This is a genomic window from Thalassospira sp. MCCC 1A01148 (assembly GCF_001613795.1).
Lineage (GTDB): Bacteria > Pseudomonadota > Alphaproteobacteria > Rhodospirillales > Thalassospiraceae > Thalassospira.
Map to the genome: position 1 here is coordinate 1 of NZ_LPVZ01000021.1, position 57,671 is coordinate 57,671.

The 57,671-nt window shown below is 55.0% G+C and carries 48 protein-coding genes and 1 tRNA gene (1 of these 49 running past the window's edge); 18 read left to right on the forward strand and 31 right to left on the reverse strand.

Features of this window, described 5'->3' with window-relative positions:
• Positions 1-71: 71 nt before the first annotated feature.
• From AUQ43_RS16345 to cysE, 13 genes are all read right to left on the reverse strand, one after another.
• A tRNA-Met gene (locus tag AUQ43_RS16345) sits at positions 72-148 on the reverse strand.
• Positions 149-319: 171 nt separating this feature from the next.
• Positions 320-1,465 carry a tRNA 2-thiouridine(34) synthase MnmA gene (gene mnmA, locus AUQ43_RS16350; protein ID WP_062957391.1) on the reverse strand — a complete coding sequence of 382 codons (1,146 nt, stop codon included), beginning with the start codon at positions 1,463-1,465 and terminating at the stop codon, positions 320-322.
• 200 nt (positions 1,466-1,665) lie between these two features.
• The gene (gene tenA / locus AUQ43_RS16355) at positions 1,666-2,364 is read right to left on the reverse strand and encodes a thiaminase II (RefSeq protein WP_062957392.1); all 699 of its coding nucleotides are present in this window, start codon (positions 2,362-2,364) and stop codon (positions 1,666-1,668) included.
• 143 nt (positions 2,365-2,507) lie between these two features.
• A complete protein-coding gene (gene iscX / locus AUQ43_RS16360; protein ID WP_062957586.1) occupies positions 2,508-2,705 on the reverse strand; it encodes a Fe-S cluster assembly protein IscX in 198 nt (65 codons plus the stop codon).
• 58 nt (positions 2,706-2,763) lie between these two features.
• Positions 2,764-3,099 (reverse strand): ferredoxin family 2Fe-2S iron-sulfur cluster binding protein, encoded by a 336-nt coding sequence (locus tag AUQ43_RS16365; RefSeq protein ID WP_062957393.1) that lies wholly within the window; start codon positions 3,097-3,099, stop codon positions 2,764-2,766.
• Between the two features lie 155 nt (positions 3,100-3,254).
• Complete coding sequence (gene hscA, locus AUQ43_RS16370; RefSeq protein WP_062957394.1) at positions 3,255-5,153, reverse strand: Fe-S protein assembly chaperone HscA; 1,899 nt, start codon at positions 5,151-5,153, stop codon at positions 3,255-3,257.
• A gap of 26 nt (positions 5,154-5,179) precedes the next feature.
• Positions 5,180-5,800 (reverse strand): Fe-S protein assembly co-chaperone HscB, encoded by a 621-nt coding sequence (hscB, locus tag AUQ43_RS16375; RefSeq protein ID WP_062957395.1) that lies wholly within the window; start codon positions 5,798-5,800, stop codon positions 5,180-5,182.
• 147 nt (positions 5,801-5,947) lie between these two features.
• Complete coding sequence (locus AUQ43_RS16380; protein ID WP_062957396.1) at positions 5,948-6,289, reverse strand: iron-sulfur cluster assembly accessory protein; 342 nt, start codon at positions 6,287-6,289, stop codon at positions 5,948-5,950.
• Positions 6,290-6,333: 44 nt separating this feature from the next.
• On the reverse strand, positions 6,334-6,738 hold the full coding sequence (iscU, locus tag AUQ43_RS16385; protein ID WP_062957397.1) for a Fe-S cluster assembly scaffold IscU: 405 nt from the start codon (positions 6,736-6,738) through the stop codon (positions 6,334-6,336).
• A 92-nt stretch (positions 6,739-6,830) separates the two neighbouring features.
• On the reverse strand, positions 6,831-8,054 hold the full coding sequence (locus AUQ43_RS16390; RefSeq protein ID WP_062957398.1) for an IscS subfamily cysteine desulfurase: 1,224 nt from the start codon (positions 8,052-8,054) through the stop codon (positions 6,831-6,833).
• Between the two features lie 28 nt (positions 8,055-8,082).
• Entirely contained in the window at positions 8,083-9,210 is a 1,128-nt protein-coding gene (locus AUQ43_RS16395; RefSeq protein WP_062957399.1) for a cysteine desulfurase family protein, read from the reverse strand.
• A gap of 49 nt (positions 9,211-9,259) precedes the next feature.
• Positions 9,260-9,742 (reverse strand): Rrf2 family transcriptional regulator, encoded by a 483-nt coding sequence (locus AUQ43_RS16400; RefSeq protein WP_062957400.1) that lies wholly within the window; start codon positions 9,740-9,742, stop codon positions 9,260-9,262.
• Between the two features lie 77 nt (positions 9,743-9,819).
• Complete coding sequence (cysE, locus tag AUQ43_RS16405; RefSeq protein WP_084272147.1) at positions 9,820-10,539, reverse strand: serine O-acetyltransferase; 720 nt, start codon at positions 10,537-10,539, stop codon at positions 9,820-9,822.
• A 245-nt stretch (positions 10,540-10,784) separates the two neighbouring features.
• Here cysE and AUQ43_RS16410 point away from each other — a divergent pair, with 245 nt between their 5' ends.
• Entirely contained in the window at positions 10,785-11,423 is a 639-nt protein-coding gene (locus tag AUQ43_RS16410; RefSeq protein WP_062957401.1) for an alpha/beta hydrolase, read from the forward strand.
• Positions 11,424-11,465: 42 nt separating this feature from the next.
• Here the strand turns inward: AUQ43_RS16410 and AUQ43_RS16415 are convergent, their stop codons facing one another.
• Entirely contained in the window at positions 11,466-12,581 is a 1,116-nt protein-coding gene (locus tag AUQ43_RS16415; protein WP_062957402.1) for an anhydro-N-acetylmuramic acid kinase, read from the reverse strand.
• 188 nt (positions 12,582-12,769) lie between these two features.
• Between AUQ43_RS16415 and tyrS the strand changes: the two genes are divergently transcribed.
• A complete protein-coding gene (gene tyrS, locus AUQ43_RS16420) occupies positions 12,770-14,023 on the forward strand; it encodes a tyrosine--tRNA ligase (RefSeq protein ID WP_062957403.1) in 1,254 nt (417 codons plus the stop codon).
• A 69-nt stretch (positions 14,024-14,092) separates the two neighbouring features.
• On the opposite strand, the gene AUQ43_RS16425 is transcribed toward tyrS, so the two are convergent.
• Complete coding sequence (locus AUQ43_RS16425; protein ID WP_062957404.1) at positions 14,093-17,605, reverse strand: AsmA-like C-terminal domain-containing protein; 3,513 nt, start codon at positions 17,603-17,605, stop codon at positions 14,093-14,095.
• A 274-nt stretch (positions 17,606-17,879) separates the two neighbouring features.
• Here AUQ43_RS16425 and AUQ43_RS16430 point away from each other — a divergent pair, with 274 nt between their 5' ends.
• The 5 genes from AUQ43_RS16430 to adhP all read left to right on the forward strand — a co-directional run bounded on the left by AUQ43_RS16430 (position 17,880) and on the right by adhP (position 24,542).
• Positions 17,880-20,855 carry a bifunctional [glutamine synthetase] adenylyltransferase/[glutamine synthetase]-adenylyl-L-tyrosine phosphorylase gene (locus tag AUQ43_RS16430; RefSeq protein WP_062957405.1) on the forward strand — a complete coding sequence of 992 codons (2,976 nt, stop codon included), beginning with the start codon at positions 17,880-17,882 and terminating at the stop codon, positions 20,853-20,855.
• 88 nt (positions 20,856-20,943) lie between these two features.
• On the forward strand, positions 20,944-21,408 hold the full coding sequence (gene bcp, locus AUQ43_RS16435; protein ID WP_062957406.1) for a thioredoxin-dependent thiol peroxidase: 465 nt from the start codon (positions 20,944-20,946) through the stop codon (positions 21,406-21,408).
• A 236-nt stretch (positions 21,409-21,644) separates the two neighbouring features.
• Positions 21,645-22,415: a response regulator gene (locus AUQ43_RS16440; RefSeq protein WP_062957407.1), complete on the forward strand. Its 771-nt coding sequence runs from the start codon at positions 21,645-21,647 to the stop codon at positions 22,413-22,415.
• Positions 22,416-22,552: 137 nt separating this feature from the next.
• Positions 22,553-23,380 (forward strand): ferritin-like domain-containing protein, encoded by an 828-nt coding sequence (locus AUQ43_RS16445; RefSeq protein WP_062957408.1) that lies wholly within the window; start codon positions 22,553-22,555, stop codon positions 23,378-23,380.
• A gap of 139 nt (positions 23,381-23,519) precedes the next feature.
• Positions 23,520-24,542, forward strand: a complete 1,023-nt coding sequence (gene adhP, locus AUQ43_RS16450; RefSeq protein WP_062957409.1) for an alcohol dehydrogenase AdhP — start codon at positions 23,520-23,522, stop codon at positions 24,540-24,542.
• A gap of 63 nt (positions 24,543-24,605) precedes the next feature.
• Here the strand turns inward: adhP and AUQ43_RS16455 are convergent, their stop codons facing one another.
• From AUQ43_RS16455 to prfB, 5 genes are all read right to left on the reverse strand, one after another.
• On the reverse strand, positions 24,606-25,127 hold the full coding sequence (locus tag AUQ43_RS16455) for a methylated-DNA--[protein]-cysteine S-methyltransferase (RefSeq protein ID WP_232310715.1): 522 nt from the start codon (positions 25,125-25,127) through the stop codon (positions 24,606-24,608).
• Between the two features lie 2 nt (positions 25,128-25,129).
• Entirely contained in the window at positions 25,130-26,641 is a 1,512-nt protein-coding gene (locus AUQ43_RS16460; RefSeq protein WP_232310716.1) for a DNA-3-methyladenine glycosylase 2 family protein, read from the reverse strand.
• A gap of 48 nt (positions 26,642-26,689) precedes the next feature.
• Complete coding sequence (locus AUQ43_RS16465; protein ID WP_062957412.1) at positions 26,690-27,295, reverse strand: nucleoside deaminase; 606 nt, start codon at positions 27,293-27,295, stop codon at positions 26,690-26,692.
• A 118-nt stretch (positions 27,296-27,413) separates the two neighbouring features.
• Entirely contained in the window at positions 27,414-27,668 is a 255-nt protein-coding gene (locus tag AUQ43_RS16470) for a hypothetical protein (RefSeq protein WP_062957413.1), read from the reverse strand.
• A gap of 253 nt (positions 27,669-27,921) precedes the next feature.
• Positions 27,922-29,050, reverse strand: a protein-coding gene (prfB, locus tag AUQ43_RS16475) for a peptide chain release factor 2 (protein ID WP_114129891.1) whose coding sequence is annotated in 2 segments (ribosomal slippage) — positions 27,922-28,980 and positions 28,982-29,050 — 1,128 coding nt in all. Because the reading frame shifts where the segments join, the coding sequence is not laid out codon by codon here.
• A 39-nt stretch (positions 29,051-29,089) separates the two neighbouring features.
• On the opposite strand from prfB, the gene AUQ43_RS20360 reads away from it, so the two are divergent.
• Positions 29,090-29,233 carry a hypothetical protein gene (locus AUQ43_RS20360; protein ID WP_157088478.1) on the forward strand — a complete coding sequence of 48 codons (144 nt, stop codon included), beginning with the start codon at positions 29,090-29,092 and terminating at the stop codon, positions 29,231-29,233.
• Here AUQ43_RS20360 and AUQ43_RS16480 read toward each other — a convergent pair.
• The 3 genes from AUQ43_RS16480 to AUQ43_RS16490 form a co-directional block, all read right to left on the reverse strand.
• Entirely contained in the window at positions 29,224-30,795 is a 1,572-nt protein-coding gene (locus AUQ43_RS16480) for an alkaline phosphatase (RefSeq protein ID WP_181838569.1), read from the reverse strand. The genes AUQ43_RS20360 and AUQ43_RS16480 overlap by 10 nt on opposite strands.
• A gap of 258 nt (positions 30,796-31,053) precedes the next feature.
• The gene (locus tag AUQ43_RS16485; protein WP_062957416.1) at positions 31,054-33,477 is read right to left on the reverse strand and encodes a penicillin-binding protein 1A; all 2,424 of its coding nucleotides are present in this window, start codon (positions 33,475-33,477) and stop codon (positions 31,054-31,056) included.
• A gap of 264 nt (positions 33,478-33,741) precedes the next feature.
• Positions 33,742-34,995, reverse strand: coding sequence for an N-acetylmuramoyl-L-alanine amidase (locus AUQ43_RS16490; protein ID WP_232310717.1), 1,254 nt, complete (start codon positions 34,993-34,995; stop codon positions 33,742-33,744).
• A gap of 682 nt (positions 34,996-35,677) precedes the next feature.
• Between AUQ43_RS16490 and AUQ43_RS16495 the strand changes: the two genes are divergently transcribed.
• On the forward strand, positions 35,678-38,710 hold the full coding sequence (locus AUQ43_RS16495) for an Rne/Rng family ribonuclease (RefSeq protein WP_062957417.1): 3,033 nt from the start codon (positions 35,678-35,680) through the stop codon (positions 38,708-38,710).
• Between the two features lie 73 nt (positions 38,711-38,783).
• Here the strand turns inward: AUQ43_RS16495 and AUQ43_RS16500 are convergent, their stop codons facing one another.
• Both AUQ43_RS16500 and AUQ43_RS16505 read right to left on the reverse strand, forming a co-directional pair.
• Positions 38,784-39,935 carry a pyridoxal phosphate-dependent aminotransferase gene (locus AUQ43_RS16500; protein ID WP_062957418.1) on the reverse strand — a complete coding sequence of 384 codons (1,152 nt, stop codon included), beginning with the start codon at positions 39,933-39,935 and terminating at the stop codon, positions 38,784-38,786.
• A 70-nt stretch (positions 39,936-40,005) separates the two neighbouring features.
• Positions 40,006-41,394 carry a gamma-glutamyltransferase gene (locus AUQ43_RS16505; protein WP_062957419.1) on the reverse strand — a complete coding sequence of 463 codons (1,389 nt, stop codon included), beginning with the start codon at positions 41,392-41,394 and terminating at the stop codon, positions 40,006-40,008.
• Between the two features lie 100 nt (positions 41,395-41,494).
• Between AUQ43_RS16505 and AUQ43_RS16510 the strand changes: the two genes are divergently transcribed.
• The 3 genes from AUQ43_RS16510 (at position 41,495) to AUQ43_RS16520 (ending at position 44,276) form a co-directional block, all read left to right on the forward strand.
• Entirely contained in the window at positions 41,495-42,736 is a 1,242-nt protein-coding gene (locus AUQ43_RS16510) for a M48 family metalloprotease (protein ID WP_062957420.1), read from the forward strand.
• Positions 42,733-43,428, forward strand: coding sequence for a hypothetical protein (locus AUQ43_RS16515; protein WP_232310718.1), 696 nt, complete (start codon positions 42,733-42,735; stop codon positions 43,426-43,428). Before AUQ43_RS16510 ends, AUQ43_RS16515 begins: the two co-directional genes overlap by 4 nt.
• 86 nt (positions 43,429-43,514) lie before the next feature.
• Entirely contained in the window at positions 43,515-44,276 is a 762-nt protein-coding gene (locus AUQ43_RS16520; protein ID WP_062957421.1) for a DsbA family protein, read from the forward strand.
• A 146-nt stretch (positions 44,277-44,422) separates the two neighbouring features.
• On the opposite strand, the gene thiS is transcribed toward AUQ43_RS16520, so the two are convergent.
• Positions 44,423-45,418, reverse strand: coding sequence for a sulfur carrier protein ThiS (gene thiS / locus AUQ43_RS16525; protein WP_062957422.1), 996 nt, complete (start codon positions 45,416-45,418; stop codon positions 44,423-44,425).
• A gap of 313 nt (positions 45,419-45,731) precedes the next feature.
• Between thiS and AUQ43_RS16530 the strand changes: the two genes are divergently transcribed.
• The 5 genes from AUQ43_RS16530 (at position 45,732) to AUQ43_RS16550 (ending at position 49,244) form a co-directional block, all read left to right on the forward strand.
• On the forward strand, positions 45,732-46,019 hold the full coding sequence (locus tag AUQ43_RS16530; protein ID WP_062957423.1) for a type II 3-dehydroquinate dehydratase: 288 nt from the start codon (positions 45,732-45,734) through the stop codon (positions 46,017-46,019).
• A gap of 10 nt (positions 46,020-46,029) precedes the next feature.
• Complete coding sequence (accB, locus tag AUQ43_RS16535; RefSeq protein ID WP_062957424.1) at positions 46,030-46,482, forward strand: acetyl-CoA carboxylase biotin carboxyl carrier protein; 453 nt, start codon at positions 46,030-46,032, stop codon at positions 46,480-46,482.
• A gap of 17 nt (positions 46,483-46,499) precedes the next feature.
• Positions 46,500-47,849 (forward strand): acetyl-CoA carboxylase biotin carboxylase subunit, encoded by a 1,350-nt coding sequence (accC, locus tag AUQ43_RS16540; RefSeq protein ID WP_062957425.1) that lies wholly within the window; start codon positions 46,500-46,502, stop codon positions 47,847-47,849.
• Between the two features lie 203 nt (positions 47,850-48,052).
• Positions 48,053-48,718, forward strand: a complete 666-nt coding sequence (gene aat / locus AUQ43_RS16545) for a leucyl/phenylalanyl-tRNA--protein transferase (RefSeq protein ID WP_062957426.1) — start codon at positions 48,053-48,055, stop codon at positions 48,716-48,718.
• A gap of 43 nt (positions 48,719-48,761) precedes the next feature.
• A complete protein-coding gene (locus AUQ43_RS16550; protein WP_062957427.1) occupies positions 48,762-49,244 on the forward strand; it encodes a GNAT family N-acetyltransferase in 483 nt (160 codons plus the stop codon).
• Between the two features lie 82 nt (positions 49,245-49,326).
• On the opposite strand, the gene serA is transcribed toward AUQ43_RS16550, so the two are convergent.
• Positions 49,327-50,568, reverse strand: a complete 1,242-nt coding sequence (serA, locus tag AUQ43_RS16555; protein ID WP_062957428.1) for a phosphoglycerate dehydrogenase — start codon at positions 50,566-50,568, stop codon at positions 49,327-49,329.
• A 250-nt stretch (positions 50,569-50,818) separates the two neighbouring features.
• Here serA and AUQ43_RS16560 point away from each other — a divergent pair, with 250 nt between their 5' ends.
• Positions 50,819-51,985 (forward strand): GNAT family N-acetyltransferase, encoded by a 1,167-nt coding sequence (locus AUQ43_RS16560; RefSeq protein WP_062957429.1) that lies wholly within the window; start codon positions 50,819-50,821, stop codon positions 51,983-51,985.
• Between the two features lie 69 nt (positions 51,986-52,054).
• On the opposite strand, the gene AUQ43_RS16565 is transcribed toward AUQ43_RS16560, so the two are convergent.
• The 4 genes from AUQ43_RS16565 to clpA all read right to left on the reverse strand — a co-directional run.
• Positions 52,055-53,737: a methyl-accepting chemotaxis protein gene (locus tag AUQ43_RS16565; RefSeq protein ID WP_062957430.1), complete on the reverse strand. Its 1,683-nt coding sequence runs from the start codon at positions 53,735-53,737 to the stop codon at positions 52,055-52,057.
• A gap of 11 nt (positions 53,738-53,748) precedes the next feature.
• Positions 53,749-54,366 (reverse strand): hypothetical protein, encoded by a 618-nt coding sequence (locus AUQ43_RS16570; protein WP_062957431.1) that lies wholly within the window; start codon positions 54,364-54,366, stop codon positions 53,749-53,751.
• 553 nt (positions 54,367-54,919) lie between these two features.
• The gene (locus AUQ43_RS16575; protein ID WP_062957432.1) at positions 54,920-55,462 is read right to left on the reverse strand and encodes a hypothetical protein; all 543 of its coding nucleotides are present in this window, start codon (positions 55,460-55,462) and stop codon (positions 54,920-54,922) included.
• 106 nt (positions 55,463-55,568) lie between these two features.
• Positions 55,569-57,671 carry the 3' portion of an ATP-dependent Clp protease ATP-binding subunit ClpA gene (gene clpA, locus AUQ43_RS16580; RefSeq protein ID WP_062957433.1) on the reverse strand. It continues 216 nt past the right edge of the window, so 2,103 of the gene's 2,319 nt are visible here — the last part of the coding sequence; the start codon falls outside the window, past its right edge; it ends in the stop codon at positions 55,569-55,571.

Genomic DNA, 57,671 nt, shown 5'->3' on the forward strand with positions numbered 1-57,671 from the left:
AATCCTCGATGAAATAAAAAACCTCGCCGGACTTGCGTCGGGCGAGGTCTCAGTCCAAAGGACTGTCTCGTTGGTAGCGGAGGAGGGACTTGAACCCCCGACACGCGGATTATGATTCCGCTGCTCTAACCAGCTGAGCTACTCCGCCACAAGCAATTTTGTGGTGTTCCGTACGGTGCGGAACGAGGCGGTTTTTAAGTCAGGGAGCCGTCCCCGTCAAGCGCCTTTTTGACGATTTTGTCAAAAAACATTCCCGTAAAACCAGCGGGCGAGGAACATCTGCCCTCGCCCGCCTTATTTGGTCATCAAGCGTTGCTGATCAGGCAGCACTGGCTGTGTTGCCGATCAGCTCTTCACGGGTGATCCAGCCGCCGCCAAGGACGCGTTCGCCCTGATAGAAGACACCAGCCTGCCCCGGCGCGATGCCAAACTGGGCATCATGCAGTTCAATGCGGGCTTCGCCGGCGGCTTCGGGGAAGATCGTCGCTGTGGTCGGCTGCATGGCCGAACGCAGTTTGACTTCGACCTCGACCCCGTTTTCATCAATTCCGTCGCCATCAAGCCAGTTCAGTTCGCGGACATAAACCAGTTTCTTAGCAAGTGCGGCCTTTGGCCCAACAATGACCTGACGCTTTTCCGGCGAGAGTTTGACGACATAAAGCGGTTCGGCCGTGCCACCAATGTTAAGCCCACGCCGCTGCCCGACCGTGTAATGGATCAGGCCGCGATGATCGCCCAGCACATTGCCATCAAGATCAACGATCTCGCCCGGCTCACCGGCTTCGGGACGGAGCTTTTCGACCAGACGGGCATATTTGCCATCCGGGACAAAGCAGATGTCCTGACTGTCGGGTTTATCGGCAACTTCAAGACCATATTTGGCGGCCAAGGCACGGGTTTCCGCCTTGCTCATCAAATGACCCAGCGGGAAGCGCAGGAAATCGAGCTGTTCCTGGGTCGTGGTGAACAGGAAATAGCTTTGATCGCGGTTGGGATCGGCTGCGCGGTGCAATTCAGCACGGCCATTGGCGCCGAGTTTCCGCTGCACATAATGGCCGGTCGCCATGCAATCCGCACCCAGATCATAAGACGTTTCAAGCAGATCGCGGAATTTGACGGTCTGGTTGCATTTCACGCACGGGATGGGGGTTTCGCCGCGCATGTAGCTGTCGGCAAAATCATCGATCACTTCTTCGCGGAAGCGGGATTCGTAGTCCAGAACGTAATAGGGAATGTCGATATCCTCGGCCACCTTGCGCGCATCATAAATATCGCGCCCGGCACAACAGGATTTCGCACGGGTCGGGGCATTGGCCCCCATATCATAAAGCTGAAGCGTGATGCCCACCACGTCATAGCCTTCTGATTTCAGAAGGGCCGCAACGGCCGAGCTATCAACCCCGCCCGACATGGCAACAACCACGCGGGTATCTTCCGGGGCTTTATCAAAGCCAAGAGAGTTCATGTTTCTCACCCATCCGTGGGTCAAGGCCACGGCGACAAGAGGTTAATTCAAACACACCAAGCGGTGCACTGGATTCCCGCCTGCGCGGGCATGACGGCAACGATAATCTGTCATTCCCGCGCAGGCGGGAATCCAACGGATAACGGGCGGCATAATGCCACCCGCACGTAATCTTTCGAGCTTATATAGGCGATATCGGCCTATTTTGCCAGATCAAGTCCCATTTGCCAGAAATCGGCTTCAAGACGGCTTGCCATGGTAAAGGTCTCAACCAGCCCTTCGAGGCGGCGAGGCCCCCCGCGCGTGGCGGATGTATGTTCAAGCAACTCGATCTCGGCCTTTGCCACGTCCTGAAATTCTTTGGACGCATACATTTCAATCCATGCCCGATATGGATTGCCGTCAAGCACAGTATCAGAACTTGCCATCAAGCGGTTTGCGATTTCGGCATAGCCCACCATACAGGGCATCAGGGCCACCTGCAGGTCCACCACATCGCCCTGATGGCCGCGATCAAGCACATAGCGGGTATAGGCGATGCAGGCGCGTGCTTCGGGCTGGGCAATGATATCGGCCTCGGACAAACCCCATCCTTCGCAAAATTCCAGATGCAGCTTCATTTCCATATCAAGGATGGCATGGACCGTACCCGAAAACTGGCGCATGGCATGCAGGTCTTCGGCCTTATAGACCGCCAGCGCATAGGCACGCGAAAACTGGATCAGAAACAGGTAGTCCTGAATCAGGTAGTGCTTGAATGCGGCTTCCGGCAGCGTGCCATTGCCAAGCTGCTTGATAAAGTCATGACAGACATAGCTTTGCCAGGCATCGGGCGCACAGGTGCGCAACTTGCCAAACAGGCTGTCGGCCGGAATGATGTCGGTGAAGGTGGCGCTCATGGTGTCCTGCCCTGCACTTTTGGTTACGGATATGAAAAGGCCAGCCTGCGGAGGATTTCCGGGCTGGCCTATTTGATCTGTCGACTTCGGTGGGCTTTACCATGGATTCCCGCCCAGGCGGACACCCATTCCGTCAGTCCCGATCAGTCTTCGCGTTCGTCGATCCAGGCCATCTGGATGGCTTCGAGAATTTTCTCGTTCGATTTATCGGGATCGTCTTCGAACCCTTCAAGCTCGGTAACCCACTTGTGCAGGTCGGTAAAGCGAAGGTTGAGGTTATCCTTGTCAGGATGGGCATCCTCAAGCTCGATCGCGATGTCCTGAATATCTGTCCAACGCATATCTGTCTCCTTTGGCGCCAAGGCGGTCACCCGCCCGGTCAGCAGAAGGTGATAAAACTTACTTGTCGACCATCATGTTACGGGTCGCGGACGGCAGGGTCACGCGCAGGCCGTCAAGCTCGTCGCTCATGATGATCTGGCAGCCAAGGCGCGACGTTTCGGTCAGGCCAAAGGCAAGATCAAGCATGTCTTCTTCGTCTTCGGACGGCTCGTCGAGCTTGTCAAACCACTCTTCGTCAAGAACAACGTGGCAGGTCGAGCAGGCCAGCGAACCTTCGCATGCGCCTTCCAGATCAATGCCATTCTTGTGGGCAGCTTCCAGAACGGACAGGCCGTCGGCAACTTCGAATTCCTTTTCGGTGCCATCCGGCTCAACAAAAACGATCTTAGGCATCTGTGCCTTTCTCCTCGGTAATACTTTTCGTTCGATCTCTGTTTATGTACGAAGCTTCGCTACGTACTTGTCCGGCCCTGACCTTGGCGGTTGTCGGGGACAATCGCCGCAGTTCGCCGGTTTGTCAATTCTACCGGTGTCGATTAATTCACTTCTCAGTGCACTTCATCGACATTTTGCCCGGCAAGTGCCTGGCGGATCCGGCTATCCATACGGGCCTCGGCAAACGGACGCGATGCATTTTCAAGCGCCTCGGCGGCGTCATTGATGGCTTCGCGGTCCTCGCCAGCCATGGCCGTTTCAAGGTTGGCAATCGCCTGATTGATACTGGCTTCGTCTTCCTTGCTCAGAAGGGCACGGTCGGCCTCCATCGCGGCATTGACCGCCAGAATGTTCCGACGTGCATCAACGCGGGCCTCCGTCAGAACACGCATCTCCATGTCTTCGCGGGCATGTACCATGCTATCGCGCAGCATGGTCGCCATATCGGACTCATTGATGCCATAGGTCGGCTTGACCGCGACTTCCTGTTCCGTGCCCGTGGTTTCCTCGCGGGCCGATACGGTCAGAAGACCATCAGCATCGACATTGAACTGCACGCGAATGCGCGCGGCCCCTGCCGCCATTGACGGAATACCGGTCAAAACAAAGCGCGCAAGCGATCTGCACTGATCGACCATTTCGCGTTCGCCCTGCACCACATGGATCATCATGGCCGACTGGCCATCCTGATAGGTGGTGAATTCCTGTGCCTTGGCGACCGGGATCGGGGTGTTGCGGTCAATGACCTTTTCAACAATCCCACCCATGGTTTCCAAACCAAGCGACAGCGGCGTGACATCAAGCAGAAGGTTATCCGAGCCGCCTGTCAAAGCCTCTGCCTGAAGGGCAGCACCAAGGGCGACAACCTCGTCCGGGTCGATATCGGAAAGCGGTTCCTGTTCAAACAGATCTGCCACCGCCTTGCGCACAGCCGGCACGCGGGTGGAACCACCAACCAGCACCACACCCTTGACGTCTTCGGGCAAGACATCGGCATCATCCAGCACCTGTTCGGTGATGGTGGTCGTGCGCGCAACCAGCTTGGCAATCATGCCATCGAACTGTTCACGGGTAACGCTGTGTTTGGTTTCCTTGCCATTCAAGGGAACGGTCACTTCGACACTGTCCTGATCGGTCAGGCTTTCCTTGACCGTCCGGGCGGCTTTCAAAAGGCGTTTGGCATCGGATGCATCAAGATCATCGGTCGCCCCGCCATCCTTACGTTCCGCCAGAAGGTGCTCTGCGATGGCGTGATCGAAATCATCGCCACCAAGGGCGGCATCCCCACCGGTCGCCTTCACCTGGAAGACGCCCTTTTGCATTTTCAGAAGCGAGATATCAAAAGTCCCGCCGCCAAGGTCATAAACGGCATAAAGTCCCTCTGCCCCGTTATCAAGGCCATAGGCAAGGGCAGCTGCGGTCGGTTCATTGACCAGACGCAGGACTTCGATCCCTGCAAGTTTTGCGGCATCCTTTGTCGCGGTACGTGCGCCATCATCGAAATAGGCAGGAACAGTGATCACGGCCTTCTCGACCGGCTGATCAAGGCTTTCTTCCGCCCGTGTGCGCAGGGATCGCAGGATATCGGCAGAAACTTCGACCGGGGTCAGAACCCGGTTGCCGACATTCAGGCGCACCATCATCGGTTCGCCGTTTTCGGTCTCGGACTTTTCGGGCACTTCAACGTGATACGGCAGTGTCCCCGCGACCGATTTGACATCGTCCAGGCCACGGCCCATCAGGCGCTTGACCGATGAAACCACACGGCTGGCATCGGTATTGATCTGATCGCGTGCGGCTTCGCCCACCACCGGCGTGTCATCGCCATAATAGACAACCGACGGCACAATCGCATTGCCACCGGATTTATCACGCAGGACTTCTGGTTTTTCCGAGTTCGAGATCGCAACAACCGAGTTGGTCGTGCCAAGGTCGATCCCGACAGCAATCTGGCGTTCGTCCTCGTGCGGAAGTGGCGTTTCGCCCGGTTCGTGGATTTTTAGCAGAGCCATCTTTACGTCCAGTCTTTCTTTTATGATCAGGCAGCGGCAAGGCGCGATTTCTTCGCGCGCGCTTCCTCGGTCATTTTCATCAGGTATCTCAGACGGGTGGCCAGTTTTTTGGCCGCGTCATAGGATTTGCTGTCAAAGGCGGCACCAAGGTCCTTTTCACAGGCGCGTGCCTGTTTGCGGGTATCCTTGATCATGGCATCGATCGTGATTTTGTCATCGGCATCATCAAGGGCCTCGCGCATTTCCATCGCTTCCATCAGAAGTCCCGGATCATTGACGGTATGGCCTTCGCCGCCTTCTGGCTCGTGACCGGCCAGACGGAGCATGTAATGCGCCCGCGCGACCGGGTTTTTCAGCGTCTCGAAAGCTTCATTGAGGCTTGCGGCCTGTTGCGATGACAAGGCCTGTTCACGGCCGGATCTGGATGCAAACCGATCAGGATGGAGCTTTTGTTGCTGCTTGAGATAGGTCGCCTCCATCGCATCGACATCAACCGCAAAGGAATGTTCCAGGCCAAAGCGGGTAAAATGATCCAGCTGGCCCGGGGCTTGAATGGCGTTGCAGGTTTCGCAAAACAGTGCGCTTGCTTCGACCGGCCCCTTGCAGGACCAGCAAACCTTGTGCGCAGTTTGTTCGGTATTGCTCACGCGATGCACTTCCGAGGATTAAAAGACAAAAACAAATCAGTTCAAAAAGGTGACCGGTATTCGGTGAAATCACCCTTTTTCAGGCGATGGCCCCGGCGATGTCGCCAGGGCCATAACCATTCAGAAAGCAGGGAAAGCCCGGCCTGATCAGACGTGGAAGGATTCCCCGCACCCGCAACGACCTTTTTCGTTGGGGTTACGGAAAACAAAGCCTTCTTCCATCTTGTCGACCTGGTAATCCATCTCTGTACCAAGCACGAACATGATGGCCTTGGGGTCGATCAGGATTCTCACGCCGTCCTCAAGTTCGACAACTTCTTCGAAGCCATCGGCACCATCAGCATATTCCAGCGTGTAGGACAGGCCCGAGCACCCTTTGCTGCGCACACCCAGCCGGATGCCGTGCGAAGGTTTTCCGCGGCTATCAAGCAACGCCTTGATGTGATCAAGGGCAACCGGTGTGACAGAAATTGGTGACGGTAGAGCCATTTTATTCTCCCAAAATTCCGAAAACGTTGGGGAGTGGGCGCTGCTTATTCAGCAGCGTCCACTTCCACTGCGCCGTTTTTGGTCTTGTAGTCGCTGATTGCAGCCTTGATCGCGTCTTCGGCCAGGATCGAGCAGTGAACCTTGACCGGCGGAAGTGCAAGTTCCTCGGCAATCTGCGAGTTCTTGATCGAACCGGCTTCGTCAAGCGACTTGCCCTTGACCCATTCGGTGATCAGCGAGCTCGACGCAATGGCCGAACCGCAACCGAAGGTCTTGAACTTCGCATCTTCAATGATGCCTTCCGGGGTCACCTTGATCTGCAGCTTCATGACGTCGCCGCAAGCCGGTGCGCCAACAAGGCCGGTACCAACAGACGTTTCGTTCTTGTCCATGGAACCAACATTGCGCGGGTTTTCGTAATGGTCGATCAGCTTTTCACTATAAGCCATGATAGGAATCCTCCTAAAAAGTCCTGAGTCTCTCTCACGAGATAGAATACATATCGAATGTGTCGATAGTACGTTTTCGGTCGTTGTCGTTCTTAGTGCTCAGCCCACTCGATCGACTTGATGTCGATGCCTTCCTGCGCCATTTCCCAAAGCGGGCTCATTTCGCGCAGACGCTCAACTGCGGTGCAGATGGCATCAACGGCTTCGTCGAGCTCTTCCTTGGTGGTGTAGCGACCAATGCCGATACGAAGGGATGTATGGGCCAATTCTTCGTCAACACCAAGAGCACGCAGAACATAAGACGGTTCCAGCGACGCCGACGTGCAGGCAGAGCCCGACGACACGGCAATGTTCTTGATATCCATCAGAAGGCTTTCACCTTCGACATAGGCAAACGAAATGTTCAGGTTGCCGCTAACGCGTTCGTGTTCGTCACCATTGACATAGATGTCTTCAAGACGGTCACGGAAACGCTTGAGCGTGTAGTCACGCAGCTCTTCGATGCGGGCGTTTTCTTCGGCCATTTCGTTGGACAGTATGTCACACGCCTTGCCAAGACCCACGATCAGCGGGGTCGGCAGCGTACCCGAACGCATGCCACGTTCCTGACCACCACCGGTGATCTGTGCAATGACACGCACACGCGGACGACGGCGAACATACAGCGCACCGATGCCTTTCGGGCCATAGATCTTGTGACCGGAAATCGACATCAGGTCGATTTTCATGTCGTCAACGTCAAGGTCGATCTTGCCAACCGCCTGCGCACAGTCGGTGTGGAAGAAGACTTTGCGCTCACGGCAGATTTCACCGATTTCCTTGAGCGGCTGGATAACACCGATTTCGTTGTTCACACCCATGACAGACACGAGTGCGGTTTCGTCGGTGATGGCAGCCTTGAGTTCTTCAAGGTCGATCAGGCCGTTATCCTTAACGCCAAGATAGGTCACTTTGTAACCTTCCTGCTCAAGGTGGCGGGCACTGTCGAGTACGCATTTATGCTCGGTGACAACCGTGATCAGATGCGGCTTCTTCTTGCCGTAGAACTTCATCACGCCCTTGAGTGCGAGGTTATTTGATTCGGTCGCACCCGAGGTAAAGATGATTTCCTTGGCTGATGCGCCGATGATCTTGGCAATCTGACCACGTGCGACTTCAACCGCGTCTTCTGCTTCCCAGCCAAAGCTGTGGTTGCGCGAATGCGGGTTACCGAATTTCTCGGTGAAGTATGGCAGCATTGCCTCGACAACCCGCGGGTCGGTCGGCGTCGTCGCCTGGTAGTCCAGATAAATCGGCTTTGCTTTAAGCTCGTTCATTTTAAAGGCTTCCTCACTCACTCTTTTGTCAGGCAGCGTGACGCGTCTTCTTACGCGCTGCATTGCCCCTCATCCGGCTCCAAACTCGGACAAATGTATCAATATCCTCGGCAGTGCTTTCAAGTCCCAGACTGACCCGAATGGCCGAGCCCGGCTCGTCAACACCCATCTCCTTGAGTACGTGACTTTCACGTACCTTGCCTGAAGAACAGGCAGATCCCGAACTGATGGCCACACCTGCCAGATCCAGTGCCATAACCTGGGTTTCCCCGGGCATTCCAGGCAGGATCAGGCAACTTGTATTCACCAGCCGCTCCGTTCCCTTTGCGGCGATCTGAAGCTCTGGGGCAACAGACGCCAGTTCCGTCTCAAGGCGGTCACGCAAAACTGCAATATCCGCCATCTTTGCCATGTTGGCTTCGGCACGTTTGGCCGCGGCTTCAAAGCCTGCGATCCCGACAACGTTTTCCGTGCCACCACGGCGGTATTTTTCCTGCCCGCCACCCCGGATCTGGGGGACCAGCATTACGCCCGGTGCAATCGCCAGTGCACCGACACCTTTCGGACCGCCGATTTTATGGGCCGAGATCGACACCATATCAACCAGCAAACGGTTCATATCGACCGGCAAACGTCCCAGCGCCTGAACAGCGTCACAATGGACCTTCGCACCATATTCACGCGCCAGCAGACCAACCTTGGCCACCGGCTGAATGACGCCGGTTTCGTTATTGGCCAGCATGACCGACACCAGAACCTTTTGCCCGGCATCCGATGCGTCCTTAAGCATCGTTTCAAGGGCGGCCAGATCAATCACGCCGTTTGCATCCACCGGAATGCGTTTGGCATCGGGCCGTGCTTCGATGACCGAGGGATGCTCGACCGCACTGGTAAATACGGTGACGTCCTCTAATCCGTTTAACGCCAGATTGTTGGCCTCTGTTCCGCCACTGGTGAAAACGATCCGTTCAGAATCGCCCCCCACCAGGTCGGCGATGGTGCGACGGGCATGATCAACGATCTTGCGCGCAGCACGGCCACTGGCATGAACCGATGACGGATTACCTGCAACATCCATCGCAGCGATCATGGCCTGCTTTGCATCATCGCAAAGCGGCGCGCTGGCGTTGTAATCGAGATAAACCTGATCGGCCATCAGTTTAAAATCATCCTTATTCGCATCTGCCCTCGATATAGAGGACCAATTACTGTGCCGCAACCTGCGACGGCTCTTCGATCTGGGTTGTTTTACCCGGGAATGTCCGAAGCGTTCCCGCCACGTTGCGATCCACCACATCAGCAAGGCTGACAGAGGCAAGATAGAGATAAATCTGGTTGCCAAGCTCTTCCCACAGTTCGTGGGTCTGACAACGGCCCTTGTTTCCCTTGCAGCCCTTGGGCGAGCCGGATTTGCAACGGGTTGCACGGATCGGCTCGTCCACAGCCAGAATGACATCGGCCACACGGGTTTCGGTGGCATTGCGTGCCAGCAAATAACCGCCACCCGGGCCGCGCACTGAACGGACCAAGCCGCCCTTGCGCAATTTGCCAAACAGCTGTTCAAGATAAGAAAGTGAAATTTCCTGGCGGTCCGCAATATCTGCAAGTGCGACCGGTCGGTCCTTGCTGCTTTCAGCGAGATCGACCATTGCCATCACGGCATAGCGGCCTTTTGTACTCAGCTTCACGGTGCGTCCTCCTGCCTTGCTTTCGGGTTACCTAAAGCGGGCTTGTTCATTCACATTACGCAATGCATGCGCAAATTCTATTCCGATGATGCGACGATACGCGGTTTTTCAGGTGCGCTTTCCTCGCCGGCTTTTTCAGCCTCCAGCGCGACGACCTTGTCGCGCAGTGTCTTGACTTCACGCCCGAGTTCATCAAGGGCACGTGCCACCGGATCCGGCAGGTCACCAAGCGGCGTACCATAAGCACAGAACCGGTCATCCTGTTCACGACGAACAATCTTGGCCGGAATACCAACCACAGTCGCCCCTTCGGGCACCTCGGAAAGCACAACCGCGTTGCCGCCAACACGTGCATTCTTGCGCACGGTGAACGGGCCAAGGATTTGCGCGCCAGAACCAACAATCACACCATCTTCAAGCGTCGGGTGACGTTTCAGACCGCGCTGACCATCGCTGTTTACACTGGGCGACGTCCCGCCAAGGGTAACGCCCTGATACAATGTTACATCATCACCAAGTTCGGCGGTTTCACCGATCACAACACCCATGCCATGGTCGATAAAGAAGCGCTTGCCGATTGTCGCCCCCGGGTGAATTTCGATCCCGGTCAACCAGCGCAAAATCTGCGACAGGAAACGGGCCGTCAGGCGAAAACCGCGCTGCCACAGCCAGTGCGTACCACGATACCCCATGATCGCATGGAACGCCGGATAGCTGATCACGACTTCCCAGCGGGATCGCGCCGCGGGGTCACGGGCAATCATCGCGTCAATTTCCTGACGAATTAGCTTGAACATGGGGCGGTCCACTGTGTAATTAGTACCTTCGATTCCCGGCAACCGCTTCTACGCCCAGCCTCGCGCAGATCGCGAAAGCGGGTGAGACACGCAACATCGGGTTAGCCGGAATATAGGATAACCGAGTAACTTGGTCAAGTATTTGCCCAACGCAATTTATGCACAAACACGAAAAAACTCACAAAAACACTCGGATATTTTTGTTACACACATCTTTCCATTCGTGGACAGGAGCAGTCAGATCCATGCCTGAGGTCATTTTTAACGGCCCCGAAGGTCGCCTTGAAGGTCGCTACCATCATAACGGCGCTGACGATTCGCCCATCGCACTTATCCTCCATCCAAACCCGCAACAGGGCGGCACAATGAATAACAAGTTGTGCTTCAACATGTTCAACATGTTCAAGGATCGCGGCTATTCCGTCATGCGGTTCAACTTCCGCGGCGTGGGTCGCTCACAGGGTGTCTTCGATCAGGGCATCGGCGAACTGTCTGATGCGGCATCCGCGCTTGACTGGATGCAGACCTATAACGCCAATGCACGCGCAACCTGGGTCGCCGGTTATTCGTTCGGTTCCTGGATCGGCATGCAGCTTCTGATGCGCCGTCCGGAAATTGACGGATTTATTTCGGTCGCAGCCCCGGCAAGTGAACATGACTTCACCTTCCTTGCGCCCTGCCCGTCATCCGGCATTCTGATCCACGGCAGCCAGGACACCAACATCCCGGTGGCATCGGTTAACAAACTTGCCGACAAACTCAATGCCCAGAAGGGTATTGAAGTCGACATGTGCGCGATTGACGGTGCCGATCACTATTTTGCCAAACAGCAAGATGACGTGATCAAGCATTCGATTGCCTATCTGGACAAGCGCGGCGCGTAACGCGCTATATGCTTTATAAGCATAAAACGAAAGGCCGCCTGATCAGGCGGCCTTTTTTGTTGTGTACAGCTTTCCACCACAACACGGTTCCGGGACACCGGTTGTTCCGGGGAAACTTAGCGGCAAATCACGCAAATGTCTCACGGCCAGAAAACCAAAACATTCCGCCTCAACCGCATCACCATCCCAATTCAGCTCGTCCACCGAGCGTACCAGCACATCAAGACGGGCTGCAAGTGTCGCCATGATGTAATCATTATGTCGCCCGCCACCGCAGACGAACCAGCCTTTCGGCGCACTTGGCAAATGGTTCACACCGGCAACAATGGCTGCCACCGTGCAATTGGCAAGCGTTGCCGCCCCGTCAGGCACATTCAGCTTGGCCTCGACCACCAGCCCGTCGATGCGTGCTGCCATATCTTCGCGATCAAGTGATTTCGGCGGGATTCGATCAAAATACGGGTCTTCAAGGAATTTGACCTCAACCATCGGGTCGCCCGTACCCGACGCGGCCGTTGCCCCGTTCAAATCGACCGGATTGCCGGTATGGCGCAGCATCCAGTCATCAAGCCTGGCATTGCCCGGCCCACAGTCAAAGGCCAGCAATGCATCGTCCGCATCAATATAGGTGACGTTTGAGACCCCACCAATGTTCAACACCGCCACAGGCAATTCCACACCGGCACTTTTGATCAGGGCTGCATGATAGACCGGGGCAAGTGGCGCCCCCTCACCCCCGGCCGCCACATCCGCCAACCTGAAATCGGCCACCACCGGAATGCCGGTTTGTTGGGCAAGCATGTGCGGCGTTCCGATCTGGCGCGTGATCCCATTACCCGGTTCATGAAACACCGTCTGACCGTGAAATCCGATGACGCCAACATCAGCTGCTGAAACGCCGGATTTATCAAGCAGCATGTTAACGGCGTCAACATGGACCTGTGTCAGATCATCGGCCACGACATGTTCGCTGTTGGTCGCACTGCGATTGCCAAAACAGTCGCGCATGCGTTCACGCAATTCCGGGGCATAGGGCACAAAAACCGACTGCCCCGTTCGGCGTACCTCGATGCCATCGGTTTCAATTAGGGCCGCATCCACCCCGTCAAGGGACGTGCCGCTCATCATGCCAATTGCTGTGATCCAGCCTTGTGTCATGTCGTGCTCCGTGCGCGGTAAATTGGTGGTTTAACGCAGACTAGAACGAAATTATCGCGAATTCGTTACCCGGATAGCAGATCTGTTCGCCGATGCGTTGCCGAGCGGATGTTTTCTGTGCTAGATCATCGCCTCCGCACCAATCGGCGGATCGAATTTTCTATCACAACCAACATAGCGCAAAAACCATGACTGAACTGAAGTCTGATTTTCTCCGCGTCATGCATGACCGCGGTTACGTCCACCAATGTACTGATCTTGAAGGCCTTGATGCCTATGCATCGGATAATACGGTGGTGTGCTATGTGGGTTATGATTGCACCGCTGACAGCCTGCATGTCGGATCACTGGTATCAATCATGATGCTTCGCTGGTTGCAGAAAACCGGCCACAAGCCGATCGTCCTGATGGGGGGCGGCACGACCCGCGTTGGTGACCCGACTGGCCGCGATGATGCGCGCCCGGTTCTGACCGATGAAATCATCGAAGCCAACATGGCGGGCATCAAAAAGGTCTTCCAGCAGTTCCTGACGTTTGGTGACGGCCCGACCGATGCGGTCATGGTCAATAACGCCGACTGGCTGGACAAGCTGAACTACATTGAATTCCTGCGTGATTTCGGTCGCCATTTCTCGGTCAATCGTATGCTGAGCTTTGATTCCGTCAAGCTCCGCCTGGATCGTGAACAGTCACTGAGCTTCCTTGAATTCAACTACATGATTCTGCAGGCTTATGACTTTGTCGAACTGAATCGCAACTATGGCTGCACCTTGCAAATGGGCGGTTCGGATCAGTGGGGCAACATCGTCAATGGTGTCGAGCTGGGCCGTCGTGTCGATGACAAGTCGCTGTTTGGCCTGACCACTCCGCTGATGACCACCGCATCGGGTGCGAAGATGGGCAAGACTGCGGCTGGCGCTGTCTGGCTGAATGAAGAACGCCTGTCATCTTATGACTACTACCAGTTCTGGCGTAACACCGAAGACGCAGACGTGATCAAATTCATGCGTCTGTTTACCGAAATGTCGCTGGATCAGATTGCCGAATACGAAAAGCTTGAAGGCTCTCAGATTAACGAAGCCAAAAAGGTTCTGGCATTCGAGGCAGTCAAACTTTGTCGTGGCGAAGAAGCAGCCCTTGCGGCGGCTGAAACCGCCCGCAAAACCTTTGAAGAAGGTGTTCTGGCAGATGATCTTCCGACTGTGGAAGTCGCCAAGGCTGATCTGGATGCCGGCATTCCGGCCTTTGACCTGTTCCGTCGCGCGGAACTTGCCAAATCGGGTGGTGAAGCCCGTCGCCTGATCAAGGGTGGTGGTGCCAAGATCAATGACGAAAAAGTCAGCGATGAAAACGAAACCATCACGGCCGATGCCGTCAATGCGGATGGCGTGATCAAGGTTTCTGCGGGCAAGAAGCGCCACGTGCTGATCAAACCTGTCTGATCACAAAATACCCATTAAAAAGCCCCGCACGACTATCGGCGGGGCTTTTTTTTGTGCTGTGCGATCAGATTAACCCGGTTCGGCACCTGTGATCAGGTTGCGGAACACGCCGGGCACAAAGGTCGAGAGAGGATTGACCGTGATACTTGGTTCATCAAGATCGCCTTCAATCGTGTATGTCGGGGCAAAGATACCGCCCCCCTCTTCACCGACCAGAATATCCCCAAGGAGCGGAATTGCGCCGAGTGCCGAGTTCAGCGCATAGACCGGCACAATCGATCCGGCAAGACGGATCTCGGATTTCGCCAGATCAATCGAACCATTGGCCGTCACCCCGACAGCGGCCCCGTTTGCCGCCACCTTTGAAAGTGACAGGACATCATTTACATAGGTGAAATCGCCATTGAGCGCGTTAAACGAAATACCATTGCCTTGCAAAACATCGCCAAGCCCGGTCAGGGATGCGGCACTCAGGACACGGGCCGCAATCGGTGCGTTAACGACGCGAAATTCATCAATGCTCGCCTGACCGGTGAAGGGCTGGGAAACATCACTTTCATCGACCGTGCCTTCAATCGTCATGCGCCCGCCCAGTAGGTTGTCATACATATCAACCGCACGCAGGAAACGACCGGCATCTTCACTGGTGAGAGTTACCTTGCGTGTCTGGAAATCCTCGCGGACAACCTGGGCAAACACGTTTGCACGGTCGCCAAATGCCCCATTAAGGACAAGACGGTCCCATTCCTGCCCGACCGTGTGGATCGAACCACGCACATCGGCCAGCAGTTCTCCATTGGCCATGACCATTTGCTCGATGTTCAGGAACACTTCCGTGCTTCCGCCGGAGCGTTCGGCACGTTCGCCAATCCCACCGCTATTGGCGTCCGACAGGTCCATGCGCCTGTCCTCGCCGTCGTCGTCTTCATCCACGATCCACGGGGTGGCGATCAGTTGGCGGGCGGTGATTTCCAGTTCGCGTTGGTCGCCTTCCTGACGCAGTGTGATTTTGCCATCATTCAGAAGCGGTTCTTCGCCTTTTAAAAGGAAGCCATCGGCTGCAAGCGTGACAAGATAGTTCTGCGCGTCTGGTTCAGGATCAGGTGTTTTTTCTTCGGATGCCTCATCATCGATGAACGAACGCAGATCAAACTGCGCACCTCGAAGATCAATCAGCACTCTTTCGTCTTCTTCCATACGAACAGTGCCGACAATACCGATATTCTCGCGGAATCGGGTGTCTTGCAGCTCGACCATCCATTTGTCGGCCATGACGTTATCACCACGCCAGCTACCACTTCCGCTTGCTTCAACGGCAGGTGCCGAAATCGCGAAACTATCGACCACCCCGCCACCATCAAACTGGACGGCAACATCAAACCTGGCCGACGCGGCAGCACCCGGTTCCTTGCGATAGCCGATTGTTTCAGTCGGAACGGAAATTCTGACATCGGCAAGATCAATATCACCAACCACGCGCACCGCGTCGGAGGCAACCTGAATATCAAGATCGCCCTTTGCCATCCCGTTCAGGTACGGCCCCGGGTCAAGTTCGATATCAGGCAGAACCGCAAGATCAAGATCGCCCGACAGTTTGTAGTGACTTCTGACAGCCGCAGCGTCGTCAAACGTTTCCACCCAGTTGATGTTGGTGGTGCCGCGGCCAATGGTTGCCGTACCGCCCAGCTCCAGCCCCTTGGTATTGACCTGCAATTCAAAGCTGCCATCAGCGATGTCCATGCCGCGAAATGCCGACGCAATCGCGGCATTTTCAATGCGCGATGCTGCTGCAACCTCAACATCATCAAAAGTCACATCACGCAAAAGCGGAAAATTCAGACGCACGCGCGTGGCTTGATCACCCCTGATCCGGGCCGGGTCAATGCCCAGACGGGTTGCAAAACCAAGCGGTTTTGCCTCGATCAGTTCAAGGGCCTTACGCGCGCTGCCTTGTGCCACAATTTCAATATCGGCGGAGGGCACGGGTTCATGCAACTTCGAGAAGACGATACTGGCATCCGTGACTTGAAGACCATCTGTCTCACCGGTATCGACAAAAATACTGAAACTGGTTTCGTCAAACTCGGCGCGGCCAGCGGCATTCAGCACACTGGGCATTTCACCCAGATAATGTACCGTCACACCCGACATCGTCATTTGGCCGCCAAGATCATCAAGAATAACGTCGTCTGCATCACCCTTATGCAGTTCCGTATGAAGCGTCGCCTGATGAACGATACCTTCGGAAAGGTTGGTGACAACCCATTCACGGGCGTCATATCCAACGCCTTCGGGCCAGAGGCGATCAAGATCATTGGTCGCGACATCCTTGGCCGACGCATCAAGGTTCACCTGCCACTGCCCGAACGGATCAAGCACGACGCCCTGAAGCTTGGCCGACGCATCACCGACATTCATCACAACGTTATCGATGCTGAACCGGCCGGGCACATAGCTTGTGACGATCTGTCCATCTGAAACGCGATAGGTTGCACGCATTTCGTCGGGAAAAGTGATGATGCCACTGCCAACCGAAAGATCCGTCGAGGCAACAAGCAATTCCCCGTTCGGATCAAAAGTTGCCTGCAATTTACCGGACACAGGTACGTAGGCATCGCGCAATTTTTCAAACACATCCGAGATACTGGCAAGGTCGGCCAGCTGCACCTCACCCAGTTCCGCTGCAAGATCAACCTCGCCGGTTTCCCTGCTGTAATCACCAGTCACCTTGACCTCGGTTGAGATATCCCCCGCACTGACCAGCATGGAGGCTTCTGCCCCGATCCCGAAAGCCTGACGTGATAGCATGATATCGGCTTGTGGTGCGGCCCAGACAATTCCGATTTTCTCATCGCGCACCTGAAGATCAGCATTGACGATCCCAAAGCTTTCAAAATAGGCCGCAGCCGGAATATCGGTACGCTCGCCCGACAGAATGGCAAAGACATCTTGCAGAACAGAGTTTGCGGAACGCTCGACGGTTGGGGATTCAGACGTCACTTCCGGAATAGGGTCAAGTTCTGCCTCTGGTGCGCCGGGCAGCTCAATCGTGACGGATGATCCACGACCTTTTTCATAGGTTTGCGCCGCAGGGGCCGTAACATCATTTGCTTGATCTGTGTCTTCGGCCAGGGCCACGACATCTTCTGCGGTGTCTGTGGCAACATAGCCGATATCGATCTTGCCATCCGCGCTGCGTTCAAGACGGATGCGCGGACCAATCAGATTAAGTTCGCGAAGCGCAAGGACGCCTTCAAACAGCGCCTTGCTGGAAAACACCACATCGGCTTCGGGAACGTTAAGGAGCTCCTGATTGTCGGGGCCAAAGATGCTGACCTGGCGCAAGCCGACATCGAACTTTTCGTCCCAGCCACGCCAGCGCAGAACGATATCGCCCACGGCCAGCCGCGTGTTTCCCATGGATTGATTGAGATGATCGACAATATACGGGGTCAAACGGTGCAGGGACACGGGTTCCTGTGACAGCCGCCAGATGGTGACAGCTGCGAACACGCCGACAAACAGGACGATGGCTGATAACGTCAGCGCCAGCCATCCGGCAAAGGTCTTAACGTGGCGCACTCTTTGTACCCTGTTTTACCGATGTCATGTGCAGCAATATCAACAACCTGTCATATCCGCGATGGTTGTCGATTTGTCATTGGCAACCATATTACCTGAAAGTACCAGACCGTTATTGATCTATTCCCCTTTTTGTCCGATCACAGAAAAGCTAGAAATGGTTAAGTCGTCCTGTTGATCAGGACGCCCAACTCCTTGCAGAGATTATGCAATCAGGCGCAACCCTTTGCATAGCGCGGTTTGTTGCCACTTCGCAATACAAGGAACGCAAAAAGTGTCTCTTTCCTGGATTTCACAGGACCTGCCCCACGCCTTCGATTCCGACCGTGTCGCCAATGCGTTCGAACGCTGGAACGCGCTGGGTGATCGGCCCGTTTTCGAAAGCTTGTCAGACAAAATTGGCGAGATTGCGTCCGATCCCCAAAAACGTGCGGTTCTTGAAGCCCTGTTTGGCAACAGCCCCTATCTGACCAATCTTTGCCTGCGTGATCCCGATACGGTTTGCGACGTATTTGACAATGGCCTTGAACAGGCCTTTGCCAACGCACTTAATCCCGTCAACGTCAGTGCGAATGCCCGCGATCTGGATCAGGCCGCGACAATGGCCGCTGTACGCATTGCGAAACGCAAGGCGGCCCTTGTGATCGCGATTGCCGACATCTGCAAGGCCTGGCCGCTTGATCAGATCACCTCGGCAATCAGTGAAACAGCCGAACGTACCCTTGATTTCACCATGGCGCATTGCCTGTCAGCCATGGCGCGCCTGCGTAAATATGACCTGCCAAACCCGGAAAATCCGCTTGAAGGATCAGGCATCTTTGCCATTGGCATGGGCAAACTCGGTGCGGGGGAACTTAACTATTCATCGGATATCGACCTGATCTTTCTCTATGACCAGGATGTGGTGACCTATGTCGATCCTGATCGCATTCATCAGGACCTGGTGCGGATGGTACGTGACATCACCCGGATCATGGAAGAACGCACGGGTGATGGATATGTGTTTCGCACCGACCTGCGCCTGCGCCCGGATCCTTCATCAACGCCGCCGATCCTGTCGATGATTGCGGCTGAAACCTATTACGAAACAGTCGGGCAAAACTGGGAACGCGCGGCCATGATCAAGGCCCGTATCGTTGGTGGAGATCGCGTCTCGGGCAATGAGTTTCTTGAAATTTTACGCCCGTTTGTCTGGCGCAAGCATCTTGATTTCATTGCCATTCAGGACATTCATTCCATCAAACGCCAGATCAATGCCCACAAGGGCGGCAGCAAGATCAACATCCCCGGCCACAATGTTAAACTGGGCCGTGGCGGTATCCGCGAGATCGAGTTTTTTGCCCAGACCCAGCAGTTGATCTGGGGCGGGCGCGAGATTGCGCTGCGTGGCAAGGCGACCTGCGACACGCTGCGCACCCTGACTGAATTCGGCCAGGTATCCGAGGAAGTCCGCGACGAGATGGTGGCGGCCTATGAGTTCCTGCGCACGGTCGAACACCGGCTGCAAATGATCAATGATCAGCAGACCCAAACCCTGCCCGATACAGATCAGGGGTTGCTCGCCCTTGCAACCTTCCTTGGCTATGAAACGCTTGATGCCTTTAAGGCCGACTTGCTGCTTCATCTGCGCAATGTCGAAAACAACTATGCCGAACTGTTTGAAGATGACGTGCCGCTTGCCGGAACATCTGGCAATCTTGTTTTCACCGGCACTGAAGATGATCCTGATACGCTGAAAAACCTGCGTGAAATGGGCTTTGAAAATGCCGAAAACGTCTCGGTCACGGTGCGTGGCTGGCATCATGGCCGCTATCGCGCGACCCGGTCGCGCCGGGCACGTGAAATCCTGACAGAATTGATGCCGACCCTTTTGGCGGCACTTGGTAAAACCACCAACCCCGACATGGCCTTTCGGGCCTTTGATGATTTCCTCAAGGGTCTTCCGGCCGGGGTACAGCTGTTTTCGCTGTTCACGGCAAATCCGCAATTGCTTGAACTTCTGGCACAGATCGCCGGGACGGCACCACGCATGGCGAAATATATCGGGCGCAACGCTGCGGTACTTGATTACGTGTTGATGTCGGGATTCCACGAGGAACTGCCCGATGCCGATGCCATGATTGCCGAACTGGATGCACGCCTGTCGCGTGAAGACATGGTTGAGGACTGGCTGGATGCTGCGCGGCGCTGGGCCAATGACCAGAAGTTCCAGATTGATGTGCAAACCATCCAGAACCGCCACACACCGCACGAAGCCGGTCGAGCGTTGGCCGATGTTGCCGATGTCGCCATCCGCGCCCTGTTCCCGCGCATCGCCGAAGATTTTGCCGCCAAACATGGTACGTTTGCCGATGGTGGCCTTGCAGTCTTTGCCCTTGGCAAACATGGCGGTCAGGAACTGTCCCCCGGCTCGGACCTTGATATGGTGTTCATCTATGAAGTGCCTGAGGACGCCGAGGAATCCGATGGCCAAAAGCCGTTGTCGCCCGGACATTATTTCATCCGCTTAAGCCAGCGCTATATCAATGCCCTGTCGGCCCCGACTGCCGAAGGGGTGCTGTTTGAAACGGATCTTCGCCTGCGCCCCAGTGGGTCCAAAGGGCCACTTGCCACTCATTTCAAAAGCTTTGAGACCTATCAGAGCAATGAAGCCTGGACATGGGAGCATATGGCGTTGACCCGCCTGCGTGCTGTTTATGGACCCAAAGCGCTCTGTGACAAGGTTTTGGCAACCACCAATGACGTTCTGTGCAAGCAACGCGATCCGGACCAGCTGGTCCGTGCGGTTTATGACATGCGCAATCGTATGGAAGCCGGCAAAGGTGACAACCACCCATGGGCGATCAAGATGCGCCGTGGCGGGCTGGTTGATCTGGAATTCATTGCGCAATATCTGCAACTACGCCACGCCCATGACCATCCCGAAATCCTGTCGCCCACAACGCGCGAGGTTTTCAAGAATCTTGGCACGGCGGGCATCCTTGAAGCTGACGAAGCCGAATTCCTCGCCAATGGCAGTTCCTTCTGGCTGGCCTTGCAGGCCATGCTGCGCCTGACTACAGAAGGACCATTTGACCCGGAAAAGGCCAGCGAGGATTTGCAAAAAATGCTGGCAAACGCCGGGAAATGTGATGATTTCGCAAGTCTACAGGACAAGATGGAAATGACGGCAAGCCGCATCAAGGAAATCTATGATCGCGTGGTTGCAACGCCTGCGGAAAAGATTGTGCCAACTGATTCGCCGCAATGATCCAAGACCCCTTGCCATCCTTATAAGGCTTTGTATTTTCACGGTTGCAACATGCCGCTATGCGGTCCCGAAAGATAAAGGATAGACCATGACAGTTGATGTTGGTGACAAGGCCCCGGATTTTGAACTGCCTACCGATGGTAATGGCGGCGTTAAGCTGTCTGATCTGGCCGGCAAGCCGGTAGTGATCTATTTCTATCCCAAGGACATGACGCCGGGCTGCACGACCGAGTCTTGTGAATTCCGTGACGCCGAACCCGATTTCAGCGCCGTCGATGCGCAGATCATTGGCATTTCCAAGGACAGCGCCGAGCGCCATGACAAATTCAAGGCCAAGCATGATCTGAACTTCATTCTCGCCTCTGACGAGAACGGCACCACCTGCGAGGATTACGGTGTGTGGAAGGAAAAGAACATGTATGGCAAAAAATTCATGGGCATCGAGCGGTCCACCTTTGTCATTGATGGCGAGGGTGTCATTCGTAATGCCTGGCGCAAGGTAAAAGTCAAAGGCCACGTTGCCGAGGTGCTTGAGGCCGTTAAGGCCCTTTAGGCAAAGCACTTTTCATGATTGAAGGCCCGGCTGCCCAGAGCCGGGCCTTTTTCGTTGCCTGCCCCGGAAAAGCGTTTCTGATCAAAACGCTGATGACATTACCTTTTACTGATTGTGTTGCCATACCTTGCATGTCGGGATAAAAATTCAGACTTGGGAGTAAGGAGTATTGGGTGACCGGTTAATCACCTGATCGGGGAAAACAAGCCGGGACTGCCGGCAAAGCAGGTACAGCAATGAACAAGAATGTTGTCGATCTCGACGATCAAATGCTTGCGGATTTTCGCGATGAAGCAAATGACATCATCAATTCCATCGATGTGATCTTGCAGAACGCGCGCAGCAAAAGCGAGCCGGGCCATTTGACCGCCATCCAGCGCGAAGTTTTCAATCTGCGATACAAGGGCAAGTCCGTTGCCGCACCGCTGATCAATCTGACCAGCCACCGCCTTGCCGACTATGTCACCACCTGCAAGGAATTGAATGAAGGTTCGATCGAAGACATTCAGGCCTTTGTCGACAAGATCGAAAAACTGCTTGTCGGCGATATGAGCGCCGATGGTCAGGATACCGCCGAATTCGTGCGTGAACTGCCATCCAAACGCGCACCCGACATTGACCCCAATTGGCTGAACAAAGCCAATGTCGAGGCGCTTCTGGTGATTCCGCAGCGTTCAATGGCAACCATTCTGGAACGTGAACTTGCCGCCTGTGGCTATCGCAGTTCGGTCACACAGACATCGTTTGAAGCGATTGAGCTTGCCGTCCGTACCCGACCAGATTTCATCATTGTCGCCAAAACCATTGATGAACTGAGCGGTGTCGATCTGGCCAACGCCCTTCAGGCGATGCCAAAGACACGCGGCATTCCGACCGCGGTTCTGACCTCGGACGCGCCGAACCATCCATCGCTTCAGGATCTGCCATGCCGAACCGCCATCATCCGCAAAGGCAATGCCTTTGGCGAGGATCTGGCAGAGGCGCTTGCGCGCTTTAACATCACCTGATTGATACGCGCTTGAAGATTTCAAAAGGCGGTCCGGCATTGATCTGCGGGCCGCCTTCTTTGTTTGCCAATTGACCTGTGCGTGCGCAACTGGCAGACAAGGCCAACCCATTTGCCATCATAGCCAGTCAAACGATCATGACCCAACTGACCCTCTCTGATGCCGCCAAGAAGGCCCTTCTGACCGTCGATGCCACGGAAAAGGCCAATGTCACTGCCGAACTGGCAGCCATGTGGCGCAATGGCGAGATCAGCGAAGTCGGGTCAACCGATCTGCCCGACCGTCCCGGCCGCCCGGCAAAGCCGGAATTACTGCCCCCCAACAAAATGCCAAAGCGCAAGAAAGGCAGTGTTCAGGGCCGTATCGGCCTTCTGCATGCACTGGCCCACATCGAACTGAACGCGATTGATCTGGCGTGGGATCTGTGTGTGCGCTTTCCCGAGGCGGACATGCCGCGCGATTTCCATGATGCATGGGTTCAGGTCGCCGATGATGAAGCCCGACATTTCAAAATGATCAACAAGCGCCTTGGTGAACTGGGTGCGGCCTATGGCGACCTGCCCGCCCATGACGGGCTTTGGCAGACATCGATGGATACGGCCTATGACATTTTGCCACGACTGGCGGTCGTGCCGATGGTGTTTGAGGCCCGTGGCCTTGATGCTACGCCGCCAACCATTGAACGGCTTCTGGCGCATGGGGATACGGAAAGTGCGCGTATCCTTAAAATTATCGCCCATGATGAGATCGCCCATGTCGCTGCGGGTCGAAAATATTACGAATATGTCTGTGACCAGCGCGACCTGCCTTACTACACCACGTGGCATGATATGCTGCGCAAGCATTTCCGCGGGCCCCTTAAGCCGCCGTTTAATGACGAAGCGCGTTATGAAGCCGGCATGCCGCCGGACTATTATCAGGATTACGTCCTTGAATTGCCTGACATAGACGGTGATGACCAATAAGGCTTTTGCACAGCTTGTAAGAATTCATCAAAAAATTGATGCACCTCATGGTAGTGCAAACTGAAATCAACGACACTCCCCTTCGCGATATTTGAAGAAAAGACGTTCTTTTCCGTATCATCAGCAAGGAGATGTCACCATGCCCTCCACCATGAAAGCCGCCGTCGTTCGGGCGTTTGGCAAGCCGCTGTCGATTGAAGAAGTCACCGTGCCCAAGGTCACGCCGGGGAAAATTCTGGTCAAGATCGAGGCATCCGGCGTATGCCATACCGACCTTCACGCCGCCGAAGGCGACTGGCCGGTCAAGCCGAACCCGCCCTTTATCCCCGGCCATGAAGGTGTCGGCATCGTTGCCGAAGTTGGCGAAGGCGTGACATCCGTCAAGGAGGGCGACCGTGTTGGTGTGCCGTGGCTGCATTCCGCCTGCGGGCATTGCCATCACTGTGTTACCGGCTGGGAAACATTGTGTGGCGAGCAGCTTAATACCGGCTATTCCGTGAATGGCGGCTTTGCCGAATATGTTCTGGCCGACCCGAACTATGTTGGTCATCTGCCCGATCCGCTTGAATTTGGCAATGCAGCCCCGGTGCTTTGTGCCGGTGTCACAGTCTATAAGGGGCTTAAGGAAACCGAATGTAAGCCGGGCGAAACCGTGGTGATTTCCGGTGTCGGCGGGCTTGGCCATATGGCGGTTCAATATGCCAAGGCCATGGGCATGAAAGTTATCGCCGTTGACATTGCCGACGAGAAACTTCAGCTCGCCAAAGATCTTGGTGCGGACTGGACCCTGAATGCGGCAGAGGCCGATGTTGTGTCCGAGGTACAAAAACAGATGGGCGGTGCCAATGGCGTGCTGGTAACCGCCGTTTCGCGCGCAGCCTTCAAACAGGGTGTTGGTATGCTGGGCCGTGGCGGGACCATGGCGCTTTGCGGTCTGCCGCCGGGCACGTTCGAGCTTGATATTTTCGATACCGTCCTGTCGCGCAAAACCATCCGTGGATCAATCGTCGGCACCCGTGCCGACCTTCAGGAAGCGCTTGATTTCGCCGGTGATGGCAAGGTGCATTCCCACTTCACGACCGAGCCGATGGAAAACATCAACTCGATCTTTGATCGCATGCGCGACGGCAAGATCGATGGCCGTATTGTCATGTCGATCTGATCGACCGAAACATCGTCACACTGACAAAACAAGGCTGCCATTCGGCAGCCTTTTCTTTTGAATTCAGGCCGCTTTGGCCCGCATTGCCGCTTCATGGTCGAGCAGCCATTTCTTGCGCTCAAGCCCACCGGCATAACCAGTCAGGGTACCGTTTGATCCGATCACCCGATGGCACGGAACAATAATCGATACCGGGTTAAGCGCATTGGCCCGCGCCACCGCCCGAACCGCCTTGGGGTTGCCCAACTGATCGGCCAGCCCGGCATAAGAGACGCTTTTGCCACTCGGTATCATGATCAGGGCATCCCAAACCGATTTCTGAAACACGGTGCCGACCATATTGATCGCATCTGTTGGCAAAGCCCTGACAGTACCTGTGAAATAGTCATCCAGCCACTTGATCACTGCTGCGGGTGCTTGCCCGCCTTCTTGCCATTCAAGGTCTTTGAAACGCCGGTTTTGAATGATGTGCAGTCGGTCGTCATTGTCTTCGAAATCAAGATGCACCAGCTTGCAACCAATGCTCGCAAGCGAAAGTTTCCCGATTGGGCTGGCATAACGTACGACGTTGATTTGGGTTGTCATCGTCATTCTCCTTCCAAAGCGGACCAAAGATACTGTGCGGCATAGGCCCGCCATGGCCGCCAGTTTTCCGAAACGGTTTCGAGCGCCTTGGCCTTGTCCGGACCACCGCCCATACTTGACGCCTTAAGGATGCCAAGATCGGCTGCCGGAAAGGCATCCGGGTCACCAAGTCCGCGCAGGCCAAAATAGTTCAGCGTCCACGGGCCGATCCCCTTGATCGCAGTCATGGCGGCAATCAGCTCATCCCCGGACATCTGATCACAATCAGGTCTGGCAAACAGATCAATCACATCGGCAAGGGTTTGCGCCCGGCGCGAGGTCAGCCCAATCGGGATCAATTCCTGCCCGATCAGGCTTTGCGGTGTCGGAAACACATGTGTGATACCTGTTCCCGCCACAAGATCATCGGGCAAGCCATCGCCAAAACGTGCGACCAGCCGCCCGGCCAGAGTGCGCGCCGCCGCCACCGAGACCTGTTGTCCCAGAACGGCGCGCAGTGCTAATTCGAACCTCTCCCAGCATCCCGGCACACGAAGGCCGGGACGTTTTTTCACCAAAGGTGCAAGCAACACGTCCTTGGCAAATTGCGCGGTAATGGAGGGCACATCAGCATCAAGATCAAATAACCTTCTGACCCGTGCGCCAATCTCAAGCACCGCTTCACGCCCCGGACCACGCAGAATGACATCCACACCACTTTGATCCGTACTGAAATGACAGATCATCAACCCGACCTGTTCATCAATCTTGAAACCGCGCACATACGTCCGTTCGCGCACCGTTTCCAAACCGGGAATGGCGCGGGCGCGGAAGAAGGCCAAAAGATATTCGGCATCAAACGGTTGGCGGGCACGAAGTCGCAAAATCAAATCGTCACGTCGCGCCGCAAACGGATCATCCACTTTTGCCAGTTTCTGCGTGCTGGTTTTAATTCCGCGGCGAAAGGCCGTCGGTGCCTGTCCATAGGCCTGTTTCATCGCATCGTTGAAACGCCGCAAACTGCCAAACCCGGCAATATCAGCAATTTCGGTCATGGTCAGGTTGCTATCGACAATCAACTGCCGCGCACGGAGCAGCCGCCGCGCCTTGGCGTGTTCCTGCGGGGTGACGCCAGTATGATCCTTGAATATTCGCCGCAAATGCCGGTCGCCAACGCCAAGGCGATCCGCCAGATCGGCAATCGATCCATTTTCAAGCGCGCCTTGATCAATCAGACGCACCGCACGGGCAACAGTTGCGTGCACCCCGGCACTGGCCGGACTGCCCGGTGCGGCTTCGGGACGGCAGCGCAGGCATGGACGAAATCCATGGGCTATCGCGGCCTCGGCACTTGGGTAGAATTCAACATTGTCGCGCTTTGGCGTGACCGCCGGGCAAATCGGGCGACAGAAAATCCCGGTGGTCCGCACAGCAGTATAAAACCGCCCGTCAAACCGACGGTCCCGGGTTTTGAGTGCCTGATAGCAAATATCGTTATTGAGCTGTTCCATACCCGACAGTTTAGCAGAATTCATCAACAAAACTCGCCAGATTCGGACTCAAACGTCTAGTGCAGCAATAGTCTAGTTCAGCGGGATGTCGTTTTCGGCCTTGCCGTCCTGATATTTGGCGGACAGGCGGTCATACGCGTCTGATATCGCCCTGGCACGTGATTGATAATCCGCTTTTTTGTCCTCTGGCATCTCTGCGACCATGCCCATCATCGAATGGCTGTCCCAGAACGCGTTGGATTTGTTGTATTCGCCGTCCTCAAGGGTGAAGACCTCCTTCATGATTTTCAGATCATGGGGGATGGCGAAGGCATCGCGCGAATCTTCATACGAGAAGAAATAATAGAAATTATCAAACCCCGCCCAGGTGATGGCCGACAAACACATCGAGCACGGCTCGTGCGTGGAAAGGAAAATCAGTTCTGACGTTGCCGGGCGCTGATCAGCCGGGATCTCGTAGAACCGCTTCAGGCAATGGACCTCACCATGCCAGAGCGGGTTTTCGGTTTCATTGTTGGTTTCGGCAATCACAAGCGAAAGGTCATCCTTGCGCAGGATCGCCGCCCCAAACAGCTTGTTGCCATCCGACACGCCTGCGCGCGTCTTTGGCAGAATATCGTCTTCAAGCACGGAAAAAAGGCGGTCGAGAATATTCTGGTCGATCTTGGTATCGGACATGGTGGCGGCCCCGGATGGCGGTAATTCTACATGCTGCCATTTCATCGCGTCCGGGCCGCCAAGCCAACCTGTTTTTCGCTTTAAATCGCGCTAAACAGCGTATCAATCCGTTTGACAATCAAAGACCGCGCAATATGCCGTCATTGTCGGGCAGTTGCCGACTTTCCGGCGGCACCGGAATATAGAAGTCCCGATCAAGCAATGTGTGGATCGAAATCAGGGTTGGGGATTTGGTATCACGCACCTTGGTAATCAGCGCATGATCAACCGGTGCCATTTCGCGGATCTTGATAACTTCGAAAATCGGACCGTTGGGTGTCGCAAGTTTGAACTGGTCGCCAACCGCGACCGGACCATGGGGCTGATGGGCCATTTGGATCTTCCCGTGAGAGTATGGATGTTTGCTCCACGCAACCTGCCGGTGTCCCGTATTGCCCGGGTGTTTTATTGTATAAGACAGATCGCGCTTGACCGTACTCTTGCAGAGCTATCCGGCAATTCTGTGACAGAAATAGGATTTTTACGGACAAAACCGATTTTTTTGCCATTTCGGGCCGCTCAACCAAAAACACCCCGCTGATTTTTCAGCGGGGTGTTTGCAAATTCGCGTGATTGGCAACGCGTGATCAGTCGATATCTTCGACTTCGCCTGCTGAGCCTGTGACCTTTGCGGCAAGGGCTGCTGCCATGAAGGCATCAAGATCGCCGTTCAGAACGCCCTGGGTATCAGACGTTTCCGTTCCGGTACGCAGATCCTTGATCATCTGATAAGGCTGCAGGACATACGATCTGATCTGATGACCCCAACCGATGTCGGTTTTGCTGTCTTCAACCGCCTGTGCTTCGGCTTCGCGCTTTTGCAGCTCTGCCTCATAAAGACGGGCTTTAAGCATCTTCATGGCCGTTTCACGGTTTTTGTGCTGTGACCGGTCATTCTGACACTGGGCAACAATACCGGTCGGAATATGGGTCATACGCACGGCAGAATCGGTTCTGTTAACGTGCTGACCACCGGCACCTGATGCGCGATAGGTATCAATACGAAGATCCTTATCAAGGATCTCGATTTCGATATCGTCATCAATCACCGGATAGACCCACACCGACGAGAAGCTGGTATGGCGGCGTGCGGAACTGTCATAAGGCGAAATACGCACCAGACGATGCACGCCCACTTCGTTCTTGAGCCAGCCATAGGCATTGTGACCGCTGATCTTGTAGGTCACCGATTTGATACCGGCTTCTTCACCGTCACTTTCTTCAAGCATCTCGAGCTTGTAGCCCTTGGACTCTGCCCAACGGTAATACATACGCGCGAGCATGGAAGCCCAGTCCTGCGCCTCTGTCCCGCCGGCACCGGCGTGGATTTCAAGATAGGCGTCATTGGAATCGGCTTCACCCGAAAGCAGGCTTTCAAGTTCGCGCTTTGCGGCGATCTCGCGGATCGAACGCAGGGCTTCTTCGCCCTCCTCGACCGTTTCATTATCGCCTTCTGCTTCGCCAAGCTCGATCAGTTCAACACTGTCCTCGAGTTCCTGGGCGAGCTTTTTATAGCCATTGATGGCGTCATCAAGCTGGGTGCGTTCACGCATGACTTTCTGCGCATTCGCCGCGTCATCCCAAAGGGTCGGGTCTTCGGCGAGTGTGTTCAGTTCGTCCAGGCGTCTAAGAGCGTTATCCCAGTCAAAGATGCCTCCTCAGCAGTGCCATCGACTGCTTGATTTCATCGACCAATGCCTGTGCTTCGGCGCGCATTGATGTCTCCGTTATTCGTCTGAAAATCTGTTTTACCGCATGGATGATGCGGCAATGTCGGCGTGGCTTATAACAGTTTTTGCCCGGCTTGAAACCCCTGCAACAATGCAAAAACCCGGCACGATTGATGCGCCGGGTTCTGTCATGAAAGTCAAAGCAGACAAAGATTTGGATCAGGAATAAACCGGATCAAGCGTTACGGTGTACAGTTCCTCGTCAGCGACATCGCGAAGCGAAACGCGGAACTGTTCTGTATCGGCATCAATATCCACCAGTCCGAAGAACTGAAGTCCGTAGGATGGCGGCAGGTTGATGCCCTGATCCTCGGTCGGGTGTTTTGTGAATTTGACCTGCGGACCGAATGTGTTGTCCATATCATTCGGACCAAAAGTTCCCGCATGCAGCGGACCAGATACGAATTCCCAGAAAGGTTCGAAATCCTGGAACTGTGCCTTGTTCGGGTCATAGTAATGGGCTGCGGTGTAATGTACGTCCGCAGTCAGCCAGACCGTGTTGCTGATTTTGGCGTTCTTGATGAAACGCAGCAGTTCAACGATTTCAAGCTCACGCCCGGCTGGCGCACCATCACCATTGGCGAGGTTTTCAAACGTGCTTTTGTTTTTCCAGTCATCATAGACAATCATGCCAATCGGCATGTCAGCAGCAATGACTTTCCAGGTCGCCTTTGAATTTAAAAGCCCCCGTTTGAGCCATTCCATCTGCGCACGCCCAAGGAAGTCCGTGTTGTCCGTCGGTGACGGGCTGTTATTTGCATCGTTGGTGCCACGATAGGTTCGCATATCAAGGAAGAAGATTTCCAGAGACGGCCCGTAGGACACCTTGCGATACACCCGACCCGGCTCGGATGCATGTTCGGTAATCGGCAGCATTTCACGAAAGGCGCGATTGGCACGGGCAGCCAGCAAGGATGCAGATTTTTCGGTATAACGGTCATCGCCCAGCAACATCTCGCCCGGATACCAGTTGTTGGTCACTTCATGGTCATCCCACTGATAATACACCGGCACCAGACGGTTGAATTCGCGCACATGCTGATCAAGCATGTTGTATTTGTAATTGGCACGGAACTCATCGAGCGTCTCGGCAACCTTGGCGGTGTCTTCGGTGGTGATGTTTTTCCAGATTTCGCCGTCCGGTGTTTCCTTGGTCTCGGCAAACGGACCATCGGCATAGATCGTGTCACCGGAATGGATGAAGAAATCCGGGTTATGTCTGGCAATCGTCGCATAGGTTTTCATGCCACCACGGTCTTCATCAATACCCCAGCCCTGCCCGCCGGTATCGCCGGACCAGCCAAAACGAATGTTGCGCTTCGCTGCCGGCGCTGTACGGAAATGTCCGATAATCGGCTCTGACGATGCGCGCCCGTCATCAAGGTTCTCGAAATGAATCTTGTAAAAAATGTCCTGACCGGCTGGCAGATCTGCAAGGGCAAGTTTACCGGCGAAATCACGTTCTGGCAGCACATCGACATGTGGAATACGCACCGATTTCTTAAAGCCTTCGGTGGTTGCGATTTCAGTCACCATGCGCGACGCACGATCTGCACGGCCCCAGATGCAGGCAGTGCTTTGGGTGACATCACCACTTTGAACGCCGTGTGTCATAATCGGACGGTCCGCTGCACGTGAAATCGACGGCATAACGAAACCACCCATTGCAGTTGCGGCACCTGCAGTCGCACTGCGGGTCAAAAACTTGCGGCGGGAAAGACGAAAAGTCATCACAAGAACCTCTTCAGGGTATGAAACAATACATTGAAGATCATGACAAAATCCGATGACACGCCGATGTCAGTGTCTTGATTGTTTTGTCACGCTTTGATGACTCAACAGGTTTGCAAAAAGGCCCAAGCGAAAACAAAATCATTCGGATGAACCTGTCACTGAACGAAAAAAGCCGGATGCTGATCACATCCGGCTTTCATCATGTATTTTGCGCAAACCTGACAAGGTTTGGCAGGGTCGGCTCAAGCAAACGGGTTAGTAGATACCACCCGGCCCGGCGACCGAACCGCCGCTGCTGTCTGATCCACCCGAGCCGCTATATCCGCCATCAATAACATTGTCGTTTGATGCCGGGATCGTGCCGGGTTTGAAGGCCTCCCAAATCACGTCCTGATCGCCCGGACGGGCCGGAAGACCGGTGCGTGCTTCAACACGAACCATGCGAATGCCCGGTGGGGTTCGGAACGGGATGGCTTTGGTGCCCTCAAGTGCGCCGCGCATGAATTCCTTCCAGATCGGGGCGGCAGCACTTGCGCCCTGTTCCTTGTCACCAAGGGATCGGTTGTCATCAAAGCCGACATAAACGCCAACGGCCAGATCCGGCGAGAACCCGACAAACCACGCATCGCGCGAATCATTGGTTGTGCCGGTCTTGCCTGCCAGCGGATAGCCAAGCTCTGCGATGCGACGACCGGTCCCGCGCGAAATGACACCTTCCATAATGTGAACCATCTGGAATGCGCTGGCCGGATCGGTCAGTTGTTCGCGGGTATCAGGCAGATCCGGCGGCATCTGATTGCGGAAGGTCACGTCCTGACACTGCGCACATTCGCGTTCATCACGACGGTAAATCACGTTGCCGCGGCGGTCCTGAATACGGTCAATCAGGGTGGGGGTGATATCCTTACCGCCATTGACGAGTTTGGCATATGCCGCGGTCAGGCGCATGACGGTGGTTTCCGCTGCACCAAGCGACATCGACAGAACATCTGGCATTTCATCGACGATGCCAAAGCGTTCCGCGTAATCGACCACCGTCGGCATACCGATGGTTTGTGCCAGACGTACCGTCATAAGGTTACGCGATTTTTCAATCCCGAGACGCATGGTCGAAGGACCATAGAACTTGCCGCTATAGTTGCCCGGCTTCCATTTACCAAGTCCCGGTCCCTGATCAATGACGAACGGGGCATCCAGAACCAGTGTCGAGGGCGTAAAGCCCTGATCAAGGGCCGCAAGATAGACAAACGGCTTGAAGGCCGAACCCGGCTGACGGCGGGCCTGCGTCGCACGGTTGAATTTCGACAGGTCATGCGAAAAACCGCCGGACATCGCCAGTACGCGACCGGTATGCGGATCCATCGCCACCAGACCGCCATTCACATTCGGGATCTGGCGCAGGCCATAGGTATTTGGCGGCAGTGTTTCACCATCAAGTTCAGCGAAATGTTTGACGTAGATGACATCACCCGGTTTGAGGACATCGGATGGACGGTTGACCACAGCCCCCAATGTCTGGCCCTTTTGCCACGGGCGCGCCCACGTCAGGAAGCGCAGTGGAATGCGACCCTGTTCGCCATTCATCAGGCCCAGTTTTGCCTCGTTGGCGTCGGTATCAAGCACCACGGCACGGTCCCACGGGATATCGGCTGGTGTTTCGACCTCGCGCAGGGTCTGCTGCCAGTTGCCCGAAAGGTCGATATTGGTGATCGGGCCGCGCCAGCCATGACGACGGTCATATTCGACCAACCCGTCAAACAGGGCTTTGTCCGCAATATCCTGCAAGCGCGGAACGACGGTGGAACGCACCGAAAGGCCACCGTCATACAGCATGCCCTCGCCGTAGCGATCGACAAGCTGGCGACGGACTTCTTCGGCAAAGAAATCGGCCTGATAGGTATCAACCGATTCACGGGTTTTTCCTTCAAGCGGGGATGACCACGCCGCCTGTGCTTCGGCCTCGGTGATGTATTTTTCTTCCAGCATCCGGCCAATCACCCAGTTACGACGTGCCTTGGCTTCGTCGTGGTTGCGCACCGGATGATAGTTTGAAGGCGCCTTTGGCAGAGCGGCAAGATAGGCTGCTTCCTCGACATCAAGTTCATCAAGGGACTTGTCGAAATAGCGCAGCGCCGCCGCGGCCACACCATAGCTGCCACTGCCGAGATAAATCTCGTTCAAATAAAGTTCGAGAATGTGTTCCTTGGAAAACGCGCGTTCGATCCGGAAGGACAGTATGGCTTCCTTGATCTTGCGCTCATAGGAAACTTCGTTGGTTAAAAGGAAGTTCTTGGCGACCTGCTGGGTGATGGTTGATGCACCAACCGGGCGTTTGCCCGTGCCCATATTGACCACGTTGGTCACAGCCGCCCGCAAGACCGACGCAAAATCGATACCGGGGTGGGAGAAAAAGTTTTTGTCTTCAGCCGCGACAAAGGCATCAATGACCTTGTGCGGAATGGCCGAAATCGGCACGAAGACGCGCTTTTCACGCGCATATTCAGCAATCAGAGCCCCGTCTGATGCATGCACACGTGTCATGACCTCGGGTTCGTAATTTTCAAGCTGGGTGTAATCGGGAAGTCCCTGACCAAAATGCCAGAAGATCGCCAGCATACCGGCTCCGCCCGCAACCGCCATCAAGAACAGAAAGCCGAAAATACTAAGTAGAATGCGCATGTAAGCAGGTCTTTTTCATTTTGTTGGCCTGATCCGGTAAGGGGGCATATTCATGCACTCTTCGCGGAAATGCAATGTTCCGGCAGACATTTCGCATGCCTGTGCCGAAAACCCGGATTTGTCCGCATTATAGCGGCAAAATAATGACGAGGTTGTGACAGCCGCCACGCCCGACAAGTTTTTGTGTGAAGACGTCCGCACACAATCGGCTTGCCCGGCTTTTCGGCCATGCTGGCGTCATGCACGGTTATTAAAACCCGGTTCTTAAAACTTGTGTTTCTCGAAATAGATATCAATTGCCCGCATGACGGCCTCGGCAATCTTTTTGCGATGTGCGGGACTTTGCAGCAGCTTGGCGTCTGTTGCGTTTGACAAATATCCCATTTCAAACAGCGCAGACGGGATATCAGGTGCCTTTAGAACCGCAAACCCGGCGAAGCGATGGGTGCGGCGTTGAAGCTCGATGCTTTGGGCAAGCTGGGTAACCATGTTCGCGGCAAGCGTTGCCGACAGGTTCATGGTTTCACGCTGCGCCAGATCAATCAGGATGCTTTGCACCAAAGTATTTTCATCTGACAAATCAATCCCGGCAATAACGTCGGCCTTGTTTTCCTTTGATGCCAGTGCGGCGGCCTCTTTGTCCGATGCGTTTTCCGACAGGGTATAGACCGATGCACCGCGATGCTTGGGATTGCCAATCGAGTCCGCATGCAGGGAAATGAACAGGTCAGCGTTGTTCTTGCGCGCGATATCCACGCGTTGACGCAGTTTAAGGAACACGTCCTTGTCGCGCGTCAGCAGCACGCGATAGCGCCCCGATGCTGTCAAAGTCTCGGCAAGCTGGCGGGCTGCAGCAAGGGTCAGGTCCTTTTCATAGACATTGCCGACCCCGATCGCCCCGGGATCAACCCCGCCATGACCGGCATCAATAGCGATCAATGGCTTTTCATCACCGCCACGGCCCGACTGCACGGCGACATCGACACTTTGTTCGGTCGCACTCGTGTCGTTGCGGCTGCGTGCGGAATAGGCTTCCATGCTTTGGCGCGAAGCTGTCAGGAAGGCTTCGCGCTGGGTCGGCTTAAGATCAACCACCAAACGGTTCGGCTTTCCCCCACCAGGAGGCAGCGCAAAAATCTTGGAAACCAGTGATGGCTGTGCGACGTCCAGAACCACGCGGAACGTACCGGGTTTAAACAGCCCGTAACGCAGACCGGATATCAATCCACCGCCCGAGGTTACCTTGCCCGGGGGCGCATTCCAGTCGATTTCGGGCATATCGATGATGATGCGATACGGATCGGGCAGCAGGAAGTAGGTAAAGTCGACCTCCTGATCAAGATCAATCACAAACCGGGTGTAATCTGGATAAACGCCCAAGCGCGCGCCGAGCACCTTGGCAGGTTCGGCCGATGCTGTGGAGGCGATCATCTGGGATGTAAACAGCAACGCAAACAGCACCATCATCGTTCGGGCGATCTTGGTAAAGATCGACCGCGACCGGACGGTTTTCGTCATGGAACGTGAATTTGCGTGCTTTGAAGTCATTTGTGGTTTCAGCGCCTGTTAACCTGCAAGAGCATCTGTTAACAGCTTATAGCAACGCGTTGGTTAACGGGCAATTGACCAACACCAGAACTTGTCGGGCATACCTTTCAACTTTCCGCGATGACTGAGGTGAATGGCAACACTGTAAAAACAGTGTCTTTTCATATATTTGCCGGAAATGAATCGCCAAAAAGAAAATCTCGCGGATTTCTGTGTTTTTTTACGCGTTACAGTCAGAAAGTCGTCACATCGCGCAACAAAACTGTTTGTAGCACACGCATAAAAGAGATATGTTGCTCGCGAGATTCCTAATAGCTTTGTGGTAAGCAACCAAAATGCCACCAGGCTGAGGACGCGACGAGTGCAGTTCTTACGGTCGGTGTCTCGGTGACGCGGCAATTCCCGCTCCCGATAGAGCCCTCCTCAAAAAGGCTGTCTTGGCGCGCTCGAAAAGACACGCAATCTAATTCTTTTGTTTCAACACCAAAACCAGGTCCAACCGGAAGAGCAGCCGACACGCGATGACCCAGATACATACAGGACATATCGCGACCTTTATGGGCGGCGCCTCCGGATACGCCGGTTTGTTTGCATATCAGCGCAATTGCGCCCATAGCATTGAACTGGCGGGGCCCACAGGAACAGGTTCCGAATGGTCAAACGCATGCTTATCGATGCAACGCACGCGGAAGAAAGCCGCGTCGTTGTTATTCATGGAAATCGCCTAGAAGAATACGACGTCGAAACTTCGACGAAAAAACAAATCAAGGGTAATATCTATCTTGCGAAAGTCACGCGGGTAGAACCGTCGCTTCAGGCGGCCTTCGTTGACTATGGCGGGAACCGTCATGGTTTCCTTGCGTTTAGCGAAATCCACTCCGACTATTATCAAATTCCGGTTGCCGACCGCGAAGCGATCGCACAGGGCCATGCCCAAAGCAACGCACAGGTCAAGGACGCCGAAATCGTCGAAGACAATATCGGCGATGGCGACGACAGCCAGAAAAAAGAAAAGAAACCGTCCCGTTCACGTTCACGCCGCAAACCGCGCGCCAAGGACAAGGACGAGGCATCTGACACGCCAAATGCAGAATCCCCGGAAGCAGAAGCATCAACCGATGCACCTGCCCAGTCCGAGGCTGCGACAGATAACACCAGCTCTGGCGACGAAGAAGACGCCAAGCCGCGTCGCCGTCGCCCGCGCAACCGTCGCAAGAAAAGCGATGAGGTCGAAGCATCGGGTTCCGACGCAGAAGAAAATTCGTCAACGGATGGCAACAATGACAGCGGATCGGATGGTGATGACACCCCGACCGGTGGCAATGCCGCAATGTCGGCTGAAGTCGCTGAACTTGATGTTGATATCGATGCTGACAGCTCGGACGAGGATACCGGCAACGAGGTAACATCACTCGACGCAGAATCCGACGTTGAAGAAGACATTGAAGACCTTGGCGGTGATGACAGCGACGAGTTCGTCGAATCGCACAGCCGTCAGCTTCAGAAACGCTATAAAATTCAGGAAGTTATCAAACGCCGCCAGATCATTCTGGTTCAGGTAGTCAAGGAAGAGCGTGGCAACAAGGGTGCTGCACTTTCGACCTTCCTGTCCCTGGCCGGTCGTTATTGCGTTCTTATGCCCAATACCCCGCGTGGTGGTGGAATTTCGCGCAAGATCACCAATGCCAAGGACCGCAAGCGTCTGAAATCCATTCTTGCAGAGCTCGAGATTCCCGATGGCATGGCCGTCATTGTCCGGACCGCCGGTTCCGAACGGACCAAGGCAGAAATCAAGCGCGACTTTGATTATCTGATGCGCCTGTGGGATCGTATCCGCGAAACCACCCTTCAGAGCCAGGCACCGTGCCTGATTTACGAAGAAGCCGATCTGATCAAGCGTTCCATCCGTGACCTGTATGCACGTGATGTTGATGAAGTTCTGGTCGAGGGTGACGAAGGTTACCGGGTTGCCAAAGACTTCATGAAGATGCTGATGCCGTCGCATGCCAAGCGCGTGCAGCCCTACAAGGATCAGGGTGTACCGCTGTTCCACCGTTTCCAGGTGGAAAGCCAGCTTGATGCGATGCTCAACCCGGTCGTACAGCTTAAATCCGGTGGTTATCTTGTCATCAACCCGACCGAAGCACTGGTCGCGGTTGACGTTAACTCTGGCCGTTCGACCCGCGAACGCAACATCGAAGAAACCGCTTACAAGACCAACCTTGAAGCCGCCGAGGAACTGGCACGTCAGCTGCGCCTGCGCGACCTTGCCGGTCTGATCGTTGTCGACTTCATCGACATGGAAGACCACCGCAATCAGGCATCGGTCGAGCGCAAGCTTAAAGAAGCGATGCGCAACGATCGCGCCCGTCTGCAGATTGGCCGCATCAGCCCGTTTGGCCTGCTTGAAATGTCACGCCAGCGCCTGCGCCCGTCGCTGGTCGAAAGCGCGTTTGAGGTTTGCACCCACTGCCGTGGTGTCGGTCTTGTCCGTTCGATTGAAAGTGCGGCCCTTCATCTGCTGCGCGTGATCGAGGAAGAAGGCATGCGTCGCCGCTCCGGCGCGCTGACCGTCCATGTCGCAAGTGAAGTTGCGCTTTATATCCTCAACCGCAAGCGTGATTCGCTTGGCGAAATCGAAAGCCGTTATGGCTTCAGCGTCATGATCTTTGGCGATGACAGCCTGATTTCGCCAGACCACCGTATTGAACGCACCCGTGCGAAAAAAGGTGACGAAGCAGACGAAGCTGCACCGGTTCTTAATACCGACAGCGTGTCGCTGACCGCGATTGAAAATCCGGTTGATACCGATGACGAAGACGAAACCGAACATAACGAAGATGACGATCAGGGCGGCAAGCGCCGTCGTCGTCGCCGTCGTCGCCGTGGCCGCAATGATGACCGCGATGATCGTAACAACGATCAGCAGCAGGACGCATCAGGTGACAGCGATGATTCTTCGGATAACACGGATCGCAACAACAAAACCGACAATGACGACGATGATGACGACAGCAACCGCAAGCGCCGCCGTCGCGGCAAGCGTGGTGGTCGCCGCCGTTCGCGCCGTCAGGACTTTGATGGCAACCGCACCCGTTCGCCCGCTGATGATCCGGCCCTGACGGCAGCACGCCGCAATCGTGATCACGAAGCACCGGACGGCACGGCAGAAGACACCGTGATCGACGCCGAAACCGAAGGTCAGGATGCTGACAGCTTCGAGCAGGAAGGCGTTCGTACCGGTCGGACTCGCAGCACCACGGCCCCGGCGCCTGCCCGCCCACGTCGTGATCGCAATGACAATCGTCGCAATCGCCGCGACCGTAATAACCGCCCGAACAATCAAGACGGCGACAAGGACGGTAGCAACGAGCGCGATGTGAAGAACATCCCGATCCAGAGCGGCCCTGCCCCGGAAGCACAGCCGGAAACCCCGGTTGAAGCGAAACCGGAAGCAGCAAGCTCGTCGGCCTCAGCCCCGGCTGAAGTCAGCGCACCGGCACCGAAAGAAGAAGCCCCAAAGGCAGAAACGCCAGCGGAAAAACCTTCTGAGAAGCCGGTCGAGCCAAAAGCTGATGAACCCAAGAAGGCCGAACCGGCACCGGAAGCAACCCCGGCTGCCGAACCGGCAAAGGACGAAAAACCGAAGCCTAAAAAACGCGGCTGGTGGAGCCTTGGTCGCTAAGACTGGCCAACAGAACACACGAAAAAGGGCTGCCCGATGGGCAGCCCTTTTTCTTTGATCGTCTTTTGAAAGATCAGCGCTTCCAGTTCTGAAGTGCTCTGACCGCACCAATCATGGTTTCTTCGCTATGCGCGAACGAGAACCGCACATAACCCTTGCCGCGCATACGATCAAAGTCCGTCCCCGGTGTCGTGGCAACGCCGGTTTCGTCGAGCATCTGTTTGCAGAAAGCTTCGCTGTCATTGGTCAGTTCGCGGACATCGGCATAAAGATAAAATGCGCCATCTGCCGGGGCAAATTTGGTAAACCCTGCCTTCGGCAACCCATCCAGCAGGATTTCACGATTGCGCGCATAGGCCGCGATATTGGCCTGCAGTTCGTCTTCGCAATCAAACGCGGCCACCGCCGCCAGCTGCGACAATGCGGGGGCCGAGATAAACAGGTTTTGCTGCAGACATTCGACCGCACGCATCAGATCGGGCGGCACAATCGCCCAGCCCAGACGCCAGCCGGTCATGGAAAAATATTTCGAGAAGCTGTTGATGATGATCGCTTCATCGCCGAATTCAAGCGCGGTACATTCGGCAACATCGCCAAATGAAATGCCCTGATAGATCTCGTCACTGATCAGGCGAATGCCGTTTTGACGGCAATAGGTTGCCAGTTCACGATAGGTTTCCACATCAATCATGCTGCCCGCCGGATTGGACGGGCTGGCAACGATCAGGCCATCAACCGGTTCATCCAGGTCACGCAACATCTGAACGGTTGGCTGATAATGGGTTTCCGGCCCGGCAGGCAGATTGATCGTATCAATACCCAGCGCACTCAGAATGTTGTGATAGGCCGGATAGCCGGGGGCGGCCATCGCAACACGGTCGCCCGCATCGAAGGCAGCCAAAAACGCCAGCACAAAGATCGACGACGATCCGCTGGCGACACAAACCCGCGCCGGATCGACCGAAACGTCAAACTTGGTTTTGTAATGTCCGGCAATGGCTTCGCGGAGCGGATCAATACCCATGGCGTTGGTATAGCCGATCAGATCAGACTCAAGCGCCTTGGCAGCAGCTTCACGCACCTTGCGCGGTGCCGGGGTTCCGGGCTGGCCGACTTCAAGGTGGTAAACAGCCTTGCCTTCCTTTTCGCGTGCATTGGCCGCGCGCATGACGTCCATGACGATAAAGGGCGAAATCGCGCCGCGAAGGGATTGTTTCAATGCCATTTGTGGGGTCCTGACATGTGTTTAGGAACAACAGGGCAGGATGATCCCTGCCCTGTTGGGTGGTCTTTGACTATCGGGTTCCGGCCATGCCGCCGCCGACCGGGTCGGCCAGGAACTGGCAGCTTTCCGGATGGGGCGGCGTACCTTCAAGGCATTTGATGGCATTGACCGAAGACGGGCCATCGGAATTCATCGCAATCCCAGATGCTGCACCGTTGCCAATCAGGTCTTCGGCCATGGTGGCAATCTGCTTGGTCGCCCCTGCCGGAGTACCCGTGCCAGCAATGCCGTAATAGTATTCCCAGACAAACGGGTTCACCATCAATGCCGGTCCCATCAGCGGGGTCGAAATCATGTTCGCGTCACCCGCAGCAAGGTTAAGGCCAAACGCATCTGCCCCGAGCCCGGCACCAAAGGGCGTGTTCATGGTCGTCATACACGCAACTGCATTGGCCGCACGGTCAATGACAACAAAACCACTGCGACCGGCATTGGCCTGCGCGGCCTCTGTGCCCGATGCGATATCGGCCAGATAACGGTTCAGGATATCGGCCAGTTCGCTGCCACCGCTGATCACGTTTGCGCCAGACTTCGCGCGTGGCGGATAAGCCAGATAAAGCGTTTCGTTGCCAACCTTGACCTCGGTCGCCGTTTTCCACTGCGGACGATAGCTGCGCATGTCGTCGGCAGTCAGCGTCCCGCCAGCTGCTTGCACTGCATTGGCAATATCTGCGCCCAGCGCACCATTATAAAATTCGCCTGGCCCTTTGACGCGCAAAGAGGTCAGAAGCGCAGCAAGGTTGACCGGGCGAATGCGATCACCCACTTCAAGCATCTTGCCATCGGGCATAAAGGTTGCGCGCAGAGCGGGGCTTGCTTCGATGCGTGCCCGGTTGGCTTCGATATCCTTGACCAGCGAGCGCGAGACCGGCACACCAAGGCGGGCATATTGTTCTGCCGCACTGATCAGGGATCCCCACTGCAAACGGCCATAGCGTGCGCTTAGCGCATACAGGCCGCGCGGGACCGCTGGAATGGTCGTTGGCGTCTGGTCAGAGCCAGTGCGTGTCCCCGGACGCGGCCAGAAATCAAGAACTTCGACTTTTTGCGTCGCACGATCATGCACAACGCAAACACCGCCACCGCCGATTCCGGCAACCGAGGGCTTGGTCACAGTCATCGTCGCGTAAAGCGCAACAGCAGCATCGGCCGCCGTGCCACCGGCAGACAAAACATCACGCGCATTGCGAACTGCCCGTGGTTCATCGGCGACAACGCCGCCGAAATAGCCAGAGACTGCCCCTATTTGACCAATATTTTCTGTTTCATTAGCACTACATGCGGCAAGACCGGCAGCCATTGCGATTGCGACCGCGATCCGCCATGATGGCTTGCGCGTCGGCACGGCACCGACTTCAGTCGAACGAAAATATGGAACGCACATTTTGCTCAGACGCATTATTACTCTCACTGCCATTTTCCTTGTTGCCCTGCCTAGCACGGTTTTCGCACAGGGTCGTTCTTTTATCCGCGATACAGAGATCGAAGAAACCCTCCGGATGTATGCCACGCCCATTTTCAGGGCAGCTGGCCTCGATCCGAGTGGCGTGTCCATTTATATCGTTTCCGACAACAGCTTGAACGCATTTGTTGCCGGGGGCCAAAAGCTTTTTATCAATACTGGGCTGTTGTTAAAAGCAGAGACTCCCGAACAGGTTATCGGCGTTATCGCCCACGAGACGGGCCACATATCCGGTGGCCATCTTTCGCGCGTCCATGACCAGCTGCGCAATGCGTCGGCAATTTCGATCCTGTCGACAATCGCTGGTGTTGCAGCCGGTGTTGCGGCGGGTCGTTCCGACGTTGGAACGGCCGCCATTCTTGGCGGTCAGAACGTGGCAACCCGTAACTTTCTTGCCTATTCGCGAACGCAGGAAAGCAGTGCAGACCAAGCCGGCGTTAAATACTTGACCGAAGCCGGTATTTCATCACGCGGTATGCTTGAATTCATGCAGACCCTTGAAGGTCAGGAATTGCTGAGCACATCCAGCCAGGACCCTTATCTGCGAAGCCACCCGCTTACGATTGAGCGTATTGATTTCCTTGAAAACTATGTATCGAACTCGTCGCTCAAGGAAGCCAAGGTCAGCCCGGAACTGTATGAACGCCATGCCCGCATGCGCGCCAAGCTGTTTGCCTTTACCAGCCACATTCAAAATACCATGCGCACCTATCCCGAAAGTGACAACAGCATTTCTGCGCGCTATGCCCGCGCGATTGCCTATTACCGGGATTCGCAACTTGATCCGGCGCTGGAACTGATTGACGGCCTGATTGCCGAGGAACCGTCCAATGCCTATTTTGAAGAGCTGAAAGGCCAGATTCTTCTGGAATTCGGCCGCGCCCGCGAGGCCATTCCCCCGCTGCAAAAATCAGTAGAGCTATCGAACGGCGCGCCGTTGATCCGGCTCCTGCTGGCGCATGCGATGATTGAAACCGGCGATGAGGCATATCTTGCCCCTGCCAAGGAAAACCTGATCGGCGCCTTGTCGCGTGAGCGCGGCAACGCTTCCGCGTGGCGGTTCCGTGCAATCGTCGAAAACCGTTTGGGTAATGAAGGCGAAGCATCGCTTTCGCAAGCAGAATACAGCCTTCTGACCGGTGACAGACAAGCAGCAAGTTATCACGCTGTTCAGGCGGACCGGAAACTTGATAAGGGCACCGCTGCCTGGTTACGTGCGCAAGATATTTTGCAGGCCACCAACCCTGAGGGCATTCCGGGCAAGGATAAAGCCAATTGAGGACGCCTGACACCCCGCCCGCCAGTTTGCGCAACACCCGAACATTTCCCGGTGCGCGACGCCTTAAATCTATGATGGTGGTGCTGGGGCTGCTGGGATCTGTGGGGCTGGCTGGCTGTACCCTTCCGGGTGCGGGTGTGGATGTCAGTGGCGACCTGAAACTGCTCTATGCGCCGTTTTCGCTAAGCAATCCACCACGTTACTGGCAGGTTCATCAGCCTCAGGACAGCAACCCGGCACCACTTGAATGGGAAGACAAGGACGGTCGCATCGCCCTTGCTGCCCGACCGGGACTTGGCGCATTCGAGATCGGCCGTCGGACCAATGTCATCGTTTTGGCCTCGCCGTTCTTGTCATTTGACTGGCAATTCAACAGTGCAGCCCAGGTGGGCGATGTCGAGCTTGTCCTTGGCTTCAGACGTCAGACGCAAGGAAGCTGGACTGAAAGCGACCTTGGATCGGGCAAACCGACGATGGACCAGGAAGTCCGTATGGCAGTTGGACAATATTCCGTGCGCTACGGCGAATGGCACCGCGAGTATTTTGATCTGTCGACATTGTATCGCCGTTATTGGCCAGATACGGCTGCGGATGAAGTTCGCCTTGTCTGGATCGGGCTTGTTTCAGGTCAGGACCATGTCGCAAGCGAGAACAGTGTCACACATCTAACGCATATTTTACTTTCCCGTTAGCGACCAGATCACGTATCAACAACCATCAATTGCAATCTGGGTCAGGACCATAACGTCACCGACTGACCAAAACAAAAGGACGCCCTATGAGTTCTCATTTCACAAAGCGTTTTATTGCAGGCACCGCACTGGGTTTCGGCATGCTGTTTGGTTCCCACGCGGCACTGGCGCAAGATGCACTTAGCACCGAACAGAAGACCGAGATTGAAGGTGTTATCGAACAGTATCTGCTTGAGAACCCGGACGTTCTTTTGCGCGCTATTCAAAACGTGCAGACATGGCAGGCCAGCGAACAGGCCCGCCAGCAAGCAGAAGCCATCACGCCGGTCTGGGATGCACTGGTTGCGGACAGTTCCGTTCCCTCTGTCGGTCCGGTCGATGCCCCGGTAACCGTGATCGAATTCTTTGATTACCATTGTGGCTATTGCAAACGCGCCTTTGATGGCGTGAAGGAAATTGCCGAAAACAGTGATGGCAAGGTCCGCACCATCTTTGTCGAATTCCCGATCCTGCGCGAAGAAAGCGGTCTTGCGGCACGTGCAGCACTGGCTGCTGCCAAGCAGGGCAAATACATGGAAACACACGAAGCCTTCATGACCAGCCGCGGGCTTCTTGATCAGGACCACATCAATGAACTGGCTGCCAGCGTTGGTGTTGATGTTGATCAGATGCTTGAAGATATGAAAGCCCCCGAAATCACCGGCATGATCGCGCAATACGCAGCCATGGCCCGTGCAGTCGGCATTTCAGGAACACCTGCCTTCCTGATCAATGGCACGATGGTTTCCGGTGCTGACATGGATCGCGTCAACGCGCTGGTCGATGCCGGACTGAAAGAAGCATCCTGATCAGGGATCGCTACTGAAATACAAACTGCCTACTTTTGCAGTTTGGTCGTTTCGAAGTTTTACCAAAAACACAAAGGGCCGTTTCAATATCGAAACGGCCCTTTTGCATTAAGTGTTGCAGCGATCAAGTCGCCTGATAATCCCGGCTAGATAATTCCGGCCAGTGGCGAAGATGGATCGGCATATTTCTTTTTGGGCATGCGTCCGGCAAGGAAGGACTCACGCCCCGCAATGATGGCATGCTTCATTGCGCGCGCCATGCGGATCGGGTCTTTTGCCCCGGCGATGGCGGTATTCATCAAAACACCATCGCAGCCAAGCTCCATGGCAACCGCCGCATCCGAAGCAGTCCCGACCCCGGCATCAACCAGCACCGGCACATTGGCGTTTTCCTTGATCAACGCAATATTGACCGGATTGAGGATCCCCATGCCCGACCCGATCAGCGAGCCCAGCGGCATGATCGCACAACATCCCATGTCTTCGAGCATCTTGGCCTGAATGGGATCGTCGCTGCAGTAAACCATGACATCAAAGCCGTCCTTGATCAGGGCGTCGGCAGCTTTGAGCGTTTCGGGCATATTGGGATAAAGTGTGGCCTGATCGCCAAGCACCTCAAGCTTCACCAGATTCCAGCCGCCAGCTTCACGTGCAAGGCGCAGGGTGCGCACCGCATCGTCCGCGGTAAAGCAGCCAGCAGTGTTGGGCAGATAGGTGTATTTCTTCGGATCGACATAATCGACCAGCATCGGCTGATTTGGATCCGTCAGGTTTACGCGGCGGACGGCAACCGTCACGATTTCAGCACCAGATGCTTCAATCGCAATTTTGGTTTCTTCGAAATCCTTGTATTTGCCCGTTCCGACCAGCAAACGCGAAGAGAATTTCTTGCCTGCAACGACAAAGCCGTCATCGTCGGCAGCCGCCAGACCGGTTTCATGTGAACCGCCACCGATGAAGTGGACGATCTCAAACTTGTCACCGTCGGCAAGCGGGGTTTCCCCATAGGCTGTCTTGGGAACGATTTCCAGATTGCGCTCAACCGCGACCTTTGTCTGGGCGATTCCCAGTTCGCCAAGAAGTTCGGCAACGTTTTCGGCATTGTCGATGGTGCGGTCTTCGCCGTTAATCGTCAGACGCATCTTTTCGCTTCATCCCTTTGGTATCAAAATCTTCACAATTGCCGCGCAGTATGCGCAGCACGTCCGCCTTAGGCAAGCTGTCTTGCATGGCTTTTCGCCATTGAGTGTCAGGCCTCCGGTCTTTTCCGGGCATATGCGACCGGATGAGACCACACCGCAATGGCGACTGCAAAGTTGCGTCAGACTTTAGTCATGTTATAAACGCAACTCCAAATGTTGGGCATGCTGGTCGCTGTCGCTTCGCAGTTCAGACGCTGATTTGACAGTCGAAACACGTTGCGGGCAGATATGCGACAGATGGTCCGAAGCAAGAATGGAAGTGAACGAGTTGACTGGTTTTAGACAAAACCGACAAGAAGACTCTGGCATTCTTGGTAATGCTAAGGCATATACGCACACATCGGTTGCGATCCTTGATGCTTTCGCCAAATCGACCACGGCGAAACTCGGGATTCATCTGTCCAACATTCAAAAGCGGAATGCATTCAGACACGACACATACGTCTCGAAAGCTTTACACGGCATGATCTATGGCTTTGGCTCCCGGAGCAACAATGACGCCCTGGATGCCATGCGCGGATTGATCCACACACCATCATAAAGATATCGAAATGAGCAAGTTCAACATCGACAATGACGCCATTCGCCAGCTCGCAGAGCTGCTGGACGACACCAATCTGACCGAAATTGAAGTTGCCGCAGGTGACAACCGTATTCGCGTCGCCCGTCAGGGCACCATGGTTGCTGCTGCTCCGGCCGCACCCGCTGCTGCGCCGGCACAGGCGGCTGCGGCACCGGCTACTGCCGCACCGGCAGATGCAGGTGCGCATCCGGGCGCTGTCAAGTCGCCGATGGTCGGCGTTGTTTACTTCGCACCGGAACCGGGCGCTGCACCGTTCATCTCGGTCGGCTCCAGCGTAAGCGAAGGCCAGACCCTGATGCTGATCGAGGCTATGAAAACCTTCAACCCGATCCGCGCACCGAAATCGGGCAAGGTCACCCAGATTATCGCGACCGACGGCCACCCGGTCGAATATGACGAGCCGCTGGTCATTATTGAATAAGTCGGGGTATCAACCGCATGTTCGACAAAATCCTGATTGCCAACCGTGGTGAGATCGCGCTGCGTATTCAGCGCGCCTGCCGCGAAATGGGCATCAAAACTGTCGCGGTGCATTCCACTGCTGATGCAGACGCCATGCATGTGCGTCTGGCCGACGAATCGGTTTGCATCGGCCCGGCAGCATCCAAAGACAGCTATCTGAATATTCCGGCCATTCTTTCGGCGGCTGAAATCACCGGGGCCGAGGCCATCCATCCGGGTTATGGCTTCCTTTCGGAAAGTGCCGATTTTGCTTCCATGGTCGAAGAGCACGGCTTTGCCTTCATCGGCCCGACGCCGGAACATATCCGCACCATGGGTGACAAGATCACGGCAAAACAAACTGCCGAAAAGCTTGGTATTCCGTGCGTTCCGGGGTCTGATGGTGAAATCACCACCGTTGACGAAGCCCGCAAATGCGCCAAGGAGATCGGCTATCCGGTCCTGATCAAGGCATCAGGCGGCGGCGGTGGTCGCGGCATGAAAGTCGTTGAGCGCGAAGAGGACCTTGCCGAGGCATTTTCCATGACCCGTAAGGAAGCATTGCAGAACTTTGGCAATGCCGCCGTTTACATGGAAAAGTATCTTGGCAAACCGCGCCACATCGAACTGCAGGTCATTGGTGACATGCATGGTAACGCCGTTCACCTGTTTGAACGCGATTGCTCCTTGCAGCGTCGTCACCAGAAGGTGCTTGAAGAGGCCCCGTCTCCGACCCTGACGCCGGAAGAACGCGAACGGATCGGCTCCACCGTGGCCAATGCCATGATTGGCATGGGGTACCGCAATGCCGGCACGATCGAGTTCCTTTATGAAAATGGCGAGTTCTATTTCATTGAAATGAACACCCGCCTTCAGGTGGAACACCCGGTCACCGAAATGATTTCCGGTGTTGACCTTGTGCGCGAACAGATCCGGGTTGCGGCCGGTCTTGAACTGTCATTCAAACAGGAAGACCTTGAAATTCATGGTCACGCCATTGAATGCCGCATCAATGCCGAAGACCCGCAGACCTTTGTTCCGTCACCGGGCAAGATCAAGGAATACCATGCGCCGGGCGGTCTGGGCGTACGTGTTGATAGTGGTATCTATACCGGCTATTCGATCCCGCCCTATTATGACAGCATGATCGCCAAGCTGATTGTCCATGGCCGGGATCGTGAAGAATGCATGATGCGCCTGCGCCGTGCGCTGGCTGAGTATGCGATTGGCGGCATCAAGACCACCATTCCGCTGCATCAAACCCTTCTTGCCAATCCGGACATCCAGAAAGGGGATTACGATATCCACTGGCTGGAAAAGTTCATGGGCATGAATAAAACGCTGTAATCAGTGTTTTGGCAGATTTCAAACGGGAACCTTCGGGTTCCCGTTTTTTTGTCTGATGTGCTCATCAAACTGTTAATCTGACTTCCCTATAATCGGGGATGGGTTCAGACTGGGCTGTGTGACAACCTTGTCGGAACCGGCCGGGTAACTCATATGTAAACAGACACCAGACACACAGGAACAGAGCAATTATCACTGCGATCATGTCAAACCAGCTGACCCCTGATCTTTTGATCCGAGCCTATTCCGTCGGCCTGTTCCCTATGGCCGAAAGCCACGACGATCCAACGCTTTACTGGATTGATCCGGAATGGCGCGGCATCCTGCCGCTTGACGGGTTTCATGTCCCGCGCAGCCTGCGCAAGGCCGTGCGCAAGGGTACTTATAAAATCCATGTCGACCGCGCCTTCCCGGATGTAATTCGCGCCTGTGCAGAACCCACCGACACCCGCGATGACACATGGATCAACAGCAACATCCTTGATGCCTATTGCGCGCTTCACAAGATGGGCTGCGCCCATTCAATCGAAGCATGGAAGGACGGGGAACTGGTTGGTGGTCTGTATGGTGTTAGTCTGGGTAAGGCATTTTTTGGTGAAAGCATGTTTTCGCGTGCAACCAACGCCTCAAAGGTGGCATTGGTCCATCTGGTTGCGCTGATGCGCCAAGGTGGCTACAGCCTGCTTGATACGCAATTTGTAAATGATCACCTCAAGCAGTTCGGGGTCGAGGAAATCCCGCGCGAACGTTATCGCAACGAACTGGCCAAGGCCCTGACGGGACGCGCGAAACTTCCGTTTGAAGTTGATCCGGAAATCCTTGAAGAAACACTGATGGGCGACCATCGTTCGCTTGGTTCCACGCCCTGATTTCAAACCCCAAAGATACCCCCCCACCAGAACGAGTCCACCAATGCAAATCCGCCCTGCTACCCAAGACGACATCCCTGCCGTTCTTGATATCGTCGCCCCGATCCTGCGCGCTGGCGACACCTATGCCATTGATACCGACATGACCGATGATGACGTGATCGCCTACTGGATGGGCAAGGACAAGGTGACACTGGTGGCAGAAGAAGACGGCGCGGTCGTTGGCACCTATTACATCCGCCAGAACCAGGGCGGCGGTGGATCGCATGTTTGTAATTGCGGCTATATGACCGCACCGGCAGCAAGTGGACGCGGGATTGCACGACGCATGTGTGAAGACTCGCTCCTGCGTGCCAAGGATTTGGGGTACCGTGCGATGCAGTTCAACTTCGTGATCGCCAGCAATGCCGCCGCCGTTCACCTGTGGCCGCAACTGGGCTTTGAGATTGTCGGTCGTCTGCCCGGTGCCTTCATGCACCCGACCCTGGGTGAAACCGACGCACTGGTAATGTATCGCAAGCTCTAGACCGGCGGATTTCCGAGAAACAAAAAGGGCGGGAACCTTCTGGCCCCCGCCCTTTATCATTTGAAAACCGAGTCTGTTCGCATCAGAACAGGAAGCGGACACGAAGCGTGCCTTCGATCCCGGAGAGTTCCTTGCGAACGCCCTCGCCCGGTTTGATTTCCTCGTCGACCTCGACCACCACATAACCAACGCCACCTTCGGAACGCAGGTACTGGCCGCTGATGTTGATGCCACGACGGGCAAACACATCGTTGATTTTCAGCAGCACACCCGGCACGTTGCGGTGAATATGCATGAAGCGGGTATGGGTGCGATCCTTGACCGGCAGCGACACTTCCGGGAAGTTCACGGCACCAAGGGTCGAACCATTATCGGAATAGGTGATCAGTTTGTCGGCTACCTCGATCCCGATATTTTCCTGTGCTTCCTGGGTAGAACCACCGATATGCGGGGTCAGGATGACGTTGCTCATGCCGCGCAGCGGGCTTTCGAACTGCTCGTCCTTGCCTGCGGGTTCAACCGGGAACACGTCAATCGCTGCACCTGCCAGATGACCGCTTTCAAGCGCAGCAGCCAGATCTTCGATCACGATGACATTGCCGCGTGCGGCATTGATCAAATGCGCACCTTTTTTCATCTTGGCGATTTCGGTCGCCGTGATCATGTTCTTGGTCTGATCGTTGGCCGGAACGTGCAGGGAAACCACATCGGACTTCTCAAGCAGTTCATCCATCGACGAGCAGGAATTGGCATTCCCCATGGCCAGTTTGTTGACCACGTCAAAGTAAATCACGTTCATGCCAAGCGATTCCGCAAGCACCGAAAGCTGCGAACCGATATGGCCATAGCCGATAATACCCAAAGTCTTGCCGCGTGCCTCGTATGAGCCATGGGCATTTTTCAGCCAATCGCCTTCATGGGCGGCAGCGTTACGCTTGGGAATACCACGCAGCAGCATGATGATCTGTCCCAGCACCAGTTCGGCCACCGAACGGGTATTGGAATACGGCGCGTTAAACACCGGAATGCCGCGCATCGCCGCAGCCTGCAGATCCACCTGATTGGTACCGATGCAGAAACAGCCAATCGAAGTCAGCTTGGATGCAGCATCAATAACGTCTTCGGTCAGTTTGGTGCGGGAACGAATGCCCAAAAAGTGCGCTTCGGAGACAACGGACTTCAGTTCGTCGGCATCAAGCGCAGCAGGGTAATGGTCGACATTAGAGTAGCCGGCCTCTTTGAACATCTTTACAGCGTTTTCATGGATTCCTTCGAGCAGGACAACCTTGATCTTGTCCTTCTCCAACGAAAGTTTGCTGTTCACGGCGCACCATCCTTTTCTTCGCGAGGGCGACACGGGAAAATTCCCGAGCCGTTTTGTGTCTTCAAACCGTTTCCAAACGGTCTGTGGCACAATGAAATAGGACCTAGAGGCGCTTCCGTCAAAGGCTTTCCCTTGCGTAAATGTGCATTGCGCCTATCTTCTGAACGCATATACCAGCTATTGCGTATAAGATTCAGGCCCCTTTGATGGGTCGATGACATCCATTTGAACCCGCTTCGGGAAGCATGTTTTGCCTGTCGAAATCAGAACCGTCACCGATATTCATCAAATCGGACAAACAAACTGGGACAAGTGCGCCGGGGCCGACAACCCTTTTGTCAGCTTTGCGTTCTTGTCGGCAATGGAAGACAGCGGCTCTACCACGGCCGAAACCGGCTGGCAGCCCTTCCATTTGGTCGCAGAGGACGACACAGGTGCGGTAATCGGGATTGTGCCGCTTTACGTGAAGGCCCATTCGTATGGCGAATATGTTTTCGACTGGGCGTGGGCAGAAGCTTATGAACGGGCCGGCGGGCGATACTATCCGAAGCTGCAATCAGCTGTGCCATTCTCTCCCGTGCCTGGTCCACGGCTGCTTGTTGCCAACGACCAGCCCGATCCCGGTGCTGTACGCAATGCCTTGATCAACGGCCTGACGATTTTGCCCGAAAAGCTGGGCATGGCGACCTTGCATGTCACATTTTGCAGCGAAGATGAAAGCAAGCAAATGGCGCAAGCAGGTTTTCTGGGGCGCATCGGCATGCAGTATCATTGGCGCAACCGCGATTATCAGAATTTCGATGATTTTCTGGGTGCCCTGAATTCGCGAAAACGCAAGAACCTGCGCAAGGAGCGCAAACAGGTTCTTGAGGCCGGGTACAGCTTTAAGGCGCTGCGTGGTGATGACCTTAAAGCCCATCATTGGGACCGGTTTTATCACTTTTATCACGACACAACTGACCGCAAATGGGGTCAGGCTTACCTCACCCGTGATTTCTTTGAACTGCTTCATGATCGCATGCGTGATCGCACTGTGCTGGTCTGTGCGTTCAATGACGGTGAAATGGTTGCCGGGGCCCTGAACATGATCGGTTCGGAAACGCTCTACGGGCGCAATTGGGGAACAGTGGACCGTACCCCGCTTCTGCATTTCGAAACCTGTTACTATCAAGCAATCGATATCGCAATTGAACACGGCCTGAAAACGGTCGAAGCCGGCGCGCAGGGCGAACATAAAATTCAGCGCGGCTACGAACCGGTGATCACCCATTCAGCCCACCTGATTGCGGATCCGGGATTGAAGCGCGCTGTTGCACAGTTTTTGACCCAGGAACAGAATCATATCGCCCAGGATCGTGCATATATCCTGTCCGAACACAGCCCCTACCGGCAAGACAACCCGGCGCCAAAGACCTGAGGCACACAGCCCGCATAAAAAAAAGCGCGGGGAAATCCCCGCGCCCTCTTCAATGACACATGCAGAATGTCAAACGGCCCTGACGTCATCAAGGAAGCCATTGACGTGACTGCGCAATTCGTCGTTCGCGGCCGCCAGTCGACCAACACTGTCAAGCTGGCCGTTGGATAGATCACCACTTTCTGTGGTGGCCGTTGCAACACTTTTGACAGCATTCGAGATCGCAACGTTACCGTTTGCCGCACCTTCGACGCTGCGTGATATTTCTTCGGTCGCAGCGCCCTGCTCTTCCACTGCACTGGCGACGACAGCCATCAGTTCGTCAATTTTATTGATGGTGTCGGCAAAGCCACGCACAGCCTCGGAAGCAGCACCGGTTTCACTTTGCATCTCGGCAATTTTCGCCGTGATCTGCTCGGTTGCTTTCACGGTTTGCGAAGCCAGGTTTTTAACTTCACCGGCCACAACGGCAAAGCCTTTGCCCGCTTCACCGGCACGGGCCGATTCAATGGTCGCATTCAAAGCCAAGAGATTGGTTTGATCAGCAATATCACTGATCAGGTTGACAACCTCGCCAACGCTGTGTGCTGCGTCATTGAGTCTGTCGACACGCTCGTTTGTGCGTTCGGTCTCGCCAACGGCAATCTGGGTAATCTCGGTGACACGTGCAATCTGTGACGAGATTTCCGAAATCGAGGCTGACAACTGTGCGGTTGCAGACGCCACGGTTTCGATATTCGATGAGGACTCCTGAGCCTGTTCGGCAACGTCCTGAGCATCCTGGTTGGCGCGTTGAGCATGTGAGGTCAGCGTTTCAGATGCCGAACGGACATCATCAAGTGCTGCATTCACTGCCTGCAGAACATCCTGGATCTTTTCATCAAAGCCCTTGGTGAGGGTTCCCATTTTCTTACTGCGTTCAACCTGACGCTGGGCTTCGATTTTTTCCTGCTCAGCCATACGTGCACGTTCGCGGGCATTTTCGCGGAACACTTCAAGTGACTTGGCCATCGCACCCACTTCATCGGTTCGCTTCATATCAAGCGTTTCGATATCAAGGTTGCCAGAGGCAAGGCTGCTCATGGCTTCGGTCATTTTGCGGATCGGCGTTGCAATCATGCGCGAAAGCGTTCCGCCAAACAGCACGGCCATGGCGATCAGAAGGATCACCCCGACACCCAGCGTAATCTGGAAGATGCGCATTGCTTGTGCGACTTCGGCCTCAACATCAAGGACCAGCTGATCAATGCTTTTCGCAAGTTCACCAGCGATGATCGTGATCTTGTCGGCCACTTCACGCGGTTCACCGGATGCCTCGATCGCGCGGGCATGGTTAACCGTCAGATAATGCCGCATCAATTCCGACTGCTCGGCAGCGATTTCTTCCCAACGGTCAATTGCGGCGTCCATGTCTTCGATCAGAGCCGCAACTTCCGGGTTGATGACTTCGTAGGCCTTCAGAACATCCGTCTGACTGTCGATTTCCTCAAGCGAGGATTCGTAGCCCGCAAGACCGGCACGATCACCTGTCGTCAGAAAATAGATAAGTTCCTGACGCGCAACCAAATAAGCGCGATCAAGGTCGCGGTAATCGCGTTCAAATTCGGAAAGGTAGTCGCGCTGCTCATTCGCGCTGTTGACTTTCATGGTAGCAAATACACCCGCGCCAGCGACCATCAGGATCACAGCGATCATAACAGTGAAGCATGTGACCAATTTGGCGGGGATAGAGAGGTTCTTGAAAAATCTCATCGTATTTCTCCCTACAGACCGCGGCGACGCGCGAGCTCGTTCAGATTGACCTCAACGGTCACAGCGCCAATGGGCTGGCGATCAGAATTGCTCATCGTCATGTTCAACTGCGTACGCCATGAGTCAGAGCCCTCGTTATATTCCGCCTCGTCGATAAAGACGGCATCGGGACCATTGGGGAATGTGTTCTGGAACTTTGCCTCGTCCCCCTGCCAGAAGTCAGAGGTAATAGAACTTTGACCAACATTCAGGCCAACCGAATCCATAACGAAGATTTCGGCAAACAACCCGCCGGAGCGGGCTTGTATTTGGGTCAAATAGCTGGAAAGCGGATTGGTCAGGATCGCCGCAACCAGAGGCTGGTCTTCAGCCTCGCGTTCGGCACGCCATTGTTGGTCTGCGGCATCAATCTGGTCCTGTGTCATATCCTTGCGCAGCTTGTTTTGCGACGTAATCGAAAGTGACACAACCGGATTAGCCAACCATTCGCGAATGTCCTGGATCAATTCATCCGTAATGAGCGCATTGGGGTCCCCCGGCAACTCTGCCTTGGCAAAAGCGGCATGCGGCAGCGCGAACGTTATCGCTGCAAGCATCCCGGCCAAAGCCACACCACTCTTGGATATCATTCGTTTCACTCCCCAGTCTATGCCATTGGCAACAGCAAACTACCTGTTAGTATAGTAAGTTATACTAAGGACGCACTCCAAATACAACCTTTTTTAGAAACCAAGGTGAAATGGAGCCGCAAGAGATCAGCTTTCACATTTTCCATATGTGAATTGTGCGCGCAGAAACAACATTTCGGCGTGGATTTGCTGGGAAGTGGAGGTCGGGAATTCAGGCAAGAAAAAAGCGGCGGTATAACACCGCCGCTGAGTTTGGTTGGGACACGAGCAAACTGCAGAAGATTACGTTGTTCCAGGCGCGAAACGCGCCCCTGCAAAGAACAACTGTCCACGAACAACTAAGCAGGAAGCGTGCCAACTTTATAAAACCCCGAAAAACCGAGACTTTTTTAAGAAATTCACGCCCACCTACAAACAGTGGCAGCAGGATAGCGCACAATCTTTGCATTTCAAAATGCAAAGATTGCAAAATGCGAAAACCAATCTTTGCATTTTGCGAAAACCTGCTAGTACTTTAGAAAAAGGCGTTATTTCAATTCGTGAGAAAGCACACTTACCTTGCGCGTTTCTTCTTTTTTCGCCCGCTGAAGTTGAGAAGAGCTGGCGCTTTTTCGATAATCTCTTCGAGGATCGATTTTGCTGTATCCAGGTCTTCCTTGGCAGAGGCGTCCAGCTGACTGATATACCGTGGATCAGAAATCATACGCTCTGCTTCGTAAAGCGTACGCAATTCGCTTTGGAACATCTCGCGCGCACCAAGAGGCAGGTTTTCCTTGGCACTCATGATAAAGAAGAACTTCAAGCTGGTTTTAATCACAATCCGAAGCATCAGAACCTGCAGTTTGTGGAACTGCTCTTCGAGTTCTTCTTTCTTTGGGTGGCTTTCAAGCTTGTTGAGCCGCTCCATGATTACCAGAGAAAGCGCCTTGAAATTATCAACCTCCTCACGAAACGGGCGATAACCGGTAACATCCGACTTACCGGCATGCTTTTCCAATTCATCAGCCAAAGCGATCAGTTTGCGCGCACGCAATTCAAGCCGGGAGAGGAACTCCTCGACTTCGTTTCTGTATTTTCGTTGTGCAGCTTGGCTCATAATATTCTGGCATTCTTGAAATGAAGGTGCCCGGGAAGGGTCTTCCCGGGCACCAATCTATACTGCCAATCATTAACAACAACCTGAGAACCGGGAAAGGTAAGCCTTAACCTGCCATCTCCGGATCTTTTTTCTGTTGTTTCTCGCCGTTCTCGTCTTCTGGATAACGGAAGATAACAGCATCGTCTTCGATATCGACCAGAACAGCACCGCCCTTGGACAGCTTGCCAAACAGCAACTCTTCTGCGAGCGGCTTTTTGACGTGCTCCTGGATAACCCGCCCCAAAGGACGCGCCCCGAAGGCAGCATCGTAGCCGCGCTCGGCCATCCAGCTGCGCGCTGCTTCGGTCAGCTCGATCGAAACGTTGCGATCCGCCAACTGAGCTTCAAGCTGCAAGATGAATTTGTCGACAACCATCTTGACAACTTCCGGCTTCAGGTTGGCAAACGGAATGACTGCATCCAGACGGTTGCGGAACTCCGGCGAGAAGGTGCGCTTGATGGCCTCTTCATCTTCACCAGTGCGCATTTCACGTTTGAAACCAACTGGCGGCTTGGCCATATCCGATGCCCCGGCATTGGTCGTCATGACCAGCACGACATTGCGGAAATCGACCGTCTTGCCGTTGTTATCGGTCAGTTTGCCGTGATCCATGACCTGAAGAAGAATATTGAACAGGTCCGGATGGGCCTTTTCAATTTCATCAAGCAGCACAACCGCATGCGGATGCTGGTCAACAGCATCGGTCAGCAGCCCACCCTGATCAAAGCCAACATATCCGGGAGGCGCACCGATCAGGCGTGAAACGCTGTGGCGCTCCATATACTCGGACATATCAAAGCGGATGAACTCGATGCCCATGACAGTTGCCAGCTGTTTTGTCACCTCGGTCTTACCAACACCAGTCGGACCAGAGAACAGATAGCTGCCAATTGGCTTTTCAGGTTCACGCAAACCTGCGCGGGCAAGTTTGATCGCACTTGAAAGTGCCTCGATCGCGCCATCCTGGCCAAACACGACCGTCTTGAGGTCGCGCTCAAGATTGGCCAAGGCCTTGCGGTCGTCGGTCGAAACCGATTTTGGCGGGATGCGGGCAATCTTGGCGACGATTTCCTCGACATCGCGTTTGCCGACTGTGCGCTTGCGCTTGCTTGGCGCAACCAGCATGCGCGATGCACCGACTTCATCAATCACATCAATCGCACTGTCAGGCCGCTTGCGGTCACTGATGTAACGCGACGCCAACTCAACAGCAGAGCGCAGTGCTTCGTTGGTGTATTTGACCTGATGGTGCTCCTCATAATAGGGCTTGAGCCCCTTGAGGATTTTGACGGTGTCAGCTTCGGATGGTTCCTCGACATCGATTTTCTGGAAACGGCGGACAAGGGCGCGGTCCTTTTCAAAATGACCACGGAATTCCTTGTAAGTCGTCGAACCGATGCAACGAAGTGATCCGCTCGCCAAAGCCGGCTTGAGCAGGTTTGAAGCATCCATTGCCCCACCCGACGTCGCGCCTGCGCCAATCACGGTGTGGATCTCGTCAATGAACAGGACAGCACCTTCGTACTCTTCGAGCTCCTTGACCACGGCCTTCAGGCGCTCCTCGAAATCCCCGCGATAGCGCGTACCTGCCAGAAGTGCACCCATGTCGAGCGCAAAGATTGTGGCGTTTTCAAGAACCTCTGGCACATCACCATCATTGATGCGACGCGCCAAACCTTCGGCAATGGCGGTTTTGCCAACACCCGGGTCACCGACATAAAGCGGGTTGTTCTTGGTGCGGCGGCACAACACCTGAATGGTGCGGTCAATTTCACTTTGACGGCCGATCAGCGGGTCGATCTTGCCGCTCTGCGCCTTGACATTGAGGTTCACACAATAAGCCTTGAGTGCTTCACCCTCTGCCGGGCCGCTTTCCTCGCCTTCGGTCGACATACCCGCTACGGGCTCTTCGTCGGCACCGCGCGGAATGCGACGCTCATTAAGTTCAGATGCCTTTGCAATTCCATGTGAAATGTAATTCACCGCATCCAGACGCGTCATATCCTGCAGCTGCAGATAGTAAACAGCATGCGACTCCCGCTCTGAGAACAGGGCAACCAGAACATTTGCGCCTGTGACCTCTTCCCGTCCTGATGATTGCACGTGGATGGCTGCGCGCTGGATAACGCGCTGGAAACCGGCGGTCGGCTTCGGATCTACCAACCG

Excerpts from the sequence above, each read along its gene's own strand:
- mnmA (WP_062957391.1), bottom strand. The coding sequence starts at position 1,465 with ATGAACTCTCTTGGCTTTGATAAAGCCCCGGAAGATACCCGCGTGGTT.
- tenA (WP_062957392.1), bottom strand. The coding sequence starts at position 2,364 with ATGAGCGCCACCTTCACCGACATCATTCCGGCCGACAGCCTGTTTGGC.
- iscX (WP_062957586.1), bottom strand. The coding sequence starts at position 2,705 with ATGCGTTGGACAGATATTCAGGACATCGCGATCGAGCTTGAGGATGCC.
- AUQ43_RS16365 (WP_062957393.1), bottom strand. The coding sequence starts at position 3,099 with ATGCCTAAGATCGTTTTTGTTGAGCCGGATGGCACCGAAAAGGAATTC.
- hscA (WP_062957394.1), bottom strand. The coding sequence starts at position 5,153 with ATGGCTCTGCTAAAAATCCACGAACCGGGCGAAACGCCACTTCCGCAC.
- AUQ43_RS16380 (WP_062957396.1), bottom strand. The coding sequence starts at position 6,289 with ATGGCTCTACCGTCACCAATTTCTGTCACACCGGTTGCCCTTGATCAC.
- iscU (WP_062957397.1), bottom strand. The coding sequence starts at position 6,738 with ATGGCTTATAGTGAAAAGCTGATCGACCATTACGAAAACCCGCGCAAT.
- AUQ43_RS16390 (WP_062957398.1), bottom strand. The coding sequence starts at position 8,054 with ATGAACGAGCTTAAAGCAAAGCCGATTTATCTGGACTACCAGGCGACG.
- AUQ43_RS16395 (WP_062957399.1), bottom strand. The coding sequence starts at position 9,210 with ATGGCCGATCAGGTTTATCTCGATTACAACGCCAGCGCGCCGCTTTGC.
- cysE (WP_084272147.1), bottom strand. The coding sequence starts at position 10,539 with ATGTTCAAGCTAATTCGTCAGGAAATTGACGCGATGATTGCCCGTGAC.
- AUQ43_RS16410 (WP_062957401.1), top strand. The coding sequence starts at position 10,785 with ATGCCTGAGGTCATTTTTAACGGCCCCGAAGGTCGCCTTGAAGGTCGC.
- AUQ43_RS16415 (WP_062957402.1), bottom strand. The coding sequence starts at position 12,581 with ATGACACAAGGCTGGATCACAGCAATTGGCATGATGAGCGGCACGTCC.
- tyrS (WP_062957403.1), top strand. The coding sequence starts at position 12,770 with ATGACTGAACTGAAGTCTGATTTTCTCCGCGTCATGCATGACCGCGGT.
- bcp (WP_062957406.1), top strand. The coding sequence starts at position 20,944 with ATGACAGTTGATGTTGGTGACAAGGCCCCGGATTTTGAACTGCCTACC.
- AUQ43_RS16440 (WP_062957407.1), top strand. The coding sequence starts at position 21,645 with ATGAACAAGAATGTTGTCGATCTCGACGATCAAATGCTTGCGGATTTT.
- AUQ43_RS16445 (WP_062957408.1), top strand. The coding sequence starts at position 22,553 with ATGACCCAACTGACCCTCTCTGATGCCGCCAAGAAGGCCCTTCTGACC.
- adhP (WP_062957409.1), top strand. The coding sequence starts at position 23,520 with ATGCCCTCCACCATGAAAGCCGCCGTCGTTCGGGCGTTTGGCAAGCCG.
- AUQ43_RS16455 (WP_232310715.1), bottom strand. The coding sequence starts at position 25,127 with ATGACAACCCAAATCAACGTCGTACGTTATGCCAGCCCAATCGGGAAA.
- AUQ43_RS16460 (WP_232310716.1), bottom strand. The coding sequence starts at position 26,641 with ATGAATTCTGCTAAACTGTCGGGTATGGAACAGCTCAATAACGATATT.
- AUQ43_RS16465 (WP_062957412.1), bottom strand. The coding sequence starts at position 27,295 with ATGTCCGATACCAAGATCGACCAGAATATTCTCGACCGCCTTTTTTCC.
- AUQ43_RS16470 (WP_062957413.1), bottom strand. The coding sequence starts at position 27,668 with ATGGCCCATCAGCCCCATGGTCCGGTCGCGGTTGGCGACCAGTTCAAA.
- AUQ43_RS20360 (WP_157088478.1), top strand. The coding sequence starts at position 29,090 with ATGGATGATGCGGCAATGTCGGCGTGGCTTATAACAGTTTTTGCCCGG.
- AUQ43_RS16480 (WP_181838569.1), bottom strand. The coding sequence starts at position 30,795 with ATGACTTTTCGTCTTTCCCGCCGCAAGTTTTTGACCCGCAGTGCGACT.
- AUQ43_RS16485 (WP_062957416.1), bottom strand. The coding sequence starts at position 33,477 with ATGCGCATTCTACTTAGTATTTTCGGCTTTCTGTTCTTGATGGCGGTT.
- AUQ43_RS16490 (WP_232310717.1), bottom strand. The coding sequence starts at position 34,995 with ATGACGAAAACCGTCCGGTCGCGGTCGATCTTTACCAAGATCGCCCGA.
- AUQ43_RS16495 (WP_062957417.1), top strand. The coding sequence starts at position 35,678 with ATGGTCAAACGCATGCTTATCGATGCAACGCACGCGGAAGAAAGCCGC.
- AUQ43_RS16500 (WP_062957418.1), bottom strand. The coding sequence starts at position 39,935 with ATGGCATTGAAACAATCCCTTCGCGGCGCGATTTCGCCCTTTATCGTC.
- AUQ43_RS16505 (WP_062957419.1), bottom strand. The coding sequence starts at position 41,394 with ATGCGTCTGAGCAAAATGTGCGTTCCATATTTTCGTTCGACTGAAGTC.
- AUQ43_RS16510 (WP_062957420.1), top strand. The coding sequence starts at position 41,495 with ATGTATGCCACGCCCATTTTCAGGGCAGCTGGCCTCGATCCGAGTGGC.
- AUQ43_RS16520 (WP_062957421.1), top strand. The coding sequence starts at position 43,515 with ATGAGTTCTCATTTCACAAAGCGTTTTATTGCAGGCACCGCACTGGGT.
- thiS (WP_062957422.1), bottom strand. The coding sequence starts at position 45,418 with ATGCGTCTGACGATTAACGGCGAAGACCGCACCATCGACAATGCCGAA.
- AUQ43_RS16530 (WP_062957423.1), top strand. The coding sequence starts at position 45,732 with ATGGAAGTGAACGAGTTGACTGGTTTTAGACAAAACCGACAAGAAGAC.
- accB (WP_062957424.1), top strand. The coding sequence starts at position 46,030 with ATGAGCAAGTTCAACATCGACAATGACGCCATTCGCCAGCTCGCAGAG.
- accC (WP_062957425.1), top strand. The coding sequence starts at position 46,500 with ATGTTCGACAAAATCCTGATTGCCAACCGTGGTGAGATCGCGCTGCGT.
- aat (WP_062957426.1), top strand. The coding sequence starts at position 48,053 with ATGTCAAACCAGCTGACCCCTGATCTTTTGATCCGAGCCTATTCCGTC.
- AUQ43_RS16550 (WP_062957427.1), top strand. The coding sequence starts at position 48,762 with ATGCAAATCCGCCCTGCTACCCAAGACGACATCCCTGCCGTTCTTGAT.
- AUQ43_RS16565 (WP_062957430.1), bottom strand. The coding sequence starts at position 53,737 with ATGAGATTTTTCAAGAACCTCTCTATCCCCGCCAAATTGGTCACATGC.
- AUQ43_RS16570 (WP_062957431.1), bottom strand. The coding sequence starts at position 54,366 with ATGATATCCAAGAGTGGTGTGGCTTTGGCCGGGATGCTTGCAGCGATA.
- AUQ43_RS16575 (WP_062957432.1), bottom strand. The coding sequence starts at position 55,462 with ATGAGCCAAGCTGCACAACGAAAATACAGAAACGAAGTCGAGGAGTTC.